This window comes from Alteribacter aurantiacus DSM 18675 (assembly GCF_000429705.1).
In the GTDB taxonomy this organism is placed as follows: domain Bacteria; phylum Bacillota; class Bacilli; order Bacillales; family Salisediminibacteriaceae; genus Alteribacter; species Alteribacter aurantiacus.
Map to the genome: position 1 here is coordinate 1,610,492 of NZ_KE386941.1, position 57,671 is coordinate 1,668,162.

The window sequence follows — 57,671 nt, forward strand, 5'->3', positions numbered from 1 at the left end:
CCACCAATAATGTTGTCTTTAAGATCTGGATGATCAAAGTCAAATCCAGTATCAATGACACCTACAACCACGTCATGAGTACCGCTATGTACATCGTGGCTTGCACCGTCGTTTGTTACCTGTTCAATGTCCCACTGCCATCCTGATTCCCAGATGCTTTCATCGGGATCAAGTACGCCAGGGTTTGTCCCTTCTACTAAACTACCAGCTCCCTCAAATTCCGGTAAATCGAGCTGAACATCAATGGCAGGCGTAACGCTTAGCACTTCACGCTCACTATTCATTCCTTTAATAAAATCGATTGGATTATTCGTAACTGCTTCGATTACCCCGATCTCATCTACTTCATAGGTCAACTCTCCCCCAGCTGCCTCAACCATTTCTTCGTAACCAGTCGGAAGGTTTTCCGATTTAAATGCCACCATAAACCGCTTTAACTCTTCTTCACTTGAAGAAGCCTCTTGCTCAGGTGATCCAAAACCTAACGATGGTACAACAAGCAACAACACAAGCCCTAAAATCACAGGTAATTTCAAGTTCCTTCTCACAGGAAAAATCCCCCTTTTAACTCATAATGCTTTTAAATTAACACATAATTTTACAAAATAGTTTGAATTTTTTAAAAATAGTGAGTATGATCCATTAGTGATATTTCCGTATACTACCAAAAGAACTAAAATCAATTCACCATTTGTTGCTGTAGAACTAGATTTGATTTAAAAGAAAGAAGGACTATCATCTTACATAATTTTGAAAAAGGCCTGCCACCTAGGCAGACCTTTTCCATGTGCTATTCCAGCATGCGATAGTGACTTAATTCCATTTCCTCATCAGCATTAGAAGCTGTAACCGTTACTTCTGTCTCCTTAACACCAGGTACATCGTAATCACGACCATGGTACGTTTCTTCTTTCGTCTGGACAACAATGGTCAGATCAAATGCGCCTAGGGCTTCTCTAGCATCATGAACATCGATCTCTGAAAGTGGAACGACATACGATGTGTTTCCATCTTTGATCTCGATTTCCAGTTTAGCATTTTTCTTTTTCATCTCGTGTACATCATCTGAGGAAATCGAAAGCTCCAATACCTCATCCGCCCCTCTATCCGACTCTATTGTCACTCGATCTGGAACGGACTCAAGAGCTCTACGAACCTCACCTTGTCTTAGTGTGGAGATGACTTTTTGATTGTCGCGAGCTTCATCTGCCTCTAGTTGAACTCGATTTCCTTTTCCTTGATTTCCTCTTCGGTTGGACTCTTCACTTACGGATTGGTAGATGGCATTACTTAAAAACTTGTGGCTATGTTCAGTGTGACCTCTAAAAGCAAGCTCATTGGCAAACAAGGTCATAGTTGCCTCTTCTGTGTCGGATGTAAATGCCATTACCTGCCCTTTAGCAGCGTCGTTGCCTGGCCACCAACCTGCGCGATAAAAATCATCATCGTTACTGAATGATGCTAAAATCTCAGCATCTTCAGGAATAGCAGAAATCCAAGCTCCTGTTGTGATGTAAAGCTTTTCTTCCCCTTCATACCCAGCAGTCAATCGATGTTCGCTGATCTCAGCTTTTACAAGACCTTCATGATTCGCTCTAGTGTAATCAAAGTCAAATCCCGGCAACATCCCGCTGTTACGAACTCCACTAAGGGCATAAGCGCCAATGCCAATATAAGACTTCCCAGATACTTGCTCTGCGTTAAATGAACTGCTATCGCTCACGATAACGTCAGCCTCAGATTGGTTGACCAACTCAAAGCCAAGTTGTTGCAATGAGTACCTTAATTGTTGTGAACCAGTCGAAGCCACTTTAGGGTTTCTGAGCACTTCTGAGGAGACATTTTGCCCGTTCCCAAGAGGTACTGTATTAAAGTAGTAGTTATTTTCATAAGCACGAAGATCGTTCGTTTGAACCAAGAAATCCCCTTTCTCGATTCTTCCCTTTGATTCCGTTGCCACCTCTACTTGTTTACCGTCAGCCAGAAGGGCATTGACGACTCTAATCGTATCGTTCGTGTCATTGGATAGAATTTGTCTAGGTGAATTCCCAGTGAGTGACCCTGTAGGCGTAGCTACTTCCGTCACCCCTGTTGTTTTTCCTTCGAAAACCCCTTCTGCTCTTACATCGATGGTGTCAAATCCTCTTAAATCGGGAAAATTGACAACGATTGGATCATACATGGCGCTCCAATCAGACACGTCATCCCCTTCATACAAAACAGCGTTAGCAAGCCCGCGCTTTGCTTGATTCATGGGCACTACGAATGTTCCTTTTGAATACGTTTCACCGTTAACCGTAACCGGTTCAGTTGTTTTCTCCACACTTACACCGTTTCTAACTAAGTACTCTGTCATATTGTAGGCTTCAAGAACATTTTTCTGTTCTTTTTCAACAGCAGGTATCACGTAGTAGTCAGGGAAAAAGCTCTCACGTTCCCCTCGTACACGGCCAATTGATTCTCCAGCTGCATTCACAAAATACTCATCTACTGCAGGGTTATCTTCACCATTGACCCCTCGCTCAAAGATTTGCAACTGCTTTTTAAACAGCTCATCCTTATTTTCCGTTACAAACAAAGTCGATCCAAGACCTACCCCCACCATTGCACGGAGAGAATTTTGGCTAAGGGTCGGGACTTCAATTGTATGGCCAAGGGACCCATGTAGCATGGCGTACATACCCGTGTAGGCGGGGCTCATATCATCCCAACCACTGTCCCATTCTAGTCGTGCGATGAAATAGGTTGTCAAATCGGACTCACCTACACCCGTTCTACCCATCGTATGAGCGTGGTCAATCATATTGTTAATAAGAAGGTCATACTCAAAATTTGGGTTATGGGGCGGTGTTGTAGGCTCAATAAGAAAGCCATTAACATATCCGTGCATATCTACAAAAGAAAGAGGTGTCCACTTCGCTATATGCTCGTTCACCTGTTGGGTTTCGATTTGTGTTTGATAAGCATTGTCGCGGTTCAAATCAAATCCGTTCGCATTTCCTCTTGTGTTCGCAACACGACCATCAGGATTACTCGTAAACATATATAAAAAGATCACATCATCCAACACATCATCTACATCTAAACTTACGGGAACCTCTTCTCCTTCCTCATCAGTGGTCACAAAGGATACGTCGTCCTCGAGGGCAAACTTCTTAAGAAGCTCCACTTGCGCATCTACACCCTCCACCTCATCAGGGTGGATATTATTAAACCAAATGGGTACTTGGTAATCTCCCATTGTTCCTTCTTCCATTTGCTCTAGTAAAGTAGCTGGTTCTTCCAAAGCTAGGGGAAGCGTTTCATTCAAGTACTTGTCTACTGCCTCTTCATCCCTCGCCAAAATGACAAAATGAATGTCACGACCTTCGACGGACTCACCGACCTTTTGATACTCTAGGTAACGGTCGTTTAGATCCGCTGCATCATGAAACACTTCCTCTATCGCTGGCATGAGCTCTTCATAAAACAAAAACTCATCGTACACATTCCATTCTACTGTCGTAGCTGACGTTTCTCCACTCGCTGAATCAACTACAGCTAACTCATACTCGCCGATAAATTGTTGGTACTGGGTACGTATCGTCCGGTTAGACAAGTTTGACGTGTTGTACAAAAGTCCAAACTCCAGTGTAGCGGTGATTTCACCACTATCTGTTCGTTCAGGACCTTCAGTCACTGTGATGAACGGGTTCCCGTTGTAGTTCGTCCCCCCTGACCATTGTCTCCATTCCTCGATCGGTTTTCCTCCGAAATGAAACTCAAGATTTTCAACTTCAGTCCCTTCACTGAAACTCGCCTGAACATTGACAGAACGGGTTTCTGTTAAAGAAAAAAGCGTTCGGTCAACCATCAATTCGTTACCTACTGTCTCATCTGCGTATGTACTTGTTCCCTGTTGTGTGACAGGTATGACCAAGGTTAGTAAAAGTATGACAGCTAACCACCCTAACGAAAGTCTTTTCACCATAACATCCTCCTCATATATATTTAATAGACTGCATATCTATTAATATAGCAGAACGTTTCGACTATCGTAATATTCTACTGGAAAAATAGTCCTTTTTCTTATGGATTATTTTTCAAACTGGTAGAATAGCCCTACTAAGGTGGTTCTTTAAATTCAGAAAGGTAAAGAGGCTGAGACAGAAGTGTTTTTGAATGAAAATCCGAACGATTGTAGGCGGTGTGGAAATGCACCGCTACTAAAATATCCTTCGCTCTGTTAGCGAATTGTTCGGATTTTGCTCTAAACACTTATTTTCTGTCCCAGCCTCTACACTTCATAATTTAAAAAGCAAATTTGTTTCATTAACTCGCTTTTCGTGCCGCTGATCGGGCAACATTAAAATGATTTTCAAAGTAATCATTTGTCTCCCTTACTACGACTCGACTTAAGAGAATAAGAGCAATCAAGTTTGGAATCATCATTAAGGCGTTTGCCATGTCTGCAAAAGCCCAGATCGTCGTCAAGTTTGCTACAGCACCAATTCCACATGCTGCGATATACACCGTACGATAACCGGAAATGCCTTTACGTCCTGCTAAATATTCAAAGCATTTTTCACCATACACATACCAACCAACGATCGTAGAAAAGCCAAAGAAAATGACTGAAAAAGCTACAATGTATTCACCGATTGATCCTAAAACTGAGGCAAATGCGGCACTCGTTAACGCTCCCCCATCCAGTCCAGCTTCATGAGTTACACCAGAAAGCTGACCACCGGTCGGATCCCAGAAACCTGTAATCACGAGCACCAAGCCAGTCATTGTACAAACAATGATCGTTACGATAAACGTTCCAGTCATAGCTACCAATGCTTGCTTAACTGGATGATCAGTCTTGGCGTTACCAGCAATCAATGCGGCTGTACCTAGACCAGCCTCGTTTGAGAAAATTCCACGGGCCACACCGTTACGAATGGCTTCAGCCACAACCACCCCTACAAATCCACCAGTAGCCGCAACCGGGTTAAAGGCGTAATAGAAGATGGTCTGAAAAGCAGGTATGATCTGATCGAAGTTTATTATTAAAATGAGCAACGAACCGAAAATATAGAAGACAGCCATTATCGGCACGAAAAAACCGGCAACGGCACTAATACGTTGCAAGCCGCCAAAGATGATCAGTGCGGCGAGCCCTGATAGAACGATAGCGGTAACGATATTACTTACGCCAAAGGACGTTTCCATTACCCCAGCAATGGTGTTCGATTGGACACTGTTTCCAATCCCAAGAGCTGCAAACGCTCCGAACACGGCAAACGCAATCGCTAGCCATTTAAACTTTCGACCAAGACCGCGCTCCACATAATACATCGGGCCACTTGAATATTCACCACTTTCATTTTTTACACGGTATTTCATAGCGAGAAGTGCTTCCGCGTACTTTGTAGCCATACCTAGTAGACCGACAATCCACATCCAAAAGATTGCACCCGGTCCACCCAATGTGATCGCGGTTGCCACACCGGCAATGTTTCCGTTTCCGATTGTTCCGGCAAGGGCTGTCATGAGTGCCTTAAAATTACTCACGTCCCCTTCATCTTTTGAACTACTCTTTCCTTCCTTCGTAAATGCCAGCTTGAATGCATATAAAAGGCGTCTGAATTGGAGCCCTCTTAACATCACTGTTAGTAGTAAACCTGTTCCGAATAATAGAATCAAACTTGGCGTTCCCCATAGGACGCTATTGATTCTGTCTAAAATAGCAAGAATGTCCACGATTATGCCCCCTCTTGATGACAGCGCTTTCAGAAGTACAGGGTTATTCTATCATCTGTTTTCTACTCTGTTTTTGTTCAAACACTAAAATATCATACTATATTTTTGGGTAAATAAACAAATGTCGACAGAATTCGAAATTGCAAAATAAAACAGACTATACCTAGTATCCGTGTGACAGGCTCAGCTTCACGCCATTGCTCCCTTCTCACGGTGGTGCTACCCTAACAAAATGTAGCTCGAATTTAGTAAACTTATATCTTCCATTCATTCACCCTTGTTTCTATTACCCAATAAAGAATAAAATAGAATGAGATAATCACGTACTTTTCTAGAGGAGTTTTATCATGAACACCAGCACACAACCAAACCCCTTTAAAGGGTTCTTCGGCAACTTGGAAAATTTAGTAGATAAGATAAGTGACGTTCTTGAATGTCCCGTAACCATTGAGGACGCCACACACCGCTTATTAGCATACAGTTCTCATGATGAAGGGACGGATGCGGCACGCATTGCTACCATTATGAGACGGCGCGTACCTGAACGAGTCGTGAGTAGCCTTTGGAAAGACGGTACAATGCAACGGTTGCAACAAAGTGAAGCGCCGATTAGAATCGCTCAAATTCAAGAGGTAGGTCTCGGTGATCGCATTGCGATGACGATCCGTTCTAAAACCGACATCCTCGGCTATATCTGGGTCCTTGAAGTGGAGAACTCGTTAAATGATGAGCATATGGAACTCCTTTCTCATGCAGCCCAAGCAGCAAAGAATCAGCTTGTCCAACTCCACGGCCGTAAAAAGAAGCGTGAAAAAGGGCATCAAGAGTTTTTCTGGCAACTGTTAACCGGTCATATTAAAGAGCATAGAGAGATTGCTGAGTCTCTGGACGAGTTCAATATCAAGGCAACCTTGCCGATTACGGTGTTTGTGTTTCAATTTCCGAACGAAATTAATCAAAAAACCGAGCGAAATATCTCTTATTTGATTACAACAACACAAAAAATCAACGTTCCTCTTTATGCGATTGATGGAAACGAGCTCATTTTATTAGGCTCACCTTCCCTTTTAACAAAAAGGGCACTTGAACCAGAATCGATCATTGAAGAATTCATCACCCAGATGGCTCAAAGGTTTAAAATTGAAGGTTTAATTGGGGCAAGCGGGAACGTCTATGATGATTTTACGCAAATAGAAACAAGCTACCAAGAAGCTCTTACCGTCTTAAAATTGAAGCATCAATTTTCAGACGAGTTAGGCCATACCAATACGTATAACCATCTCGGCATTTACAGATATATAGATGTGCTTGCTGAAAAAAATAGTAAGGATCGATATGAGAATACATCTCTTAATAAACTGAAAGAATACGATCGCATGCATAATACTCAGCTAAAAGAGACGCTCAATGTATTTTTAGTTAAAGACAGTCACGTCAACGAGGCAGCAAAAGCCTTGAACGTTCACAGCAATACCCTTAATTACCGATTAAAACGGATTGCCGAAGTTGGTGACATCAACTTAAGAGACCCAAACGAAAAAATGACCCTTTATCTAGATTTAAAACTAGATACATTAAAACAAAACGGCCTTTTGTGATTTTACACAAAAGGCCGTTTTGTTTTTCTCTTTTCTCACCAAAGCAATGTCCATGGATCGTGATTTATACTCACCTTAACAGCAAGTTACCTATTGAAGGAGGCATTACTTATGATTATCGGAGTACCTAGAGAGATTAAAAACAATGAAAACCGTGTTGCCCTCACACCAGCAGGCGTCATCACGTTACGTAAAGCCGGACATACAGTATTAATTGAAACCGCAGCAGGAATTGGAAGCGGTTTCGAAGATATGGATTACTTGGATGCAGGAGCAGAAATCGTTTCAACAGCAAAAGAAGCATGGGCTGCAGAAATGGTCATGAAAGTAAAAGAGCCTCTTCCAGAGGAATATGATTATTTTTACAAAGGATTAATTCTTTTCACCTACTTACACCTTGCAGCAGAGCCCTCTCTTGCAAAGGCACTCACTGAAAAAGGCGTGACTTCCATCGCTTATGAAACAGTGGAAATGAATCGTACACTACCTCTTCTAACACCAATGAGTGAAGTAGCGGGACGCATGTCCACTCAAATCGGAGCACAATTCCTTCAGAAATCTAATGGAGGAAAAGGTGTCCTTCTTGCAGGTGTGCCAGGTGTACAACGAGGAAATGTCACGATTATCGGTGGTGGAGTCGTTGGAACGAATGCGGCGAAAATCGCTATGGGTCTAGGAGCAAATGTCACGATTATTGACCTTAGTCCTGAGCGCCTTCGTGAACTTGACGACATCTTCGGTAACGACATTCAAACGCTCATGAGTAACCCACTAAACATCGCACAAGCTGTCGCCAAGTCAGACCTTGTCATTGGTGCTGTCCTTATCCCAGGGGCGAAAGCGCCAAAGCTTGTAACAGAAGAAATGATCAAACAAATGTCACCAGGGTCTGTTATTGTTGACGTTGCTATTGACCAAGGTGGTATTTTCGAAACGGTTGATCGCATAACAACTCATGATAATCCTACTTACGAAAAGCATGGTGTCGTTCACTACGCAGTAGCCAATATGCCAGGTGCTGTTCCAAGAACGTCCACTATTGCCTTAACAAATGTAACGGTACCATACGCCGTTCAAATTGCTTCAAAAGGCGTTACCCAAGCCATTGCCGATAATGTTAACCTGAAAAAAGGTCTAAATACAGCTGCAGGCCATATCACTTACGAAATTGTTGCCCGCGACCTCGGATACGACTATGTACCAGCTGAAGATGCATTAGCTCAGACATTAACTACTGTATAATCATTACGTAAGGCCTTTCTCGAAATCTTCGAGAGGCCTTTTTATGTCTGTGGCTCTTAGCCATTCCCCTTAGCAAGTGACTTTTCTACAGCTTTCGTAATTACCTTTATCGCATCAGGAATTGCCTCCCATTGAAATGTCATCTGTGGATGGTGAAGGCCTGGTGTCAAATCACATCCAATTCCGAGCATGGTTGCCCTAAGCCCCGGCTTTTTGATCGTATAAAAATGAAAATCGTCACCTCCTGTGGTGATCCTAACTGGACAAAGAGTCTCTTCCCCTTTTACCTCTAGAATTGCGTCTCTCATGGTGTCTGTTGCTTCATCATTTAAAACAGCCGCCGCCATATTTGCGACTACTTCTGTTTTGATTCCAATCTTATGGTACGTTTTATAAAAAGAAATCACACGCTCCAACTGGGCAGTCATTTCCTCCATTAATTCATTCGTTTGGGCACGAACATCGACTGTAAACGTGGCGCGTCCCGGAATAATATTCGCACTTTCCCCTCCTGCATGAAATGCCGTTACTTTCATTGAATGAGGGATAAGGGGATCAAAATGCATGTTGTTGATTGCTTGAACGAGCTCAGCTCCCACTTGAATTGCGTTTGTATTAAGGTGAGGTCGAGCACCGTGAGCATCATCACCTTCTATGACACCTCGTACATGACGAGTTGCTCCGTGCGAAATAGCCGGAGAAAACGTGCCTGAACGTAGCTCTTGAATCGGTCGAAGGTGCATGCCAAACAAATAATCCACATCATCAACGACACCTTCTTCAACTAACTTAAGGGCTCCTGCGCCTTTTTCTTCAGCTGGCTGGAAAATAAAACGAACCGTTCCATTTAACTCATCTTTTCTTTCCAGCAAATGAAGGAACACCCCGAGAACGATCGTCATGTGAGCATCATGACCACACGAATGATTCGCCCGGAAGTCACCATTCACTTCTTGCCATAACGCATCGATATCTGCACGGAGAGCTACAACCGGATTTCCCTCCCCTATATCGGCAACAAGACCGGTGCAATCCACAAAAGTACTCGGTGTTACACCTCGCTCTTCAAAAAACTCTCTCAAATAAGCTGTCGTATTCACTTCTTTCCAGCTCACTTCCGGATATTCATGAAGATGGTCAAATACTTCTTTTAAAACAGCTTCATATGTATTCATATCCAAACTCCTTTAAGCGTAGTGTCTCTAAATTATAAACAGGATTCGTATCCTATGAAATTGTTTTCTGTTTTTTTAGTAAATTTCATAGAAATGGCTCCAATAGCTTCGTCGAAACCTAGAAGGTTAAAGAAAGACTGCAACCAAGTGTCAGACAAATCAAAGAAGGTTGACCCGAAAGGTACTTACTTCCCTTTTGGATCAACCTCAATACAGTAAGGATAGCTCCCTAACTACACTTTTCTACATTTATTTATTAAAACTTCTCAGCGTCAAAGTTCTGGAACACATACTTGTCATAAATTGGGTACTTCTCTCTTCCAAGCAAGTGATTAATAATAATCTTATTTCGGTGTACAGCAAGGCCAAGGTTTGTAGAACCAACACCATGGGAGTGGGAGATCCCGCTTTGGACGTAGATTTGATTTGGAATACTTACACGAACTCTGTAATCTTTCTCCACTTCATAACGTCCTTTATCATCCCAAGAAATGTAGTCACTCAAATCTTTTACAAAGCTTGGAACATTCGGAGTATATCCGGTTCCTACAATCACCACGTCACTTTCGTGGGTAAAGTGAATATCTTGTTCCCACTGACGACATGAGATTTCGTAGGAATTTCCTTTTTCTTCAATACCATTCACTTCCGTCAACACTTGTAAATCAACATTGATCTCTTCATTGGAGACAGAGTTTTCGTATAGAAGGTTATAAATATCTGTAATCGTATGTGAGCTGATCCCTTTATAAAGAAGATCTTGAGTTGCAAAGATTTCATCTTTCTTTTCCTGTGGAAAACGGTAAAAATAGTTCACATAATCAGGTGAAAATTGCTCGACTGTAAGCTTTGATTCTTCCATGGAAAAGAAGCTTCTGGAACGCGTAATCCATGTTAGTTTGTAATTGTGTTCCATGCGCTCTTTTAGCAATTCACGAAAGGCTTCGGCAGCACTTTGACCGGACCCCACAACTGTCACTGACTTTGCTTCTCGGCAACGGTCTTGACGCTCAAGAAACTCGGAAGTATGGAATACATTCTCTGAAGGGAAGCCTCTAAACGCCTCTGGGAGTTGCGGAGTAGTTCCTGTACCTAACACGAGGTTTTTACAATAATAACTCTCCTGCACTTCTGTATGTATATCTTCGACGGTCACTTTGTATTGCTCATCGTGTTCAACGTATTCGAGCTCCACTACTTTCTTACCAAAACGACAGTTGTCCAATTCACTTTCAACCCATTTGCAATAGTCGTTGTACTCTCGTCTTGGAATATCAAGCCTTTGCAAAAAGTAAAACGGATACAAGCGATTTTTTTGTGCCAAATAATTAAGAAAACTATAACGATTCGTCGGATCGGCCAATGTAACCAAGTCCGCCATGAAAGGAACTTGCAACCTCGTACCTACAATCAGCATTCCAGGGTGCCAATCAAACTGGGGCTTCTGGTCAAAGAAGACTGAATTCACTTCCGGTGTGTCCTCCAAAAGGGCTGCAAGGCTTAAATTAAATGGTCCAATTCCGATTCCAACCAAATCATAAACAGTATGATCCACTTATGTTCCTCCTCTATGTGCTACTCTTTTCTATTTTAATAAACCTTTTATCCGGCAGTATAAACCGTCTTTGGTTAAATAGAAAAAAGCATTTTATGAACTTACGCTCACTTGTTCACTAATACATCTATAATAGTATCAACTCTTAAAGCGACGAGCAACTAAGGTCATCCAAACATAAGCTCTATTCTTACCGAATTTTTGAAAACTAAAGAGGATCAGTACAAAACACCTCCCCCTCAAGGTTTACGTTATATATGGTTTCCAACCCTATTTCCGCTAGTCGTTGATGCCCGTAGAATGTTGGGTGGATGTCAAAAGGTAGTACATAATCCTTTGGAGAGAATTGAAATGCATCAAAAGCATCAACGAGATAAACCCCAGCATGACGACACTCCTCCACCATTTCTTTCAGTGTGCTATTTACATTTGGCAAAACATGCAATGCGACAGGATATAGGGGATCATTATCTTGAAACGGATTGTAGAAATTATACAAGAGAACAGGTGCATCTGTTAACAATCTGATCTCTCTTAGTGTTTCTTCAAGCTGGTCGTATAGATTACTCCGTTCAATTTCTTCGTACAAGTATTCTTGGAACTTGTCTGAGTTAAAAAAAGAACGAACAAATGCATCGTGCAAAGCTTGTAACAAATCATTACTTCCCACTGTTACCGTTACAACCTCTGCCTCGCGAATGGATTCGCGAAACATGTGGTCTTCTTGAACTGCTTGAAGTAGATCGCCTGTCTTCCACATGGGAACACCTAGGTTTTTAACACGTTTATTTTTCATTTCGCCAATAAGTAAAGGAAAAGCACCATCAGACACTTTTGAATGATCCTCTGCTAAGTTAAATCCAAAAGGGATCGAGTCGCCTAATGCTACGAGAGTAGGTTGTTTTAACTGCGTATGCGCCATGACATGTGATGAAAACACAAGTCCGGCTAACAAGAAAAGAAGAAACACTTTAGCTATCCGTACCATATCAATCCTCCTATTCGAAGGCATTGAAAAAGTTAAAGATCGAACTTTTCAATGCCTTCCTATTTTAGGGTTTGTCTCCTTACTCTTACACTATTACCTTTATAAAAATGTGATACAAAAACAAAACAAGACAGCAGCCCTTTTTTTTCATAGAGACTGCTGTCCAGTTGAGAACTAATTTTTTTCAAATTCAAATTCAATTTTTCCCTCTTTTAAAACGAGTACCGCGTCAAACGGTTTTTTTCCTTTAAACCCTTTGATTTTGTTCGTTCTTCCTTTTTCACATAGCTGCTTTATCGCTGTTTTTGAGATTGCTTTCCCTAAAATCCGCTTGTTAAAGGTCTGTTTGCAACCAGCCTTATACTCCGAACACCCATAAAAGGTCTTTCGGTCCATCATCTTTCCTTTTTCACAAGCGGGACAAGATGCAACCGGTTCCGGCGGTCCCCATTTCCCTTGTTTTCCCCGCCCTTTTGAACTCACTTGCGACTTTGCCACCTCACTCACTTCAAGTTGGGATACTACACCTCCGGCATCTTGCACGACTTTGTGAGTAAAGGCAATCGTATTGTCAATAAAAGCCGTCTTCTTTCCTGCTCCTTGCCCTATCTTTTTAAGGTATTTTTCCCACTTTGCTGTCATAGCGGGTTTTGCAAGAAGTGTGCCTTTCACGGCTTCACAAATCGTTTTTCCTTTTTCAGTTACGGACACGATGTTCTTTGTAACCTTAATGTACTCTTGCTTAATTAACGTTTCGATGATGCTACTTCGGGTAGCCTCCGTTCCGAGCCCTTCAACCTCTTTAAGGGTCGCTCTCGCTTCTTCATCGTCGTCGATCATTTGTCCGCACGTTTTCATCAAGTTGATGAGTTGACCTTCTGTATAAGGATTGGGCGGTTTTGTTTCATCTTCCGTTACATCCACTTTCGCTTGGACGTCCATGCCAATGACCACCGGAGGCAACAGGGCATCCCCATCTTTTTTCTTCGTTTCTCCTTTAAAGAAAAGCTCTTTCCACCCACGTTCCTTCTCTACTCTCCCTTTTGTGAAAAATTCGAGGGTTTTTACATCCGTCGTAATCGTCGTTTCTTCATACACATAATCGTGATGAAACATAGCGAGTGCACTGTTCACAATTTCCATATAGACGTTCCGTTGATCTTGAGTAAGTTTGTCTATCGTTCTCCTTTGTGGAATCTTCTTAGTCGGTATAATGGCATAGTGTTCTTGTACCTTTCCATCGTCCACATATCGCTTGCTCGGACTCATAGAAGCCGGTGTAAAATCTGTTTCGGCTATGTTTTGGTAAGATGAGAAGTTAGACTTTAAGTATTGAAACTCGTTATGAGTAATGTGTTGCGTATCCGTTCTAGGGTAAGTAACAAGTTTTAACGGTTGATCATACAAACTTTGAACGATCTTCAGTACTTTCGACGGACTATACTTGTACCTTTTATTCATCGCCGTTTGGAGCGTAGAAAGAGAGTGAAGCTTTGGAGGTTTCTGCCGTTTCATTAGTTTTTTAACGTCTTTAACGAACCCGCTTTCCCGTTCAGATACCCCTTTTTCCTCAAGAAGCTTACTCACTTCTTTTTTCGTTTGATAACGACCTTTCATTTTTCCTTTGTAAGTTCCAGATTCAGCTTTAAACGTCCCTTCAATTTCAAAAAACGGTTCCGGCTTGAAGGTTTCAATTTCTTTTTGCCGTTCATAAATCAAGTTTAACGTCGGAGTCTGAACGCGCCCTACACTAAATACGTTATCCACACCTTTTTGACGAAGAAGTAAGGTGTAAAGGCGACTCGTATTAATTCCTACAAGCCAGTCCCCTACCTGTCGCGCTTGGGCTTCTTCGTACAAGTTCAAATACCCTTCACCTTGTTTCAAGTTTGCGAATCCTTTACGAACCTCGTCCACTTCAAGGCTGTTGATCCATAATCGTTTCGTAGGTTTCCCCCTTACACCGCTCATATCTATAATGCTTCTTGCAATATTTTCTCCTTCACGATCACAGTCTGTGGCCACGATGATTTCATCGGCCTCTTTCAGAAGGCGCTTGACCACATGAAACTGCTTCAACGTTCTTTTAGTAGGCTTGAACTCAAACCGTTCAGGAACAATCGGTAATGTGCCAAGGGACCATCGTTTCCACTCCCCTTTATACTCGCTGGGGTCTTTGAGTTCTACTAAATGGCCAATTCCCCATGTGAGGGTTGCTCCGGTAGGAAACAAAGAGCAAGGAGAGATCACAAGAAATCCGTCACCCTTTTTCACATTTGAAAACGCCTCTGCGTATGCCTTCGCCTGACTCGGTTTTTCAGCTAAAATCACTGGCATGGCCACAGGCCTCCTGTCTCGTCTAGTAATCTACCTAACTATAGCATCCGGAAAGACCTTGGACAATTTCTTTTTCTTTTAGTTACACCACGGAAAACGTAAAAATTGCACCTGTAAAAAGAGGTGTTTCTTCAATACGTTATTCGTGTTTCTTTCTGTTTACCTATTCCCTCTATGGCGGCGTATCATTTCACCATTCCTATTCACTCACCTCTTCATAAGAGACGCAAATACTTCATATAAAAAGTAAAAGCGTCGCCCTCAATGGAGCAACGCTTCTGCTATTATGAGCTTTCACTTGCAGCAAGCTCCGCTCGTCGTTGAACAATCTGAAGCCTCACAAAAAAGCCAATCGCGGCACATGTAAGTCCAATCGTTATGCCGACCCATAACCCGAAAGGGCCAAGAGGGGAAAATGCAGCCAGACTATAGCCTGCTGGGATTCCAATAAGCCAGTAGGATGTAAACGCCGTAATAAATGGCACCTTTACATCTTTATAGCCACGCAATACCCCTTGCAGTCCGCTTTGAGCAGCGTCAGAAAGCTGAAAGACGATGGCAATGATAATGAATTGTCCTGCCATAAGAACCACTTCACGCTCGGTCGTGTACAGATACGCAATTTGTTCCCTAAAGAAGTAAAGGAAAATCGCACCGATGCCTAAAATTCCGATTCCTCCCCACACACCTAAGCGCCCGTATTGTTTTGCCGCCTCAATGCGCTGTCCTCCGACAGAGAAGCCAACCACAATGGTTAATGCCATTGAAATGCTTAACGGAATCATAAAAATGAGTGACGTAAAGCTTAACGCAATTTGGTGAGCCGCGATCGTAACGGTCGTAAACATCATTCCCATCAACAACGTCACCACAGCAAAAATGCTTGATTCAAAGAAGATGGATAGTCCAATTGGAACCCCGATGGAGAGCTGCTCTTTCCACATTTTCCAAGAAGGTTTAAACCATTTCACAAAGATCTGATAACGTCTCAATACTGGTACTTTAAACGTCATTCCTATGCTAAAGAACAGAATAATCCAATACGTAGCAGCCGTTGCATACCCCGCCCCAATCCCACCTAAAGCAGGCAAGCCAAAGTTCCCAAAGATGAACCCATAGTTAAGGAGAACATTAAACGGTACAGCGATAATCGTAATAATCATCGTAATGCGAGTAAAGCCTTGTCCGTCAAAAAAGTTCCTTAGTACACTGGCCAAAAATAAAGGTATAATACCAAATGAAAGACCGACTAAATAATGAAACGAAATATGGGTTACTTCAGGTGTTAAGTTCATAAATATCATTACATGGTCAAGAACCACATAACCAAATGTCACAACGAGAATTGCTAGGACAATAGCTAGATAAATCGACTGAGTGACCGCTTCTGAAATCCGATCTTTTTTCCCGCTACCCATAAGTTGCGCAACAATGGTTGTCACAGCTAGGAGGATTCCATTTATGCCTGTAAACACAGGCATCCAAAGGCTCGATCCGATGGCAACACCTGCAAGATCATCCGTCCCTACACGCCCTGACATGAGGGTATCTACCAAATTCATAGCATATAAGCTAAGTTGAGTGACCATAATTGGCCATAAGATGCGCAGAAATAACTGTATTTTCTCTTTTCGTGAGTCCACATGTTCCATTTTTTCACCTGATTTTCTCTTTTGTATCTGTCTATCTTACAACATTTAATGATAGAATGGTGGAGAAGAGTTTTCCCATTTTCACGGACTTGTCGAAAAATATTTTCGGTTTCTTTTACAAATCGACGATTTTTTTCATCAACCTGACAAGCTTCACGATTCTTTTTTCAAAAAATATGTTTAACTTATAGAAAGGATTATTTTTTGACACAAATGTAAAAAAATCAATACGAATGTTTGGCAAGCCTATACTTACTCAGCCTCCCCCTTTCATCCTTACAGTGAACATGTTACACTTGCACGAACCTTCTACATTAGAAAGGAGGACTACGATATGGAAACCATTAGTGTTTTTCTAGACGATTATCGTCAAGCCCCCGAAGGCTATGTTCTCGTGGAGACGATCGATCAATGCAAAAGCTTGCTACAAGACTTTAATATTGAACACTTGTCATTAGACCATGATTTAGTAAGTAAACAGCGAAATGGACTCATGCTGGTCCAGATGATGGTAAAAGAAAGCTTGTATGCGAACAGGATTACCATCCACTCTGCAAACGCCCCTGCTGGAAAAGCGATGTACTTCTCTTTACTCCAAGCCCAAAAGGACACTCACATGCCTCAATCTGTTAACTTATCCCTCCGCCCCCTTCCATTGAAAAATTACTCTCGTATCTCCCTACAATATTATGATGACAATAAATAAAGATTTCCCTTCACGAAAAGCCTGACCGGAATTGAATAACATCCAAATGATTTGAACCAGGCTATTCACACGCCTGGTTTTTTACGTAATGATTTATCCCATAGGACTTATAACTACCTCTATTTTTGCCCTCAAAAGTTTGTTTTTCATAAATTGTTAAAGCGTTGCTTGTCTGATTCCAATAACAAGACTCCCCCTTTTTGCTTCAAAAAAAAGAAACCGACGTCCTTTAGCCGGCTTCCTCTCCGTTATTAATTTCAAGTGCGACCCGCACCCCAGAGTCAATCGCCCCCTCCATCCAAGCGTGAACGTCAGAGGCATGCTCACCGGCAAAATGAATGTGCCCTTCCGGACGTTTAATCACGGCTGGGTAACTCGCTGCTTGGTAAGGAGCATACAGTGTGAAGCAGCCTGCTGAATAAGGGTGTTCATCCCAGTTGTATGTTAGGCCTTTAATAAACGTTTCATACACTTTTTCTCCATGAATGGATGCTACGAAGTCTAGCGCTTGTTGAATGCGTTCTTCTTCAGACAATGAGACCCATAACCTGGCGTTGTTCCCCCAACTGTAAGTGGCATTTATAACGCCACCACCTGGTTGCCCAATGGCATCACTTGGATAAAAGATAAATTGATAGGGTAAATCCGTGACCAAACTTCCCCCTTCCATCCCGTCTTCTTCCCAGAACTTTTCAGAGAATTCTAAGCCTACTTTATTTGCAGGAACGTAAGGAAGCGTTTGAATGATTCGCCATTTATCCGGCTTAATTGAATGTCGTGGCACCACATCAATAAACTGAAAAGCAGTGAATGGAATCGTTGTAATCAGCAGATCCCCATCAAATGTTTTTTCTACTCCATCATTCCTCCGTGTGATAACCTGAACGGAAGAATCATTTTGAATGATACGAATCACACGCTCTCCAAAGAGGACTTCCTCCTCCACCTCATGGAATAACGCTTGTGCAAGAAGATCGTTCCCTCCTTCAATTTGAAAAAATGAGACATCACTAAATGTGGTTGAAATGATCGCTTCAAATGTATCGATAAATGACATCTCCGGGAAACCGACAACGCCCACAAGTACTTTGATCATATGAACCGCTTCTTCTGATAACGAGCCACCAAACGGGTTATCTCTTAGAAAAGCCTCCATGGAATAAGGCTCAAACTGCTCTTTAAGCCGTTGCCGTTCTTCTTCGTTTGAATTGATATATAACGTGTAAAAAGGCCTAAGTGCTTCTTCTAACAGTTCAGCCGCTGTTTTCCCCTTTTCATCTTCACTCAGCCCAAAGTTGACGAGTTCTGGATTTTCATCGTACTCATATTGCCTGACCAACCTGTTGTTTACATAGATCAAATTATTGTCGGAGCTACTTATATAAGGGATGAGTGGTAAATTGAATTTTTCGGCCAAAGCAAGTACGAGATGATGATGTTCAGGTATTCTCATGGCGCCGACTTCCCAATGATTTCCCTCTTCAAAAGGCTCCCGAACCGTAAACACCCTCCCTCCTACTCTGGTGTTACCTTCAAGAACAACCACATCATGCCCGGCATTTTTAAGTAAATAAGCCGCAGTAAGTCCTGCAAGTCCTGCACCAGCAATAATGACACGCTTAGGGTTGATTGTTTGAAGAAGACCATCTTGAAGTATCTGCAAATGCTCCTTTGATGTGGTAACCACGTCCCGAAATGAACCCAACCTACTTCACCCCTTTTAGTCTATATGTACAGACAAAGGAGAATGGATATTCTGATTAAAAAAGCTCCTTGGAAACAATTGGGTCAAATCAACTATACGAAAAAGCCGGTTCAATAGTTCGAACAGGCTTCTTGTATTGGTCACAGTTTCTTTACCACTATTATTATTTTGAATGTGGAAATTCTGATTCAGGGTGAATAATCTTGGATTGAAGGTAAATCATATCCTAATCGACCACTACCCCGTTGCTTCTTCAACGTTTACGAATCACAAAAACCTAACAAAAATCTTTGACAACGGCTAAGAAATCGTGTACATTACCCTATGTACGAACATTAATTATTTATCATAATATAAATATTCGCCTTTAGGAGTGTTAACCATGGAAAACGTATTCGATTATGAAGATATCCAACTGATCCCTGCAAAATGTGTAGTAAACAGCCGTTCAGAATGCGACACAAGCGTTACGCTTGGTAACCATACATTCAAGCTTCCGGTAGTTCCTGCAAACATGCAAACCATCATCGATGAAAACATCGCTCTCTTTTTAGCTGAAAAAGGGTATTTCTACGTGATGCACCGTTTTGAGCCTGAAGCTCGTCAAACGTTTATCAAAGACATGCACAAAAGAGGTTTGATTGCGTCTATCAGTGTTGGGGTAAAAGAAGAAGAATACGGCTTTATCGAAGAGCTTGCCGCAGAAAACACAAAGCCAGAATACATTACCATTGATATTGCACATGGCCACTCCAACGCCGTTATTAAAATGATCGAACATATTAAAAACCACCTTCCAGAAACATTCGTAATTGCCGGAAACGTAGGAACGCCTGAAGCAGTAAGAGAGCTTGAGCATGCAGGCGCCGACGCAACGAAAGTCGGGATCGGCCCCGGTAAAGTGTGCATTACGAAAATCAAAACGGGCTTCGGTACCGGTGGTTGGCAACTCGCCGCTCTTCGCTGGTGTGCAAAAGCCGCAACAAAACCGATTATTGCCGACGGTGGCATCCGTACCCATGGAGACGTGGCAAAGTCCATCCGTTTCGGTGCCTCGATGGTCATGATCGGATCTCTCTTCGCCGGACATGAAGAGTCTCCTGGTGAAACAAAGGAAGTCGAAGGCAAACTCGTAAAAGAATACTTCGGCTCCGCTTCAGAGTTCCAAAAAGGCGAAAAGAAAAATGTTGAAGGTAAGAAGATGTATGTTGAACATAAAGGCTCCCTCGCTGATACTCTTGTTGAAATGGAACAAGACCTTCAATCTGCCATCTCCTATGCAGGTGGAAACAAACTTGATACCATTCGAACAGTCGACTATGTTGTCGTAAAGAATTCAATCTTCAACGGAGACCGTGTTTATTAAACAATAGGAAAAAGACATGGAGTGAACAACCTCCATGTCTTTTTCCTTTAGAACTAAATATACCTTTGACAACGATCACAATACGCTGCAGTTTCCCCCATCTTCACTTGTTTTGAACAACGATCACATTGAACGGTTCCCCCTGTACTCGACCTTTTAAATCCGTTTTTCCTCGCCAACCCGGTTCCTAACATTTTCGTCTCTTTAAGTTCATACTTGAAGTAAACCCACAAACCGAGCCCGCATATGAGCAATATGATCAAAACGGCCATGCAGTCCACCTCCACGTAAACAAAACACCTGGTTTTTTAGTATGGTTTAAATGTACTAATCACCTTCTTTTTATACTGTTCCAGCCTTTTGACTTTTTTCAACGTAAAAAATGAACAAATCGTCAACACGATCAACAACCATTCATGCTCTTCCCCGCGATTATCTATGATTGTTCTCATCTCAACCCCTCCAACAATCAGCTTCTTAAATGTAATACGAATAGAATGGGGTGAGGTTTCAAAATTTCTCCACAGCATTTCCCATTACGCTCGCCATTTCCCTCAGTCTTATTTCCTCTCCTTACACATAGAGTAGTCGTAATGAACATTTTGGTGGGAGGGATTCCTTTGTTATCAAACGCCATCCAAAAGCTAATTGAAGAGCTTAGAAACCGCCAGTCCAACGACGGATCGTGGCGTTTTTGTTTTGAGACCGGTACGTTGACCGATGCCTATACAATCATCATGTTAAGAAACCTCGAGCAACAGGACAGCGAATGGCTCATCGAGCGACTCGTAGAACGCATTTTAACCAGGCAACAACCGGACGGCTCATGGACATTGTACCCTGACCAACAGCCTGCACACCTCTCTTCCACAGTGGAATCGTACTTTGCTCTTCTTTACTCAGGCTACACAAACCAACATGAGCCGCACATGAAACGAGCCAAACAATACATCAGAGAAAACGGCGGTCTCGCCAAAGCCGGCCCTTTTACCCGTGCCATGCTTGCCTTAAACGGTCAGATCCCCTGGCCACCCTTGTTTAACGTTCCAATCGAAGCCATCCTTCTCCCAAGGACTTCGCCAATCAATATGTACGACATCGTCGGCTACACACGAATTCACCTAGTGGCCACATTGATCGCTTCAAACAAAAAATACAGCCGGAAAACAAGCCAAACGCCAGACCTAAGCCACCTTCATACCACCCGCTCTCCAAATGAATGGGACACAAACGATACCCGCCTGATTCTAGACGCTATCAAATACGAAATAGCCAACCTTCTCGACAAACCAAAAAACATCCGAAAAACCGCATACCAAAAAGCCGAACAATATTTGCTCGACCGAATCGAACCAGACGGCCTATCATTCAGCTACATGACCTCCACCTTTTTCATGATCTACGCCCTCCTCTCACTCGGATACAAAAAAGACGACCCAACAATCCAACACGCTATTAACGGGATAAAAAACCAAGTGTGTCTCACAACAGATCACGCTCACATCGAGTTTGCCACATCGACCGTTTGGGACACTGCTCTGATCAGCCATGCCCTTCAAAAAGGAGGCGTCCCTTCATGGGATCCCCTGCTTGAAGCCTCAGGCGCTTATCTTCTCTCTCGCCAACATGTCTTGCATGGAGACTGGTCGTTCAATAATCCCTACACCGCCCCTGGAGGATGGGGGTTCTCAGACATGAATACTTTTTTACCGGACGTTGATGATACATCAGCTGCCCTCAGAGCCATAAAAAGCTACGCTCAACACAACCCCACTTATGGTCATACATGGAGTCGAGGCGTCGATTGGGTTCTTAGCATGCAAAACGATGATGGAGGCTTTGGAGCATTTGAGAAAAACACAAACAAAACACGAATCACGCTCCTTCCCTTTCCCGATGCCGGCCGCGTCCTTCTCGATCCGTCAACTGCAGATCTAACAGGAAGAGCCCTTGAGTTTTTAGCGAGCGATGCGAATCTCCTTTCACCTCATCCAACCATCGACCGAGCCATTCAGTGGCTTGAAAGACATCAAGAATCCGATGGCTCTTGGTACGGTCGCTGGGGAATTTGCTACATCTACGGCACATGGGCCGCCCTCACCGGTTTCATAGCAGCAGGTGTTTCCCCTTACCTCCTTTCAGTTACAAAGGCTGTGAAGTGGCTTGAATCCATTCAAAACGACGACGGAGGTTGGGGTGAATCATGTCAAAGTGATACAGAGAAAAAGTATGTACCTCTCGGTGCTAGCACCCTATCTCAAACAGCTTGGGCAGTCGATGCCCTTACTGCCGTTTCAGACACACAGACTTCCGCACTGCAGCGCGGTGTACACTACTTGCTCACTCATCTCGACCGTGGCGACTGGACAACGACCTACCCAACAGGAGCCGCCTTGCCAGGAGACTTCTACATTTATTATCACAGCTACAATTACATTTGGCCTCTTCTCGCTTTAAGCAACTATCGAAACAAATTCGGCATTTGAATTCATTCCCAGACAGGCACACTTGCCTACCAACTTTAATAAACTAACCGTGGAAAGGGAGGCGATCGGAATGAATAATAATCATGATCACAGCCAGAACGGTCAGATGGATCAAGCTCACATGCAGGAAGTTCAAACAATCTGTGAGCAGTATATGAATTACTTGATGCAAATGCAGATGCAAGACGGCTCAATGGTAGAAGGAATTATTAATGGAATGGACGACGAAGGGGTACACATGCTCGTTCCTGATGGAGAAAACGGCGACGACCAAATGCGCTTTTACGGAGGTGGATTCGGCGGAGGATATGGTGGAGGCTACGGCTACCCAAGACGATTCCGCCGCTTCAGACCATTCTACTTCCCGTATTGGGGAATAAGAGGATTCTTCTTCCCGTTTTTCATCTAGATCGAGGGAAGCTGTTTCGCGGACTAACTGGAACCATTTTAGAATAAGTGGATTAAAACAAAAATAAGTGGCTCTATTCTAAAATAAGTGGATCAATTACACAGTTATCTCAGACAATTAAGAAATAAGTGGATCTTCCCAATGTCGAAGGAATCGACCATGTCTGTTAAAACCGTAAAAAGCTGAGTGCGAAATGATTTCGCGCACTCAGCTTTTTTGTCTCTCCTTATGAAAAACTCTTCTCCAGCTCGTCAATCAACTCTCCTACGTGTGCCACTGCTTTTTTGACTGGTTCGTCCGTAGTCATATCCACACCAGCAAGCTGCATCAACTCAAGAGGTTTCATTGTGCCTCCCGCTTTCAATGCATCAATCCAGCGATCCACAGCGGGCTGCCCTTGTTCTTTAAACAATAGTGCCGCCGCAGTGGAAGCAGTCAATCCAGCTGAATACGTGTACGGATACAGCCCCATGTAATAATGAGGTTGACGCATCCACGTGAGGCCAGCTCCTTCATCAATCTCAACATCGTCACCCCAGAACGATTGAAGAGCCTCTTTTTTTTGCTCACAAAGGAGGGTTGCTGTAATCGGTGTGCCTTTGTCCGCAAGGGTATATACTCTACGCTGTAATTCTCCTTCGAGAATGTGCGTCACGAAGTTGTGATAATACGTACCTAGGGATTGTAAGATTACAAACCGTCGCATACGAGCATCATTGGTTTTTGCTAAGACATGTTCACTAAAGAGCATCTCATTCATTGTTGAAGGTGCCTCAACAAAATAACGGGACGGTCTTGTGTTCGAGATGCGCTGATATTTACCCGCAAGAGCAAAATGTCCGGCGTGGCCAAGCTCGTGAGCTAATGTAAATGCATTGCGCATCGCGTCATTCCACGTAATTAAAATGTATGGATGTACGCCGTATGGGCTCGAACAGAAGGCTCCAGAACGCTTCCCGATGTTATCCGCTCGGTCTACCCAACGATCATGGACTCCCTTTTTCATAATTTCCATGTATTCCGGTCCCATAACTTCCAGTGACTCAAGGACAAGCTCCCCCGCTTCTTCATAGCTCATCGGAGGTTCAAAGTCGGGGTCTAATGGTGCCTTTAAGTCCGCATAGGTCATCTTATCCAACCCAAGTACACGCTTTTTCAATTTTGCAAAACGGCGCATATGCGGTGCAAGTTCTCGTTGAATCGTATCTAGCTGACGATTGTACATGTCCAGTGAGACTTGTTGCTCGTCAAGAAGCATATCTGTAGCTGAATCATATCCTCTCAACCTCGATTCGACAACTTGCTTTTTCACTTCAGTAGCATAAGTTGCCGCATAAGTATTTTTGTATTGATTAAGAGTTTTCGTAAAAGCTGTGTAAGCGCTGCGGCGAACATCCGTATTTGGAGAACCTTCGTATTTAGGGAAAGAATTGAAAGTTAACGGATGGGTTTCCCCAGCTTCTGTTGTAAACGATCCGAATCGCATATCTGACGTGCGACTTCGCTCAAAAATCATATACGGAGCACCGTGCACTTCTCCAAATGCAGCGAGCACTTCCTCCGCGTCAGGGGACAAGGTATGAGGTTTTGATTCAAAAATATCATCTAACGTTTTTTGAAATTCTTTAAGCTTTGGTTCTGCTTCTATGTATGTGTGAACGGTCTGTGCATCTAGAGATAGAATTTCAGAGCGAATAAATGCCGTGTCTGCTCTCAGCTGGGCAAGTACCGAACCAACGCGAGCACTGTTTGCTTGGTTTTGCGGATCAGACCCGTCCCCCGATTGGCGGAGATGGGCATACGTCATCACGCGCATGGCAGTAGCTTGTACCTCGTCCCCTTCTTCCAAGCATTCAAAAAGCGTCTCTGCACTCTCTCCTACACGCCCTTTATAACGAGTCACACTCTCGATTTCTTCTTTCAGTTGAACGAGGGCTTTTTCCCATGCTTCTTCCGTCTTGAAAAGATCTTCCAAGTTCCATGTTTTTTCCACAGGAACTTCCGATCGCGTTAATGTCTCTTTTGCCGTTGTCCTCATGTTTGTTTCCCCTCTCTGTCGAAATTGTAGTACTATTTCGACTTCCGAATCTTGTAAACTATTATAAAGGAAGTTCATGATTTACGCAAAAAGGCTCCGGTTCGGTCCGGAGCCTTTTTTAAGGCGTGGGGTGAGGCGGTGGGGGGCTAAACCGTTAATAAAGCGAGGGAAGCCGTGAATTGTGAGCGGCTTCCCGTAAATGAAGACACTCATCCCGTTAATTCTCGGTACGAACCCGGGAATCCCTTTATCAAAGCCGCGAATCCCCTCACTTAGAACTGGCTATCTGCTAAAAGATGAGCTAAACCGTTGATAGAGTAGGGGTAGCCGCGAAATGTGAGCGACTACCCGTAAATTATACTACCCAACCCGTTAATTCCCCGGACGATGCCGTTAATCCACCAACAAAACCAGTGAATCACCCTATGAAACTCCCAACCTCTCCCACGCCACCTCTCTTATACTAAGCAAGATCTCTCCTTCGATACCCAATAAATCCACCCACACTGAGCACCAAAGCCACCATAAACAGGATCACCAATGCAAAAACATTCATATCTTCAACCGGTACTTGCGGGACATGACCAAATGGGGAAAGTTGACCGAGCCATTCAGGTAATTGAAGAATGGCGCCAAGATAGACGACGAAAAAGGAATATCCAAGATAGCCCCAAACCACCCCGGTCCATTTCGGAAATAGACCGATAAAAAAGGCGCCTAGACCGATCAAGATGAAGATCGCCGGAACATAGACAACCAAGGCATCGAAGAGAACAGAAAAGGCGAGCGGTTCTTCCATCACGCCTGCTGCCGCAGACCACAATCCAACGAGGGCCAAAAACGGCATGATCACGCCTGAAAGGATGGCCAATGTAAAATAACTGCTCATCAAACGATTCCGAGAAACAACTCTCGTTAACAAGTGATCCAACCGCTGTTTCTTTTCTTCTCCTTTCAATTTCAGCATCATCATTAGAGGCGGAATGGTACAAATCATGGAGATGACCGCCATCAGCATCGTCAAATACTGCTCCGTCATGGAAATGTCCGAATCAGGTGCAAGCATCTCTCTCATCATCTCGTTGTTTTCAAAAAACGACTCCAAATCTCCTAAAACAGAACCGTACGTGGCTCCGAGGACAAACATTCCGATAGCCCAGGAAATGAATGCCGTCCGTTGAAGACGAAAAGCCAATCCAAAAGGGCTTGTAAGAAACGGCGATGCCTGTTTTTTACCCGCTCTAGATGGGAGCAAGCCTGCACCTAAATCCCTTCTCACGTTCAAGTACAACGCAAAGCCAATTACGATGATAGCAGCCCCAACGGTTAACCCGATTGGCCACCAAACGTTTGTCACATACACTTCCGTACGTAGAATCCATCCAAGGGGCGATATCATCGCTACTGCTTCACTGCTCACGTCTCCAACCGCCCTTAGCAAATAGGCTACACCAAGAAAGGCAAATGAAAGTCCAACCGTTCCTCTTCCGTTCTCTGATAGTTGGGAAAAAAAAGCAGTTACTGCGGCAAAAAACAACCCGATCGCTCCTAATGAGAAGCCGTAGAGTAGAGATCCATTCAAATCCATGGATTCAATGCCCATCACCGATAACCCAAAGCCGGTGACTAGAGACAACACGACATTCGCGCCAAACAAAACGATTAATGTGGCAGCGAGAGTGGAAAGCCTGCCTGTAGGAAGAGATCGGACAAGTTCGATTCGCCCTTCTTCTTCATCTGTTCTCGTATGACGAGTCACAAGTAGGATACTCATAATGGCGACTGCAATTGCTGTAAACAACAGCATCTGGTGAGCCATCATTGCCCCTTCGTGATAGTTGTCAATGCCATACCCCGGTCCCATCATCGCAGTCATAGCCGGATTCATCATCGTCTCGGCGATTGCTTGACGCTCTTCATCTGATTGATACAATCCCGTGAAGGAGGAAGCGGTCAAAAACGATACAAAAGCAATCGAGAGGATCCATACGGATAGCCGCACGCGGTCTCGGCGAACAATAAATCGGGATAGCCTTCCTGTCTGACTAAACAACTGACCCAACATCACCCTTCAGCCCCTTCATAATGGCGCATAAACAGATCTTCAAGTGTAGGCGGAGCGCTTTCCAATTTCACAATTCCCTTTTCACTTACGAGCTTCATAACACGATCAAGTTCTTCAGTATCTACATGAAAGACAAGTTCTCCGTCTTTTTCCTCTACATCATGGACCCCTTTTACTCCGTTCAATGTAAGAGGCTCTTTTGTTTTAACTGTAAGAATCGTCCTAGTGAGATGTCGAAGCTCATCAAGCGTACCTGCTTCAATAATTTCTCCTTCGCGAATGATGGCCACCCGGTCACATAACCGCTCCACTTCTGAAAGGATATGACTCGATAAAAGGACGCTCTTCCCTTGTGCTTTCGCCTCCAGTACGCACTCTTGAAACACGCGTTCCATGAGAGGATCAAGACCCGATGTCGGTTCGTCAAGAATGTAAAGATCAGAATCACTTGAAAAAGCAGCCACCAACGCAACCTTTTGTCTATTCCCTTTTGAATACGTTCGGCATTTTTTTGAAGGGTCTAGTTTGAACCGCTCAATGAGCTCTTCCCGCCGACTAATAGAGGGGTTCACACCACGTAATTTCAAAAGCAAGTCAATGACTTCGCCTCCCGTCAAATTTGGCCACAAGTTCACGTCCCCCGGAACATATGCGATGTGCTTATGAATCTCCACCGCCTCTTTCCAAACATCTTTTCCAAAGATGGTCGCTTCCCCACCGGATGCTTGAAGGATCCCTAGTAAAATTCGAATCGTAGTCGATTTCCCAGCACCGTTTGGACCGATGAAACCATACACTTCTCCTTTATTCACTTCCATCGTTACGCCTTTTAATGCGTTGAATGTACCAAACCGCTTTGTTACGTCTTTTACTTGCAGAATGCTCATTAGTCGCCTCTCCTTTTATAGTGCTGTCTATTTATCTGTCCGGGGCAACACGCACACTTACGTAATAAACCGTCTTGCCCTTTTAAAAAGTTATGAAATATTTAAACTTATATAGTTCATAATATATAAAAACCAATCTCCTGACAATACTTTATGAACTATTTTGTTTGTTTTATTACAAAACTTTGATTACAATAAGCTTGAGGTGAACCATATGGACGGATTTCAACAGCGAAGAGAACAGAAGAAACGAGCCATTCTAGAGGCAGCCACTGCCCTCTTCATGAAATACGGCATTCAAAAAGTGTCTGTTGCGGAGATTGCTAAAAAAGCCACAGTCTCTCAAGTAACCATTTATAATTATTTTGACAATAAGCATACGCTTGTTCACGAATCGTTTCTTTATTATGTAGATCAAGCTTCCAATCAATTTGAACGGATCGTAGAGAGCGATATGGCCTTTCCTGATAAAATAAAGCAAATCATTTTTAATAAGAAAGAAACGAGTCAGATTCACGAAGAGTTTTATCATTACCTTATGAAAGAGTACACGGCCGAAGAGACAAACTATATCGAAAAAATCTATGTTGAAAAAGCCGTTCCATATTTTACGAAGCTACTTGAGGAAGGAAAAGAACTTGGCTACATCGATCCCAATTTATCTCAGGAAGCGATACTCTTTTACATTAAAATGTTTAAAGATACGTTGCAGCAAGAAGAGGTATACAAACGGATTCTTCCATTAACAGAAGACATTACAAACATTTTCTTTTATGGTTTGTTTGGGAAACCAACCAAATAAACCTAGTAAAGGCATGAAGAGCAACCTTCATGCCTTTACATTTCCTTTCATCGTTAAATATGAAGGATATTAATATCGTTACTAGACCAATAAGGTTCAGTATGAACATCAATACATAGTAAAGGGAGTCATCCCCCTCTAATAAATAGGTGAAATATATGCTGGAGTTAATAAGTAAAATGAATAAGAGAAATCCATAGGTTGCTTTTGTGATGTGTTCCCCCACCCTTACAAGATTTCTTACTCTATTACTCGTATAACAATCCTTCTTATCTTAATTTGATTCTGGCAATACCAGGACCATCAAATCTTCATCGTAATAGTCGCCGTCTACAAGCATGGCTCTTTTGTCGACGCCATAAGTCTTAAATCCAAGCTTTGTGTATAGTTCTTTAGCCGGCCGGTTAGTAGACGCGACCGCCAAATAAATCTGCTTCATCTCTTGAAGCTCTGTTCCTTTTTTTATTGCCTGTTTGACGAGTTTCTCCCCAATGCCCAAGCCTCGGTGTTCAAGCGCCACATACATAGCAACAATTGTTCCTCTGTGTTGCAGCTTCCTTTTTGTTTCTTGTATTAAAGTAACAGTCCCAACTAATTTTTCGTTCACAAAGGCACCAAACGTAAAGATGTTTTCTTTTGAAAGTCTTTCTTTCGTAATGTCAAACGAATACTCTTTTTCTTCTTCATAGCTGGCACTAAACGCCTCTGGTACTTTTTCCAGAGCCTCTAACCTTAGCCTGCGATAAATGGAGGCGTCAAACTCGTCTAATTGTCTGATCATCATTTCGTATTCCTTTCTCTTTCACGATTTTCTTTTTCTAATTAAAATTACATACAACCTAACATTAATATTACAATATTCGGTCAAATGATAATATTCCTACTTATTGTATTATAAAGCTGGTAAAATAGCATACACACACTGTGTCTTATGTGATGTACTACCAAACCTTGACATACCCATTCGCCCTTCTGGGTATACTACTATAAACTATGGTTAAAGGAGCAGATGTCCAATGGACATTACCCCGGTTAACGCGCGAAAAAAGCGAACAACGAAACTGGAAGCCAATGATATTAAGCAGGCTGCAGTAAAAATAAACAAGAGTTTGCAAAACGTTTTTTCAGACTTACAGGCACTCAAAGACCATTTGGATCTAATTGAAAAAAAATATACTAAGTAACATCTATCGCCTATTCTTTTCCTAGACGTTTTAATCCATCTGTTATTTTCTTCCATTCTTGAAGAAGCTGACTGTATTGTTTTTCCCTGTCTTCTTTCACTTGACTTAACAAGCACGTCCCATTTGATTGTGTTTGCTTTACTCTACCTTTTACACAGACGTCCTTCATACCAATCTCTCATTTCCCTTCTAGTTCATAGTCAATTTAAAGGCATACAGCTTAAAAGCGGTAGATACGAGATCTGCCAACCTCTCAATACTATGTTTCCCAGCTTCCGTTTTTGGGTTAAGGACGCTACGGTTGCGGCTATCAATAAGAATCGTATAAACAAAGACCTGTTTATCAATTTCTACTATGAAAGAAATCGTGTTTTTTTCATCAGCCTCCCACGAATAGCTGGAACGAAGGATTTTCACATAAGACATTACCGAACAATCATCACAGGCGAGATCAACTTCCTCAGGAATAACCCCATTTGAACGAGAAGAATGCTCCAATAAGAGTTTGTCCCCTTGGAACCGATAAATGGCATAATGTCCGAAAAAGTCCATGGCTTCAAACGTGAAGCTCCCCCTAGCTTTATATTCAATTTTGTCTATTAGATTAAAGTAAATCGTGTTAACAAATTCCACCTCACGCTTTGCTTTTTCTGGAAGCTGCACAGCATCTTTGGCTAGCTGCTTCAAGTCTTTCTCAAGTTTCACTATCATCTCATCTTTTTTACCCATGTCCGTTTCCCATTCTTTAATTAAGTCTGTTACTTGCTTGAATTTAAAGTCATTTCCTTTGATCAAAAAGGGAGAAAAAAGATCGTATTCTCTATAGAAGTTCGTGAAGGCATAATAGTGAAAGGAATTCTTTTTCTTTACATTCGTCATGTCTTGTATGGTTTTTTCTCGAAGGATGTAATTTGTAATGATTAAAATAATCACTAGCAAAATAGATGTAAGGATACTAAACCCCAGAATAACGTCCATTGTAAAAAACCAAGCAATTACTCCGGCCGGAAAACTCCAAAAGATACTTTTAAAGCTCCAGAACGTCTTAAAAAGAGATAGAGCCTTTTTCCATTTAAGACGGTTTAGATCATGAAGGTAATGACAGCCAGACGAACTTGTTTTCGGTGCTGCTTCTCGAATGGCATTCATATAGGGGTCAATTCTTTCTGCAGCCAGTTCCAGGTTTCGCAGTGCAGATTGTTTTTTAAATCTATTCTTTTGCACAACCTAGCCCCCTTAACACAAATTAATTGAAATTTCAATTAATTTTATTATATCAGGTTGTCTATGTAAGCTTAGATTACCACCATCACTGGAAAGTAATGTATTTGTCCTAAAAACACCACTCTTAAAATGTCGAATTTTTGATAATTAATAAATAATCGACATTGTTAAAAGGGATAATCTGACCATTTGTAGGTATTTCACCTTATTTCTCGAATGAATTGTTTTACTGATAAAGTGTAATAGTTTTTCTCATTCGATGACAAAAGTCATAGATAAAGGTCTGCTCACTGTAGTGTGATCAGACCTTTAGGTAACCTGGCTTCTATTCATTATATTAATGTAATTTCATTTTACACACTCAAGGTCGTCTTTCCCACGGGTCAGTGTAACCAATCACATACTCTCGTTCAGTGCCCTCTATTGCCTCAATAACGCCACGAGAGATTTCGTGGTGAGTAAGCCAACGACTCGTATCTCCTTCAATAACAAACCCGAGCTTCACTTGCCGATACATACAAATGGAAGGGACGTTGACCCACTCTTTGAGCGATTCAAGGTTTGAACTACTTCCGAGAACATGTACAAACGTCCACGCATCCGTGCGGTCACGCCCGATCACCTCAACCAAGGTTTGAATCGCTTGGGGATCTTTACCATGAACCCAAGCAACAAGCATATCAACAGGTCCGTTCTGCTGTTGCGCCTCATTCAGTGCTTTACGAAAATTCTGTTCATCTATGTAATCAACGGGCAGCGGTGTATACTTTGTCGGGAAAGATAGGTGATTCTCCAATTCTAACAGCCTCTCTTTCCTTCTTCCAATTACACTTACATGAAACCTTTCATCGTTCAACCACAGAGAAACCTCTTTGAGCATCCCTGTTCCACCAACAATAAGGGCATGTGTCATCAAAAACCCTCCTCAAGCGACCCTTTGCCCACATATTACCACTCGCACTAAAACGTGTAAACGGATTACTGAGCGGACAAAGGAAAAAGGCTTACCATAGAGGTATGCCTTTTTATCTTTAAAGAAAGAATGGAACGACTGTATACAAGACCGCTGTGATTCCAGCGGCAATAAGCGCCGGTTTTAACTTAAACTTAGCATAGTCAATGACGGTAAGACCGAGAATTTTGGCAATTGTATTCGTATCGTCACTTAATGGAGAAGCAAATGCCCCGAAGGACCCACTCGCAAACACAGCACCGATAACAAGGGGCAAGTTGACACCTGCCGCAAAGCTCATGGACACACCGAGTGGCATCAAGATTCCCCAAGCTCCCCATGCCGAACCAATGAAGTACGAAATCGTAGCACCGAACAAAAAGAGTAATGGCGTTAAAAACATATAGGGAATCCAGCCAATGTTTGACGTTACAAAACCGGAGAACCCTAAGTCGTCCGTGACGGATGATAGCCCCCATACCACAGACAATAAAACAATAACTGCCATGAGTTCATTTCCGCCTAAAATAAAGCTATCGATCAGGTCAGATAATTTGAACCGCTGAAACAAAAAGAAAACCATACTTACGAGAACGGTAATAAGTAAGGCCACAACCATCGCTTGTAGCACGTCAGCTTCAATAAACGCTTGAAAGAAGTTCACACCTTCTCCTCTTCCGTCCCACCACGTTAGAAAAAGCGTCAGACCAATCACTAAAATGATCGGCACGATTAAGTTCATCGGCTTATTTGGTAACTCCAAGGAAACGGAAGGGTGGCAATTGTGCCAGTCCTCTTCTTCCGCTTTTCCGTCTTCCTCAATCTGAGTCGGTCCCCCTGTTTTTGAATGGTGAAAAAAGCTCAGGTAAATTCCGAGTAAGATCATGACAATGGCAAAAAAATTAAACGGAATGCTTTGGAGAAACAAGCTATATGGATCGAGAGAACTTCCTTCGTTTTGAACAGAAATTTGAATAACCGACACCATATACCCAACAAAAGCCGTTGCTACAGGAATCAATACGATCACCGGGGTGGCTGTCGTTTCAATAACAAAACCTAATTCTTTCGTAGACATCTTCACTTTCTTTAGTAACGCCTTCATAATCGGGGCAATCGTCACAAAGCGAAACGTCGGTGCACTAAAGGTTCCAATCGTCGATACGTACGTGAGAATAAGCGCTTGACGCTTGTTTGTAATTCGCTCAGACGCCATTTCTACAAAGCCTTTAATTCCACCGCTTGTTTTAATAATTCCGACCAGACCCGCAAAGGCATACAAAAAAACAATAATTTTAATGTTGTTTTCGTCAATCAATGCTTCAACTACATAGGTAAGCATCGCTTGCATGCCACCCAAAATCGTAGGTTCGACCAAATAAGAACCAACAAGCAGACCAACAATGAGCCCCGGCAGCACTTGCCTCGTATATACCGCAACAGGAATGACAAGTAAAAAAGGAATAATGGATACCCAACCCACTCACACCACACCAATCCACAACAGTTTTTGTTAGGGTGTGGAGTTGGAGTTAAATTATGTAGGGAGAGAGTGAACTTTGGAAAAGCAGAGTATTATCTTCCGTGCTCACTCACCCACCCAAAGTAAAGATTCACATCACCAATGATTGCAGGTCCTACGATACAATCTTTTTCAGCAATCACAGGAAAAAGGTCAATAAACGCTTCATAATCTTCATACCATTGCCCGATTTCACTAAAAGAATGAATAAGCATTAGGGCATGCTTTGCACCGATTCGTTTCGCTTCAATAACTGCAGAGGCTGCCCGGTGCAAAAGCTGATATCTTGTCTTTACAACGTCCATTCCTTCAAGTTCTAAAGTTTCAAGCAAAAAGTTCAAACGCTTCTTTTTGCCCTTACTAGGGTCTTCACCATACCAGGAGGCGATTGTTGGTCCAAACGGTTCGTCCACTTTTCCTTCAACCATAATCGTAATAAGTTCATCGCCCGCTTTTCCTAAAACATAAAGATCGTTTTGAGAACCGGCTGCGCCACCTGGCAGTGGAACGTTGTATTCAGGAAAACCATATAAAAATTGGACTTCTCTAAAGAGATCTATATCGCTTTTCTTGAACGCATTCATTACACTCGGCGGAAATCCCTTTGCCCCTTCCCAGCAATAGGCCAGTTCCTTAGCAGAATAACCCTCACGCCACTGCTTTCCTGAGACTAGCTGCTTCTTCCAGTCTTCAGGAGAGTTAGTTGGAAGTAGGAATTTACTCATTACGACTGCACCACCCTTTCATTCGTTTCTTAACTGGATTACTAAAGTAAACCTGCCTATCAATACTCCTCTTTTTGAAATAAAAGTTGCGAAAACCTAAATAGATATTTATCAAATTATGTTTTTTCCTTAGCTATCGTTAGAGCTACCTTCTACGAGGTTCCTTTTGATACCTTCTTTCTTTTCATTACGATTTTTGAATATTTCTCTTTATTAGATTAAGGAGATTAATTTTGTAGTCACTTCATGGAAGTTTGTGGTTTCTTATTCACAAAATAGGGAAAGCATCATATAGCAGTAATGGATTCAAAAAAGTTAGTGAAAACATAGATGAACTTGAAAGCATGACAGCTACATAATTAAGAGTTTAGGAGGACGATTGCCACTCTACTTCTAAACGACCAATACTTTCGACTCCTTTTTCGGTTTACAATCAAGAAAATGAGATCTCCCTTTGACATCGCTTTCATTGGATGCTTTAATGATAACTACAAGTTAACTACTGCTGAGACTCGGAGACCAGTGAATGCAATTTTATTAAAGGTGCTACACCTTTAGTGGATTGTTTTTGCTGGTCTTTTTTACATTTTTAAACTTAAAATGAAGAGGAGTGGTTTCTAAAATGAGTCCATTTTTAGGTGAACTGCTTGGTACAATGATCCTCATTATTCTAGGTGGAGGCGTTGTGGCAGGCGTTGTGCTAAAAGGAACGAAAGCTGAAGGATCAGGCTGGATTGTCATAACTGTGGCATGGGGTCTCGCGGTTGCCATTGCTATCTATGCAGTAGGAAACATAAGCGATGCCCATATTAATCCGGCTGTTACCATCGGGTTTGCCCTGGTCGGCGACTTCCCATGGAGCAGTGTCCCTGGTTATATCGCTGCCCAAATGATAGGAGCCTTTATAGGTGCGTCTCTCGTATTCTTTCAGTATTTCCCCCATTTCAAAAAGACGACAGATCAAGGGGCCAAGCTCGGAGTGTTTGCTACAGGGCCAGCGATCCCTCATTCGCCCTCCAACTTCTTCAGTGAAGTGTTAGGGACGTTTATGCTTGTGTTTGGATTATTAGCAATTGGAGCAAACGAGTTTACCGAAGGATTAAATCCAATCATCGTCGGTACGCTCATTATGGTTATTGGCTTGTCCTTAGGTGGAACAACCGGTTATGCGATTAACCCAGCAAGGGATCTTGGGCCTCGTCTCGCCCACTTTTTCCTTCCAATCCCTAACAAAGGGTCTTCAGACTGGGCGTATTCCTGGATTCCGATTGCCGGTCCTATCATTGGAGGTGGTTTAGGAGCACTGATGTACAGCGCATTGTTTGAGGGCATTGTCTATGTGGCACTTTGGGTGATGATCGGGCTGTTTGCTGCTGTACAAGCCTTAACAATCGTTTTGGAAAAACGCAAAAATATTAGTGAAGAATACAATGAAGAAGTTGTTCAGAAAAAAAATACTCAATTAAAACGAGGAGGATGAAATCATGGAGAAAAAATACATTCTATCATTAGACCAAGGAACGACTAGTTCAAGAGCGGTGTTGTTTAATAAGCAAGGTGAAGTTGTTGCGATTGATCAGCAGGAGTTTAAGCAATATTTCCCTAAGCCAGGCTGGGTGGAACATAACGCAAATGAAATTTGGAGTTCTATTCTCGGAGTAATCGCAGGTGTCCTTACAAAAACAGACATTTCTCCAAAGGAAATTGCAGGAATCGGAATCACCAACCAGCGGGAAACAACGGTTGTTTGGGAAAAAGAAACTGGCAGACCTGTTTACAATGCTCTCGTGTGGCAGTCTAGACAAACAGACGGTATCTGCAAAACCCTTAAAGAACAAGGCTTAAATGATACATTCAGAGAAAAAACAGGTCTTCTGATTGACGCTTATTTCTCTGGAACGAAAGTGAAATGGATTCTTGATAACGTAGATGGGGCAAGAGAAAAAGCAGACAACGGCGAGCTATTATTCGGTACGATTGATACATGGCTAATTTGGAAGCTTTCAGGAGGCAAAGCTCACGTAACGGATTATTCAAATGCGTCTCGTACACTTATGTATAACATTTACGATCTTTGTTGGGATGAGGAATTACTCGACATTCTCGACGTACCAAAATCAATGCTTCCTGAAGTAAGACCTTCCTCGGAAGTGTATGCTCATACGGTCGATTATCACTTCTTCGGAGAATCCATTCCTATTGCTGGAGCTGCAGGAGATCAGCAGTCAGCTCTATTTGGACAAGCATGTTTTGAAGAAGGAATGGCCAAAAACACCTATGGTACTGGGTGTTTCATGTTAATGAACACAGGAGAAAAAGCAGTAAAATCCGATCACGGACTTCTAACGACATTAGCGTGGGGAATCGACGGCAAAGTAGAATATGCTCTTGAAGGGAGTATTTTTGTAGCCGGTTCAGCGATCCAGTGGCTACGAGATGGCCTTAGAATGCTGAAAAAAGCATCAGATAGTGAAGACTATGCCAAAAAAGTATCCTCAACTGACGGGGTTTACGTTGTACCTGCCTTTGTAGGACTTGGCACACCCTATTGGGATTCAGATGTACGAGGAGCCATCTTTGGTCTTACGAGAGGAACGGAAAAAGAACATCTTGTCCGTGCAACACTCGAATCTTTGGCCTACCAAACAAAGGATGTGCTACAAGCGATGGAAGCAGACTCCGGAATCGAACTGAAATCCCTCCGGGTTGATGGTGGTGCTGTGGCAAACGACTTCCTCATGCAATTTCAAAGTGATATCTTAGGATCTGAAGTTGAAAGGCCACTAATTCAGGAAACCACAGCCCTTGGATCCGCCTACCTTGCAGGATTAGCAGTAGGTTTTTGGGAAGATAAAGCCGAGATCGGTAAGCAGTGGAGCATCGACAAAACGTTTGTGAATGAACTCTCTGAAGAAGAGCGCTCAAAGCTTTATAACGGTTGGAAAAAAGCAGTGGAAGCTACAACGGTGTTTAAGCCATAGACGAAGATCCCACACCTGCTCTTTTCCGATCCAAAACAAAAAAAAGCGCTGCCGAGTCATTTTTCCGGCAGTGCTTTTTTGATCTTACTTTTCCACTAGTCTCGCAACGGCTTTTCCACAAGTCTTACACTTTCCTTCTAGCAGGATTCCATCTGAATGGTCTTTGATAACATAATCCACGATAGTTGTTTCAAAACAACTGCCACAAAAGACATTACTAATAAGTTTTTCCCTAATGTCTTTCGGAATTTCTCTCCACTTTTTCTCTGCATTCAAGTCTGTTACGGACACTTTATTGCCTCCTTATGATTTAACTGTCTCCCTCGCACCCTCCGGCTCTTCTTTTGGCAATAAGCTCGTAGCAATCAAAGTCAGTATGGCCAACACAAAAAGTATAATAAACGCGGCGTGCAAGCCTTCTGCGAGAATGGCAGGTGCGACACTTGTTCCGTTATTCGTATGACCACCAATGTATTGGTTCAACACAGCACCCAAAACGGTAATTCCTAGCGTTTGCCCTAATGTTCTTAAAAAGGCGTTTGAAGATGCAGCTGCTCCACGGTTATCCCAAGATACAGACGATTGCACGATCACAGAAAAAATCGTCATAGAAAGACCGAAGCCTGTACCTACAAAAAACATAATCAAGATGAGCAGCCAGTTCGGTGTGGCACTTGAAATAAACGTAAGCGAAAAGGTACTCATGGCAATAATACTTACACCCGTGAGAACAATTGGTTTTGCCCCGAGCTTTGTAAGTAACCGGCTACTCACAAAGGCTGCCAGTGGCCATCCGAGACTCATAGGAAGCAGGGTTAGTCCAGAATAGGTTGCCGGAAGTTCCAACACTCCTTGAACCCACAAAGGTAAATAAGCTGTGAGTCCAATGAGGATCGCGCCCATGAGCAATCCGCATGTGTTCGCTACTAATAAATGACGTATTTTAAATAGTTTAAAAGGGACCATTGGTTCTTTTACTTTAAATTGAATGAAAATGAATACAGACAGGAACGTTAACGCAACGGCTAGCAAGATAAACATCAGCGGTTCATTCCATGCAATTTCATTTCCTCCCGATAAAAGAGCGTATAGCAAAGCCCCTGCTCCGATGATGAAGGTAATCGCTCCTCCAAAATCGATCGACCGCTTCTTCTTCTCCAGCTTTTCATCGAGGTTTTTCCAGATCAAATACATGCTTACTAAACCAAACGGAATATTGATGTAAAAAATCCAGTGCCAGGTGAGAAAGTCGACGAAAAAACCGCCTACAAGAGGACCGAATATCCCGGCAATTCCCCAGATCGAGCCGATAATCGCCTGCGCTTTTGCCCGCTGTTCATAAGAAAACACATCTCCGACAATCGTAAATGTCATTGGCATGAGCGCCCCTGCCCCTATCCCTTGAATCGCGCGGAATAAAATGAGCTGTTCCATGGATTGAGATAGCCCGCATAAAGCCGATCCAATCAAAAAAAGCGTGGCTCCTGTTATGAAAATCTTCTTCCTACCGAAGAGATCTGCTAGTTTTCCAAAAATCGGTGTCATCACCGCGTAGGTTAATAGGTAAATAGCAAACACCCAGCTGATTAGATCGAGGCCACCAAGGTCACTCGTAATGCTAGGCATCGCTGTACTGATCACCGTCACTTCAATTGCCGCTAGAAAAGTGGCAATGAGGAGAGCAATCACAATTTTGCGTTGGTATGTATTCATAGATGAATTCCTTTCAAATGGTTCTAACTCATATCTAGTATAGCAGATGGATGTGAAGGAACGTATTTTCTTAAAAGAGATTATACTAGGTATAATGACCCCCTTTTTAATTGGAATATTTATATAAATTACTAAATTAATTCTATATATAAATATTTTATACAGGACATTTCTTCCTTTTTATACAAATCGGGTTAAAATACGACTTTTATAGCCGTATAGTAAAAGTAAATACTGATAAATTTTGTATAAAAAGGGGAGATTTGATGAAAAAGAATATCTTATTGATGGGAGTATCAGCTACAGTTGCACTTTCACTTTTTGCAGGTCCTCTTATGAGCTCTTCTGTTCAGGCCGTTGGTAATGGTCCTGAAATGAACGAAAACCAAGAGATCAAACTTGAGAGACTTACAAGCTATGAAGAAATGAAAACATTTCTCGAAAGAGTTGATCGTCAAGCAGACCACATCTCTGTCGAAACAATTGGACAATCTGTTAAAGAAAGAGATATAGACTTGGTGAAATTCGGAGATAACCCTGCCAACCCTACAGTCTTGTTCCTTTCACAACAACATGCTAATGAAGCCCTTGTTACTGAAGGTGTTTTTCAGCTTATTAGACACTTGTCATCCAACAGCCGTGAAGTACGAGACCTTTTAGAGAACGTTAATGTTTTGTTTGTGCCCCGTTTAAACCCTGATGGAGCTGAGGGAGATGTAAATTGGGACACTTCCCATTTGTTAGGTGGCGGTCAGCAAACGAGAAACAATGCAAACGGAATCAATTTAAATCGCACACATAATTCCTTATCTCAACCAGAAACAAGAGCCCTTCATGAACAGGTGCTTCAAAAATATGATATTGCCTTTGCTATTGATCTTCATCAACAAGTGGCTAATCGTGCTATTGGGGATGACGAACTTGTTTCTGGTTCAATGCTTTATCCAACAAGCGCTGTAACGGACGAGGTGCTTCTTCACTCTAAACAGTTAGGAGCAATCGTATACGAAGCAATAGAATCAAAGGGTTATGGGACATTTGCCCGTTATGGTGCCGGTGATACCTTAACATCGAATGCAAGGAACAACTTTGCCACCCATTATGGAATACCTACTCTCCTTTTTGAGATGAGAGGGATGACAGACTCACCTAATATCACGTCCATTTTAGGACAAAAGAGTAACGGATACTTAATTAACCAAGCCGTTACAGCAATGCAAGAAACCATTCGTTCCGTTGCAGATGGCTCTATTTATGAGGCAGATGTGACCATTTGGGATAACCTACCCACTCAGTATACCCTTACTCCTGATTCAGATGAGGATGGAGAATAACAAAAAGTATTCACGAAACAAAGCCTTGGTTTCATAAGAGAAACCAAGGCTTTGTTCATATAAATCACAAGCATCAAGGATCAACTATACTCTTCTAAGTTGTAAGAAATAGAGGCTGGAAGTGATGCTTTGGTTAAATAACTCACTCAACAAAAGCTTTTATGGAATAAGCACAATTTTTCCTTTTTTACCTGACTTTTTAAAATACTGCTGGGCTTCTTTCGCTTCCTCTAAAGGAAATGTCCTGTCGATGACCGGCTTGATTTTGTTGTCAGAAATTGCGCGCAGCATCCGTTTGAATTCTTCACGTGTTCCTAAGACAGATCCATACATCGTAATATGTTTCAAATAAAGAGTACGGAAGTCCAGTTCCGTTTTCTGCCCTCCGGAAGAGCCGGACGTACAAAATTTGCCCCCTTTTTTCAAAACGTTCAAAGACGTAGAAAACAGGGCATCGCCAACAACATCAAGTACAGTATCCACCGGACCTCCGTTTGCTGATAGGATTTCTTCTTCTAATTTATTAGATTTGTAGGACAAGACGTGTGTCGCTCCGAGTTCCTTCATATGCTCTTCCAGCTTTAAATCTCCCACAAGAGCGATAACATCCGCACCGAATACGTTTGAGACGATCTGCACGTTGAGCGAGCCTACACCACCGTTTGCTCCAGTAACAATCACCGTTTCGCCAGGCTTCGGCTTCACTTGTTCGACCATATGCCAAGCGGTCATGCCACTCACCGAAAACACACAGCTTTTCGTGTAGTCGTCAAGCGGCATATCAAAACATAGTTCCGCCTGCCAAACAACGTATTCGGCATACCCTCCATCATATTCAGAACCGATGAAAGACATATCACCAGCTATATGTTCCTGTCCCTCTTCTCCACTAGATGTAAAAGGAAACAAAACGACGTCTTTATCAAGCATCGTTTCATAAACTTGTGAACCAACCTGTACTACTTTTCCAGTAATATCAGAACCTGGTGTGCGGGGAAATTGAACACCTTCCGGACGCCATCCGGATTTTTCTCCCTTACCATAAGCGCCTTCTCTCATCCAGATTTCCGTATTATTAATCGCACAGGCTTTTACCTGAACGAGTACTTCATGTTCTTTCGGCTTAGGAATGGGGATGTCCGTTACCTTTAATTGATCCACATCTCCGTACCCGATAACTTGAACAGCTTTCATGGCAAGCACCTCTTTATCATTCGCTTTTCTCGTCTAATATGCGGTATTAATTAAAAGGCTATTCATGGTTCTTACTGAGTCATCTCTGTTGGATTGAACTATATAAATCGTACAAGCCGTTCACATAAAGCAAAAAGCCATCCGATGTAGATGGCTTCCTTTTTGAGGTATATGCGATTTGAATCCTCCAAGATGCCATGGTAGCATATTATAATATGATAAAAATCGGAGGTTACGATGAATCTAACTACCAAACTTCTTCTAAAATATTTGGCCATTTACTTAGGGCTATCTTTTCTCATTTTCTTCCCCCTTCGTCAGATCTTCGAATCAGGGGTCATGCAGATTGTATTATTTATTCTTCAATTTGCGGTATTACTTACGCTAGTTGTTCGTTACTATGGCCAAACGAAGCATTTACATGATAACAAAGAATAACAATGGGCATAGAGTGATCCTATCAATAACTCTAAGCTTTTTTAATTCCATAATTTCAGCTCAAACACTAGGTGCAGGAGAACGCTCGACCAAAGAAGGTACCATTGAATAAAATGGAACTGTGATGATGACAAACATCGTTCCAATTCCAAATTACTTAAATCCTCATTCTCCATCACCTTCATGTTCTTTTAATCGAACGAGTAAGGCTAGAAATGTTCCATTTTCTGCGTACTCACAAGCAGATCCTTCTACAAAGCGGTCGGAACGAATGCAATAGGTGAGCATGGCTCTTGCTTCCATTTCCTCGGCAGTCTTAATGTTCTCTATCGTGATTTCTTTTGTTATGAGCTCGTTATAATGATGAATCATACAACCGGATTCGTACGCATCCTCTAAAAATGCACTCAAATCTCTTTCCCCTTTTGCCCCTCCTTCCATGTTCTTGAAATAAGAGATGTACTTTGATAATGTCATCGCTCTATTCACCCCGCCCAGTTTATTACCTCCATTATAATCCACATTTTCGATTTATCTGTTTTCAAAAAAGGGATTTGTTTTTTATTTATCCAATAGTAAAAGGAGGAGGGATTCGATTGAATGGTTTCTTTGAGTATAACTGGCAAGTGAGAGATGAGTGGTTCGCCTGGTGCGAAGCTCTTACAGAAGATGAAATAACCGAGGAACGCGTTGGTGGGCAGGGCACTATCTTACGTACGCTGTTTCATGTAATTGATGTAGAGTACAGCTGGATCAGAGCTGTGGCAGGGAAAGATGACGTTGCTGTGTCCTTTGAACGTGTTGATTCATTGGAAAAAGTACAGCAACTCTCTACTACATATCGTGAAGAGATTCGAGCATTTTTATATGCAAACCCTGATATTTGGGATCGAATTGGTGTGGTGAAGCCACCGTGGCTAGAGATCAGCTTTTCCTTTTATGAAGTTGGCCACCATGTTGTTGCTCATGAAATTCATCACATGGGGCAACTTTCGATTTGGTCAAGGGAAATGGGAAGAAGGCCTATTTCTGCAAATGCGATTGGTCGTGGATTACTACGTGGTTAAACCAAATGTACTCTTTAAGAAACGTAAGAGTTCGTTCTGTATTTGAGGCACTTATAGTAGTGGTTTCGAGCTAATTCTACAAATTTCCTTAAAAAATAAAAATTATTTAGGTATTTGTATGAATCTGTGGTATGCTTTACTTAACCATTTTAATACCTGTAACATGATGTCTTCTGAGCTGCCTGATTGATGTCTGAATCCCTCCTTCTAGGGTCTGACATGTAACAGGCAGTTTTTTTGTATGATCCTCTTTGTGAGTCGATCAAGGAGATTTATCGACCGTCTTTATTTATGCGTCATTTTCCGTGACGTATGCGACTTTTCCTGAAGACAAGAATCGATTTTGGTGATGTCGGTTCATCCGGAAAAGATCAACATCCCTCCCCCATCACTAAGCATCTCATTAATTATATAAAAATAAAAAGGACTCTCATGTGAGAGTCCTTTTTTGGTCAATTATGCTTTGTTTACGTTAACAGCTTGAGGTCCGCGTTGGCCTTGCTCTGTTTCGAAAGTAACACTTTGACCTTCTTCTAGAGTTTTGAAGCCTTCGCCTTGGATAGCTGAGAAATGTACGAATACATCGTCTCCACCTTCAACTTCGATGAAACCGAAACCTTTTTCTGCGTTAAACCATTTTACTGTACCTTCTTGCATGTGTGTATCCTCCTGTGTGGATTTTCTTTTGATCCACGATTTATTACTATTGATGTTCATGTAGCTATCAAAGGCGAAGAGTTCATAACTTTTCTGTCCTATGTAACTGAACAAAAATAATTCTTCTTTAGAATAACAGATAAAAATAGAAAAAGCAAATTGTAACGCAATTCCTTTTGAAATAAATCTTTGTGCCTATAAAAATGAAGAGCTTTCTAACATAGATGTTGTTGGTGAGCCAATACTTGACGAAGTATAAAGAAAAACGCGATCCTAAAAGGTCCGCGTTTTTCATACTCATCATTACTTACTAAACTTTTTAAACACTAGTGTTGCGTTATGACCACCGAAACCAAGTGAGTTACTGAGGACAGCATGTACATCTTGGTTACGTGCTTCATTCGGCACATAGTCAAGGTCGCACTCTTCGTCTGGTGTTTCTAGGTTCATTGTTGGAGGGATGATGCCCTCTTCAATGGCTTTAACTGAGAAAATCGCCTCAATCGCACCGGCAGCACCTAGCAAGTGACCAGTCATTGATTTGGTTGAACTGATTGCAAGCTTTTGAGCGTGATCGCCAAAGACTGTTTTAACTGCGATTGTTTCGTACTTGTCATTATACTCCGTGCTTGTTCCGTGTGCGTTCATGTACGTGATGTCTTCAGGCTTTAAACCAGCGTCTTCAATGGCCTGGCGCATGGCCCGAACGCCACCTTCCCCTTCAGGAGCCGGAGCAGTGAGGTGATAGGCATCACCGGTCGCACCGTAGCCTACGATTTCAGCGTAAATACGGGCGCCACGTTTTTCTGCACTTTCCAAGGATTCAAGAATTAGAATTCCTGCCCCTTCGCCCATGACGAATCCGTCACGATTTTTATCAAATGGACGGCTTGCTGTTTTTGGATCTGGGTTACGTGACATCGCTTGGGCACTTGTAAATCCGGCGAATGACATTTCTGTAAGGGGCGCTTCTGCTCCACCTGTAATCATGACGTCCGCGTCGCCTCGCTCGATGACTTTAAATGCGTCTCCGATAGAGTTTGCCCCTGAAGCACATGCTGTAACGGTACACGAGTTAATGCCTTTTGCTCCAAGCTGAATAGAAACTTGTCCACTCGCCATGTCTGGAATGAGCATTGGCACGAAGAATGGGCTCACACGGCGGTGTCCCCTTTTTTCGTATAAACGGAATTGCTTTTCGTATGTTTCCATACCGCCGATTCCAGATCCGATCCATACACCAATGCGGTCGGCATTCGTTTCATCAATGGTTAAGTCTGCGTCTTTAACGGCCATGTGTGCACTAGCAACTGCAAACTGTGTAAAGCGGTCCATTTTACGTGCGTCTTTTTTGTCCATAAAATCGCCAGGGTCGAAGTCTTTTGCTTCACCTGCAACGGTTGTTGGAAAGTTAGCTTCTTCATAACGATTGAATACATCAATTCCTGATTCACCGTTAATGAGCTTGGTCCATGTTTGTGTAAGATCATTTGCTAAAGGGTTAACGGTACCCATGCCCGTTACCACGACTCTGTTCTTTTTCATGATTGAAGACTCCTTTCATTCTACATACAAGGTTTAGTTATCTTCCCCAACGAATCGCTACTGAACCCCAAACGAGTCCAGCACCGAATCCGACTAGGACGACGATGTCATCGTCTTTTATTTTACCATTATCGATTTCATGCATTAAAGAAAGTGGGATGGAAGCTGAGGATGTGTTGCCATATCGGTCAACGGTTTTACTCATCTTCTCTTCCGGTAGATCCAGCCTTTGGCGGGAGGCTTCCATGATACGAATATTAGCTTGGTGTGGGACGAGAAAATCACAGTCGTCTTTTGTAAGACCTGCTTTTTCCAAGGCGTTAATGGATGATTCACCCATTTGACGAACCGCAAACTTAAACACTTCTCGACCGTTCATCATTAAATGCTCTTCTTGCTTAATGTGTGGCCAACCGCTTCCATCTGACCCTAGCTCAAACGAGAGAATTCCTCGATCGCCACTTACAGATGCAACGACGGCTGCCCCTGCTCCATCTCCAAACAGCACAGCCGTGTTACGGTCTTTCCAGTCCACAATTTTGGATAGCTTCTCAGCACCTATGACTAAGACTTTTTCATAAGCACCGTTTTCGACAAACTGCTTCGCTGTAGCCAGTCCATACATAAAGCCGGCACAAGCAGCACCAATATCCATGGCCGCGGCCTTTGTTGCTCCGAGACGATCTTGAATCATTGCGGAAACGGATGGAAAGCGATAATCCCCTGTTACCGTTGCGACAATAATCAATTCGATTTCTTCTGCTGCCACATTTGCTTTTTTTAGGGCATCCACAGCTGCTTGATAGGACATTTCAGACGTATCTACATCATCTGAGGCAATTCGTCGTTCACGAATACCTGTACGGGTGCGGATCCATTCATCGGACGTATCTACTTTCTTTTCTAGTTCCTCGTTTGTCACCACATGTTCCGGGATGTAGGTTCCAATACTCCAAATTCCTGCTCTCATCTCTATTCTCCTCCCTCCACACGTGAAAAAACATGAGAGGTCCCATGTTTTTTTCGGTGGTCTGTCCTCGGTGTTTCGTCAATTTATAGTTAATATTATGACCTAGTCATAAATAAAATGCAATGCTTTTCCCTATCCAATGTGGACACGACCCCAAACGCTTTCATGGTCGTGGACATAGAGTATTAAAGACAGGTTTAGTCAAAAGGAAGGTGATCGTATGAGTAAGGAAGAAGAGAAGCGCCCCCAAAGAAACATTTTTGATGAAATGATGTTCGGTTCTGCACGTGAAGAAGACAATGAAGTCGCTGCGGAAGTAGAGGAGCAGGAAAGCGATCAATTTTCAGAAGCGCAGATGGAACAAACAATGGCTCAAATTGCCGCTATTATGGATACAGCAGAAAAACTTAAACCGTATGCAAAGCACCTAACCCCTATTTGGGAAGCGATCAAAAAGGTAGCCAACGAAAAAAATAAGAGCTGACTCATCTATCCCTTTTACCCTTTTGGAAAACTGCTTTGCGGTTTTCCTTACATACATAAGAAAACTCCGCACCTTGGCGGAGTTTTCTTATTTAATAAAAGCCGCCCGGATTCGGGTTAAAGCTTTGACCACCGAATTGGTTGCCAAATTGCGGACCATAGCTTGGGCCGAACTGATTACCGAATTGAGGCCCGTAGCTTGGGCCGAATTGGGGACCAAAGCCTGGACCGAATTGTGGTCCAAATCCTGGGCCACAATATGGTGGAATGCAGCCCGGTGGTGGATACGGAGGGCGGTTCCAAGGACCTAAAGCCCCGACCAAGCCACCTAAGGCAAGACCGCCGAGAAACGGAATGAACGGGAAGTAACGTTCATCGTGCCCCGGACCCGGACCTGGTCTTGGTCCCCCTCTGAAACCACCGCCCCCACGATAGTATGCAGGATGTATCGTCATAAATGTAAGCCTCCTTAAACCATTCGCAAGTACGCCCTATAACGCGTTTGCTCCCTACCATCATATGAGGACAATACCTAAACGCGCCTGTCCTAGTAGCCTAGTTCGTCAGTGGAGATTCGCTTCGTAGGAAGTGGAATCCTACTGGGGTCTGTGCCCGTACATTTTCGTGTAAAAGTGTGGGATTGGGTAGGGGGAAAGTTTTGTCTATATAGAAACATACAAAAGCCCGCCGAATGGGCGGGCTTAGTTTAGTTATTAACCTGATGCGGAAACATTCGGCTGGAATTCCGATGTCACCATGATTGTTCGAACACGGCGTTCATCGGACTCATGGACTTTTAAATTAAGATTTTCGTACGTGAACTCCTCACCTTTATCGGGAATTCGCTGAAATTCTTCTGATAGCCATCCTCCAAGCGTATGATAGATCGTATCTGGTAACTCCACTTTAGTAAACCGTGCAAAGTCATCCAACGGATAGTCTGCATGGAACAAGTACGTGGACGGGTCCATTTGTTTAAAGAGCTTCACATCATCATCGTGCTCATCATAAATTTCCCCAACAAGCTCTTCAAGTATGTCCTCTAGTGTAATTAATCCGCTTGTACCACCATATTCGTCTATTACAATGGCCATATGATTTTTTTCTTTTTGCAATTGAGGAAGAAGTGCATGGATCTTCATTGATTCCACTACGAAGATCGGCTCTCTTAACAAGCCCCTAATATTTACTTCTCCTCTAATATAGGAGGTGAAGAAATCCCTCTCGGATAACACACCAATAATATTATCAATATTCCCTTCGTAAATCGGGATACGGGAGAACCGCTCCTTGAAGAACGTTTCTTTGATTTTTTCAGGATCTTCATTTACGTTGAGTGCGGTCATGTGCGTTCGAGGCTTAAACACTTCCGCTACGATAATGTCATTAAAATCAAAAGAACGATGAACGAGTTCTCTTTCGTTTTCATCAATGACTCCTTCTTCTTCACTGATTTCAACCATCATTTTCAATTCTTCTTCTGTTACGGAAGGGTGTGTAGCATCCTTCTCAATAAGTGAAGAAACCCCTTTCTTCAGCTGTAAGAAAAGCCAGTTGACAGGGTAGATAATTGTAATCAAAATTAATAAAATACCAGATATCTTTGAACAAAAGGTTTCAGCGTATTCTTTAGCAAAAGACTTGGGAAGAATCTCACCAAAAATTAATACTAAAATGGTAACTACGAACGTGCTGATGAATACACCTAAGTTTGGTCCAAATAAATCTGTGGCTACTTTTGCGGAAATCGTTGCTGCGGCAATGTTCACCAGGTTGTTACCTACTAATATCGTGGACAAAGCCTGGTCAAAACGTTCCGTAATGTAAAGGGCTTTTTCAGCTCCTTTATTCCCTTCGTCCTTCATCGATTTTAACCGTATCCGGTTGGCACTTGAAAACGCCGTTTCTGATGATGAGAAAAAGGCTGATAATAACAGTAGCACTACTAAAAATAAAATTAACAGCAGGGGAACATCTCCCAACGCCATCACTCTCCCTTTCATTCAATTATATACTTTTTTGCTCATTGTCAACACAAAAATTTTAAGAATCAAAATAGGACTTCTCTCTTTACGAAGAAAGTTGTACGTATTTAGTATGTGATGTGTCACCCTTTTCATGCCCTCAACCGAGGGGGTCTGTCCCCGCACATTTTTGTGTGAAATTGTGGGATCAAATAAATAAAAGAAAGCTACCGTTGTTGGATGTTGTGCCTTCCATGTACGATAGCTTTTTGTATTTTATTGCTCGTCGTCATCCCAACCAAAATACTCATCACACCCTATTGAAGTCATCACATACCCTGATACCCCGTCAACATGCAGCGTCCTCCCAAATGACCCTTTGTAATGGATTCTAACGTGTTCACTTGTTGCGACTTCTTGTGCTTTAGATTCGAGAACTAACACCAAATTCAGCTTTTCTCCCGGTTCGATTACCGCATCTTCAACCTCTACCTTATCTGTCCAGTTTTCTGGTGAATGCTCCGGCCATGAACCAAAGCCAGCTAGGTTTTGATCGATAATGGGAACTAGCCCTGCATCAATAATTCTAAACCCTTCATTTCCCTCCAATGAGATGCCAGATAATCTCACAGCCCGGCTTCCTTCGTTTTCAACTAGCGTATCACCATACATTTTCACTTCCCCCTGATTTCCCGGGACACAAGATGTTCCATAGGTTGTTCCTGTGTAAAGTGAAAGACTGTCCCAGCCTCGCACAAGAAACAAAGTGAACAGAACACTTAACAACACTGCCACAATGCCTATCTTACTTCTCACTCAAAACCTCCTTTAAATAATTGGTGTCTTCTTTGCCGACTTTTCTGATATCATCATCTCTTAATTTTAGAATGGAATGATCTTCTTCGAACCATACCTTAACGGAATGAAGAGAGGCGAAGCTTTTAGGACTATTCACTTGAAAGAGGACATCTGACCTACCGCCCTCAATGTTTTCCTCCGACTCTTCAACCTGTTCACTGAACAATAAAATCTGCTGAAGATTATCGACGACGGTTTGGTCCTCAATATCTGTATACGTTTGATGAAAAGTCGTTACCTCTTCCTCTTCATCTGTAGTTCCTACAAGGATTTCTCTTGTAGGATTCTCATACACCGCTTTCCCGGTCAACACTCCACCCAAAAATAGCCCTGCCATAACTAGCAGCACCAAAACCACGAATACACTTTTTTTCATCACTTATCTCCCCTTCAATCCCAATAATGATATATAATCTCCCCTACCGTTTTTGGTTTCCAATATCGGATCTCTTGAAGCTCCGTCTTTTTCAACTCGTTTGAGTTCAGTAACTGTTCCCCTTGCCATTGAATTTGCTCATTTAATTGCTCTACTTTGAGGTATCGATAGCCGCCGAAGTCATGTTGCTCATACCATTCCATAAACTCGATTTTGGAAAAAGACAGGTGAGACGCGAAAGAGACAAAGGGATAGTACTTATTTAAAAGCAAAAAAATGTTCACCATTATGAGTCAGTTTTGCACTGAAGAAGTTCTCAGGGTACGCTGGTGCACATACTTCTACAACGTTCAAATGATTTTGGATCGCGAGAGTATATACAAATTTCTTGAAGTGAGCAATGCTCTCTTTGATATTCTGAGGCTCATCAAAACCCGTTACGCCCTGTAAAAGAAGCATTCCCTTCACCACACTCCCATCAATTCCCTTTTATTACACTATTCCACACCGAGGAGCCTATTCCCTCTTTCCTACGAACAAGGTGCCAGGCACCGTGTGAAAAAATACACACAGTGCCTGGCACCTTTTAGAATGTGGAGAAGCCGGTACGCTCTTGGAGGATATACAGCATATGTTTTAAGCGGGATCGGTCTTTATACTTATTTGCTTCAACAGTAAAATCACCATCTTTGTTCGTCCACAAACGGTCAAAATACAGAGAGACTTCTTTCATTAGTGGCGTATCTGGGTCGCCTGACACTTTTAAGTTTGTTTCCAAGTTAAAGCCATCGATGTTTCGCTTTGTAAAGTTCGCAGCCCCACCAATCACTGACGCACGTTTTGGTGAACGAAACATGAAAAACTTTGTATGATACTGCTCTCCCATTGCTGTATTGTACCAACGAACGTGGATATTTTCGGTCCCCTCTGCCTCCAGCTCGTGTGCAACGACTTGGTTTGGAATGCCCGGTTTATCTCTTCCGAACGCGTGAAGGTTCGGATCAAGAATCACGTTAATGTCAACTCCTCTACTTGCAGCATCAATCATTGCTTTGATCAATTCTCGGTCAGATAAATAAAAAGCGGCCACTAAGATCGAATCTCCCAGCTTGCTTGCGTTAATCCCTTTTAACAGATGTTTTTCTATCTTGTCTTCTGTAAGCACTTGTACTTCATATTTGGCCAACTCTTTTGCAGTAGCTGATTCTTCAAAGGAGAGTGACTCAAACACTTGTCCATCAATGCCTGAATGTTCTCCTGTTTTTTTCTCCGTATAAAGAAGGTCTTGAATCACGTTCCCTTTTACAACAAAAGCAAAGTTAGAATTGTATGCCCCTCTACCCTGGAAGTTAAGGGAGGTAACGAACGCTTCTTTTTCCGTAAACAACAGTTTTCTATGATTGCCTTTTAAATTCAAAGCCTTTAAATAAGAACGTGCCGTCACATCGGGAAGCTCTTTACTCATGGCGTTTGGAAGCCATCCATGATTCCCGGTTCCAAACCACTGGAAAAACGATCGCCATAGGCCAGAATACAGAGGAGCAGGATCACGTAGGACCGTGTTGTCAAAATACCCCGTATGTACCCCGTGTTTTTGAAGTTTTTCTATGTGAGGGGATTCGTGGGAAGAGTATGAACGGTTGATTTCATCGGTTAACACGATAATCTCTGTGTCAGGTTCCTCCGTTTTTTTATCCAAAATGGCTTTCGTTACTTTCTCCGCCATTGAAGGGTAGTTTTGATCAGGTTCTTCGTGGTCATTGAACAGAAACATATCAATGACAATAAAGTCGTCTGCTTCATGAATGGATTGAAGCATCCGATCAAGAATCTCATGATCCACAACAGTTTGATCCTCTTTTTTATAACTCAAGTCTTTTAAAAATTCTACGTCATTCGTATAATGAATTGGCCCTTCGTACGAAAACCCTTCAGGAAGAGGCTTTGTGTAACCGTATAAAGAGACAGGTACAATAATTGCTAACAACATAAGTAGGATAGCGACTGTCATTCGCTTCTTGCTCATTATTCTCACACCTCTTTTCCTTTCTTCTATTATGAGGAAGTTATGAGGTTTCATTCAGTGAGAGTGGTGTGTAGCAGGAAACAAATCACAGCCAAATAGATTCTGGCGAAAAAAAAACAGGAGAGCCGACTGCACCAGTCGTTTCTCCTGACAATTTTACACTGATTTACTCACCTGCTTGTTCTGCCAGGCTTTTCATCAGCTCTTCAAATGTATCATCCACACGTTTTTTCAACTTCGCTTCTTCATCATTCTTAGGTTCACAGGCTTGTAGCTCCTCATAGGTGGCGAGAAAGTCTTCGACACTGTGAGTTCCGATCTGCGCCATTGATAAGTGCACTAAGAATGTAACATTAGGCTTATCTTCTTGGTGAAGTAATGGTTTTAATGGTTCTAATAATTCTTTTGCTTCTTGAAAATCCTTTCGGTGCACAGCTTTATAGCCGTTTATGACTCTGTCCGCCATGGATTTTAACGCTTTATTCGCTTCAGTCATTGTATAATCCTCTCCTTTAGTACTCGTTCCCTAATCGTAAAGAAACATGAGAGAGGATGCAAGCGCTATGTATTCGGCTTAACAGTGCTTACCAACAACAAGCTGATTCCTACGCCAAGTGATGTCCCCATTAACAACCCCAAGTTTCCGTCCTCCATCATCGGCACCCAAAACACTTGCCCCATCAACAGACCCACAACAACTCCCAAAACAATGAGCAGCACACGCTTGACTTCCAATGCCAACCTAAAGCACCTCCAAAAATTGTCCTGCCAAAAACCAACATTTACACAATTGTTCGGGGGACAGTCCCCCACCTCAGCGCAGTGATAAAGCGACCGTGAGTGACGGCCGCTTTGGGTTAAATTGATAGGTATGGCGTATTAAAGTGATCCCATTTTTCACGTTTGCCGTTGAGCATTCGAAAGAGGAGGGCAATTTGACCTCTGTGGTAACTTTCGTGATCGATGAGGTGATATAAAATCCATTCCGGTGAGCATAATGTATCCTTCCCATTCAAGTTAACTTGAAGGTTGGGACGCTTAAACTCCATGTCACTCATCGTCATATAATGCTCCCTGGTCATTTTACGCACCTCTCCTAAACGTGCGAGAAACCAGGACTTTTCCATTCCTGCCGGTGCAGCAATCTCTTGCTCCTCAACAAAGTGAAATCTTTCTTTTTCTTCTTGAGTAAATTCACTCTGCTGGAGGGCAACTTTGTTCCACCAAAGCTCGATCTGAGCGAGATGTAATAAATATCCTGCAGGTGTAGGCAATTCTTGAGAATGAAAATAGAGATCGGAATCGTCGACTTGATCAATCATTTCAAGAAGCTTCTCACGGGTTTCAATTAATCCATTCAATAAGTAAAGGGAATCCCTCGCCGCCCCTTGTGACAATGTTTTCTTTTCCATTATTTTCACCTCTTAGTGTATGATGTAGGTTCTGGTGTTATGACTATCTGCCAAATAAAAACACCTTTCTATAGAAAAAAGCCGATGCCACGCATCCGCTTTTTTCTCTTATTCTTTATGTTCGACCTCTGAGGGTAGTTTTCCTGTTTCCACGTACATTTCTACATGCTCATTTAACCACTCTACCACATCGTCAGGGACCTCTTTAGAAAAGTCACCGAGAGAAATGACCCCTTCCATGAAGTCGTAATAGCGATTGCCGCTTTCCAGTTCCCCATTGTTAAACTCGGTTGCAACTCTTTCATAAAGCGTGTCTACTTGCTGAACAGTACTTGTTAATACTGTCGATTCCCCTAAATCCAATTGGTCAGCTACGTAACCGATCGCATAACGATCATCCGCTTTGATTTGTTCAATCACAGAAATGTGGAATCCATCACCAGCAGGGTAAAACACATCAACGCCTTGTTCACGCATTTCTTCATAATAAATAAGTGCCGCTTCTTCGTCTATCCAGCTTTCGGCAAAACGTACGAATACAGTTGCATGATCATTTTCAAATTGGGCTCCGTCACGAAACCCTTCTACTTCAGGTTGCCAGTCAAACGCACCGATTACACCGACTGCGTCTGTATCTGACATTCGACTCGCAAGCATTCCTGCAAAAAAGCCCATAGAGTAGCCTTGAAAATGGATACTCGTTACATTTTCACCGGTTACTTCACCGTTAAAACTGACGAAGTGAATATGAGGAAATTCTTCTTTTAATTCCGTAAATACGTCTGCATAAATGTTACTGTGACCGAAGATAAGGTTTACCCCTTTTTGATCGAATTTTTCAACCGCGTTATGTATCGCATGTTTACTTTGTACGTTTTCTTCAAACATGACTTCCACGTTCATGGACGAATGGATGCCAAGGATCCCTTGGTACCCTTTGTTGTTCCACCCTTGATCGTCCATGGTATGGGGCAGTAATAGCCCTGCCTTTTCAAGTTTGCCACTTTCTGCAGAAATCATGGAACATCCCGCCAATATGACGGTTAAGATCACGATTACAAACATGGGCATTGACTTCATTCGTCATTCACTCCTCGAGTCTTCTCCGGAACTAGGTACATATAACTAGATTCCTTTAATGTAAAATTCGACAGTTGTTTTCTCTATTCCTCTACTCTTTATTACAATAAAATTACGATCGGTTTACGTTTCGGTGAAACAACCATTCACACAATCCACCTATAACAAGGCCAATGATGGCTGCCACTCCTTGATTCACATCAAAGAAAGTGGTTAAAACGGCAAAGCATAGGATGGTAATGACCGCGAAAATGGCGATTCCTGTAAGCAACGTCTTCAAGTGATTCGACTCCTTTTAGCTCGTCCCAGTTTTTCAAAAAAGAGGATGTTTTCATCCTCCATCATCCCAAAACTTCCATATGATCGCAAACCATTATTTTACATTATTGTTCTCATCCATTCGATTTGACGCTTAATCCCTTCATCAATAGCCATGCCTTCTACTTGAACGACGGTGACATCTTCATCTATTTTTCGTTCTTCTCCTCGGATGTTTACAAGGTCTTGGCTCCACGACAGGGTTTCAAACGCTTTTAAAATCTCGGTTAGGCCGGCGGTCCATGCTTGGTCTTCCTTGTTCGAGAGAATGATTGGGCTTGTTATGCATTCTTCCACTTTCTCGAGTGCGGCTTTTGCTGCGTCTCCTGCGTATAAGAGATCGGCTGCTTCTTTTTCCCCTAAAGCAGTTAACTGTTCAAGGTCTCCTTTTTCGTTACGTAGGGCGGTTTGTATAAGAGTGTTGTAGACATGGGTATTGGGCTGGAATGGTCCGTATAATGTGGGGATGCGGATGTGTCCGTTACCGGTTATGGGTGCGAGTTGAGTGCCTTTGATGGTTGATTGGCGCTCGTAGGCGTTGATGATGGTGTGCGTTGCTTCGTCTGGTGTGGTGGTTGTGTGTGTGAACAGGCTGTTTCGTGCGAATAGGTCTTTCATGAGTGTCTGTTCATCGGTTAGTTCATCTGGTTCTACTGCGATTACGTCAAATCCCATGTCCATGGCTTGCTCACAAAGGTGGTACCCGAAAAAATCAAGAGCGTTGACAATGGTCATTCGTTTCATAGGTAAGCTCCTTTAAAAGATAGAATAAACCAGTGGCGCAAGACGAACGATAGTAAAAAACCCTGAGGAGCGAATCAGATGACTTTACATACAGGTAATTTGTTTTGGCCAACAACTGTGCAGCATAAACCGGAGTACCCGAAGCTTAGTGGTGATGTGGAGTGTGATGTGTTGATTATCGGTGGGGGTGAGTCTGGTTCGTTAATGGCATATACCCTTTCTGAGCATCGAGTGAGTACGATTCTTGTGGACAAAGCGACGATTGGAAGTGGTTCATCGAGTGCAAATACGGGTCTTTTGCAGTTCTCTAACGATAAAATGCTTACGGACTTTTCCAAGCGTATTGGTGAGAAAGCGGCGGTACAGTTTTATAAGCGTTGTTTAAAATCGGTTGATGACCTTGAAGTGATTACGAAGCGTTTGGAATACAAGACGGATTTTATTCGTCGTAAGAGTTTGTTTTATGCAAGTGATAAAGGGGACGCGAAGAAGCTTCGTAAAGAGTTTGATCTGTTGAAGAAGCACGGGTTTCCGGTCAACTTGCTCGAGGCCCATGAGATCGGCTCCCTTTTTCCTTTTGAAAAGGACCTGGCCATTTTAACCGACTTGGATGCGGAAGTGAACCCGTTGAAGCTCGCAGTTTCCCTCGTTCGTGAAGCCCACAAGAATGGCGTGCAGGTGTTTGAAAATACGGAGGTTCTCGGTCATGAATTCTCCGATGGTGGCGGCTTGTTTCGTACGCCTAAAGGGACGATTCGAGCAAAGAAAGTGATTTACTCGACTGGTTATGAAACGGCTCAATTTGCTTCGATTAAAAAAGCGGCCTTAAACCGAAGTTACGCGATTGTGACTCATCCTGTGAAAGACATGAGCTTTTGGTATGAGAAAGCCATGATTTGGGAGACGGCAAGACCATATCTGTATATGCGAACCACCCCGGACAACCGAATCATTGCCGGGGGGCTTGATGACAACCATACGGAGCCGGAATCGGACCCGGATCGATTAAAGGGGAAGGGATGGGAGCTTCTCTCGATCATTCAAGAACACTTCCCTCTTCGTGACCTTCAGGTGGCCCACCAGTGGAGTGCCACGTTTGGTGAGTCAAAGGACGGGCTTCCTTTTATCGGGCGACATCCGAAATATGATCATGTTTATTTTTTACTCGGGTTCGGCGGGAATGGCACCGTGTATTGTACGTTGGGAGCCGAAGTGATTAAAGATCTGATTTTGTATGGATATAGTCACGATGCCCCTTTGTTAGCGCTTGATCGGTAAGTTAAAGCTTCTTTAATTGCTCGTGGTTAGCGAGGAACCGTTTGACCGGACCGAGAAAATCGGGAAGGAGTTTCCCTGGTAAAAACACCGTCAACTCTACGGGAGCTCCTCTGTCTTTTCTTGATTCTTCAAAGGGCCTGCTATGCTGCTCCAAGGGAAACGTGCTTTGAAATATGGAATGAAAAATGCGAATCATCGTCTCGGAACATGTTTTTTCCCATAGGGAAGAAGGGTAAGCAATGGCTTCTTCTATTACTTGTTCGTCTTCTCCATAGGCGTGTTTCATTTCTTTGATAAAGCGTTTGTAAAAAAACAGATTGCTTTTTTCATGACGACTGTATGCTTTGAGGTCAAGGCATGGATTATATAAAACAACAGAACGGAGCAATTGGGGCTGATCGACAAGCAATCTCAAGGCAATCAATGCCCCCATTCCTTCTGCAAACACATGAATTTTCCCGTTCAGTATTTCTGTTTTTAAGGCATGCTTGATTGTTCTCATCGTCAAACGGTACGCTTCATCGTTCCCCCAATGCTTTCCGTATTGATTGGAGTAAACAATCGTGTACCCTTCTTGCTTTAAGGCGTCGATAAACCGTTTCCGATCGTGGTTTTGATGCCAAAAGCTCGTATTTTTTTCCACATAGTGATTGGCATCTCCTAATAATAAGACTAAAAATCCGTTCGGTTTTTCTGGCAAATGAACGACCGCCTGTTCTCCTTCCAATGAAAAATACCTTTCTGTTACTGCCATGACCATCCCTCACTCACCCTAAACGCTCGATTTGTGTTTCATCAACGGCTTCATCTTTCTACTTACTGAAGGGGAGTTTCTTCCTTTTGTGAACAAGCCATTTTTGTTAAACACGTTTACACTCATCCTATTCA

At 42.7% G+C, this 57,671-nt stretch carries 55 protein-coding genes (1 of these 55 cut by a window edge); 15 read left to right on the forward strand and 40 right to left on the reverse strand.

The genetic code is table 11. From position 1 onward, the window contains the following. From G476_RS0111460 to G476_RS0111470, 3 genes are all read right to left on the reverse strand, one after another. Nucleotides 1-548, reverse strand: the beginning of a protein-coding gene (locus tag G476_RS0111460) for a S8 family serine peptidase (RefSeq protein WP_026690233.1). Its footprint begins 949 nt before the window's first position; 548 of the gene's 1,497 nt are visible here — the first part of the coding sequence; its start codon is at nucleotides 546-548; its stop codon lies beyond the left edge, outside the window. Between the two features lie 242 nt (nucleotides 549-790). Beyond that, nucleotides 791-3,970, reverse strand: a complete 3,180-nt coding sequence (locus tag G476_RS21825) for a M14 family metallopeptidase (RefSeq protein WP_156906555.1) — start codon at nucleotides 3,968-3,970, stop codon at nucleotides 791-793. Nucleotides 3,971-4,311: 341 nt separating this feature from the next. Then, nucleotides 4,312-5,727 (reverse strand): alanine/glycine:cation symporter family protein, encoded by a 1,416-nt coding sequence (locus G476_RS0111470; protein WP_026690234.1) that lies wholly within the window; start codon nucleotides 5,725-5,727, stop codon nucleotides 4,312-4,314. Between the two features lie 347 nt (nucleotides 5,728-6,074). Between G476_RS0111470 and G476_RS0111475 the strand changes: the two genes are divergently transcribed. Both G476_RS0111475 and ald read left to right on the forward strand, forming a co-directional pair. After that, entirely contained in the window at nucleotides 6,075-7,325 is a 1,251-nt protein-coding gene (locus tag G476_RS0111475; protein ID WP_035186417.1) for a PucR family transcriptional regulator, read from the forward strand. Nucleotides 7,326-7,436: 111 nt separating this feature from the next. Further along, the gene (gene ald / locus G476_RS0111480; protein ID WP_026690236.1) at nucleotides 7,437-8,567 is read left to right on the forward strand and encodes an alanine dehydrogenase; all 1,131 of its coding nucleotides are present in this window, start codon (nucleotides 7,437-7,439) and stop codon (nucleotides 8,565-8,567) included. A gap of 56 nt (nucleotides 8,568-8,623) precedes the next feature. Here the strand turns inward: ald and G476_RS0111485 are convergent, their stop codons facing one another. The 5 genes from G476_RS0111485 to G476_RS0111505 form a co-directional block, all read right to left on the reverse strand. Beyond that, complete coding sequence (locus G476_RS0111485) at nucleotides 8,624-9,742, reverse strand: M20 peptidase aminoacylase family protein (protein ID WP_026690237.1); 1,119 nt, start codon at nucleotides 9,740-9,742, stop codon at nucleotides 8,624-8,626. A gap of 256 nt (nucleotides 9,743-9,998) precedes the next feature. Next, a complete protein-coding gene (locus G476_RS0111490) occupies nucleotides 9,999-11,297 on the reverse strand; it encodes a lysine N(6)-hydroxylase/L-ornithine N(5)-oxygenase family protein (RefSeq protein WP_026690238.1) in 1,299 nt (432 codons plus the stop codon). Between the two features lie 208 nt (nucleotides 11,298-11,505). Continuing rightward, on the reverse strand, nucleotides 11,506-12,285 hold the full coding sequence (locus G476_RS21830; protein WP_051314761.1) for a GDSL-type esterase/lipase family protein: 780 nt from the start codon (nucleotides 12,283-12,285) through the stop codon (nucleotides 11,506-11,508). Between the two features lie 174 nt (nucleotides 12,286-12,459). After that, nucleotides 12,460-14,622, reverse strand: coding sequence for a type IA DNA topoisomerase (locus G476_RS0111500; protein ID WP_026690239.1), 2,163 nt, complete (start codon nucleotides 14,620-14,622; stop codon nucleotides 12,460-12,462). Between the two features lie 284 nt (nucleotides 14,623-14,906). Beyond that, the gene (locus tag G476_RS0111505) at nucleotides 14,907-16,274 is read right to left on the reverse strand and encodes an MATE family efflux transporter (RefSeq protein WP_026690240.1); all 1,368 of its coding nucleotides are present in this window, start codon (nucleotides 16,272-16,274) and stop codon (nucleotides 14,907-14,909) included. A 334-nt stretch (nucleotides 16,275-16,608) separates the two neighbouring features. On the opposite strand from G476_RS0111505, the gene G476_RS0111515 reads away from it, so the two are divergent. Further along, the gene (locus G476_RS0111515; protein ID WP_026690241.1) at nucleotides 16,609-16,980 is read left to right on the forward strand and encodes a cyclic-phosphate processing receiver domain-containing protein; all 372 of its coding nucleotides are present in this window, start codon (nucleotides 16,609-16,611) and stop codon (nucleotides 16,978-16,980) included. 229 nt (nucleotides 16,981-17,209) lie between these two features. On the opposite strand, the gene G476_RS0111520 is transcribed toward G476_RS0111515, so the two are convergent. Continuing rightward, nucleotides 17,210-18,685 (reverse strand): flavin monoamine oxidase family protein, encoded by a 1,476-nt coding sequence (locus tag G476_RS0111520; protein WP_051314762.1) that lies wholly within the window; start codon nucleotides 18,683-18,685, stop codon nucleotides 17,210-17,212. A 382-nt stretch (nucleotides 18,686-19,067) separates the two neighbouring features. Here G476_RS0111520 and guaC point away from each other — a divergent pair, with 382 nt between their 5' ends. Beyond that, nucleotides 19,068-20,051, forward strand: coding sequence for a GMP reductase (gene guaC, locus G476_RS0111525; RefSeq protein ID WP_026690243.1), 984 nt, complete (start codon nucleotides 19,068-19,070; stop codon nucleotides 20,049-20,051). Between the two features lie 53 nt (nucleotides 20,052-20,104). Here the strand turns inward: guaC and G476_RS0111530 are convergent, their stop codons facing one another. Further along, on the reverse strand, nucleotides 20,105-20,323 hold the full coding sequence (locus G476_RS0111530) for a hypothetical protein (protein ID WP_026690244.1): 219 nt from the start codon (nucleotides 20,321-20,323) through the stop codon (nucleotides 20,105-20,107). 36 nt (nucleotides 20,324-20,359) lie between these two features. Continuing rightward, complete coding sequence (locus G476_RS23820) at nucleotides 20,360-20,503, reverse strand: hypothetical protein (protein ID WP_169720886.1); 144 nt, start codon at nucleotides 20,501-20,503, stop codon at nucleotides 20,360-20,362. Nucleotides 20,504-20,644: 141 nt separating this feature from the next. Here G476_RS23820 and shc point away from each other — a divergent pair, with 141 nt between their 5' ends. Together shc and G476_RS21835 are read left to right on the forward strand one after the other, a co-directional pair. Next, complete coding sequence (shc, locus tag G476_RS0111540; protein WP_051314763.1) at nucleotides 20,645-22,537, forward strand: squalene--hopene cyclase; 1,893 nt, start codon at nucleotides 20,645-20,647, stop codon at nucleotides 22,535-22,537. A 70-nt stretch (nucleotides 22,538-22,607) separates the two neighbouring features. After that, on the forward strand, nucleotides 22,608-22,946 hold the full coding sequence (locus tag G476_RS21835; protein ID WP_051314764.1) for a hypothetical protein: 339 nt from the start codon (nucleotides 22,608-22,610) through the stop codon (nucleotides 22,944-22,946). A gap of 226 nt (nucleotides 22,947-23,172) precedes the next feature. Here the strand turns inward: G476_RS21835 and pepF are convergent, their stop codons facing one another. From pepF to G476_RS0111560, 3 genes are all read right to left on the reverse strand, one after another. Continuing rightward, entirely contained in the window at nucleotides 23,173-24,984 is a 1,812-nt protein-coding gene (gene pepF / locus G476_RS0111550; RefSeq protein WP_026690246.1) for an oligoendopeptidase F, read from the reverse strand. Nucleotides 24,985-25,447: 463 nt separating this feature from the next. Further along, a complete protein-coding gene (locus G476_RS0111555; RefSeq protein ID WP_026690247.1) occupies nucleotides 25,448-27,049 on the reverse strand; it encodes an ABC transporter permease in 1,602 nt (533 codons plus the stop codon). Continuing rightward, nucleotides 27,049-27,936 (reverse strand): ABC transporter ATP-binding protein, encoded by an 888-nt coding sequence (locus tag G476_RS0111560; protein WP_026690248.1) that lies wholly within the window; start codon nucleotides 27,934-27,936, stop codon nucleotides 27,049-27,051. The genes G476_RS0111555 and G476_RS0111560 overlap by 1 nt, the downstream gene beginning before the upstream one ends. A 214-nt stretch (nucleotides 27,937-28,150) precedes the next feature. Between G476_RS0111560 and G476_RS0111565 the strand changes: the two genes are divergently transcribed. After that, on the forward strand, nucleotides 28,151-28,738 hold the full coding sequence (locus G476_RS0111565; RefSeq protein ID WP_026690249.1) for a TetR/AcrR family transcriptional regulator: 588 nt from the start codon (nucleotides 28,151-28,153) through the stop codon (nucleotides 28,736-28,738). 274 nt (nucleotides 28,739-29,012) lie between these two features. Here the strand turns inward: G476_RS0111565 and G476_RS0111570 are convergent, their stop codons facing one another. Then, nucleotides 29,013-29,522, reverse strand: coding sequence for a GNAT family N-acetyltransferase (locus G476_RS0111570; protein WP_026690250.1), 510 nt, complete (start codon nucleotides 29,520-29,522; stop codon nucleotides 29,013-29,015). 232 nt (nucleotides 29,523-29,754) lie between these two features. On the opposite strand from G476_RS0111570, the gene G476_RS23560 reads away from it, so the two are divergent. Then, a complete protein-coding gene (locus tag G476_RS23560; protein WP_156906556.1) occupies nucleotides 29,755-29,922 on the forward strand; it encodes a hypothetical protein in 168 nt (55 codons plus the stop codon). A gap of 10 nt (nucleotides 29,923-29,932) precedes the next feature. On the opposite strand, the gene G476_RS23565 is transcribed toward G476_RS23560, so the two are convergent. The 5 genes from G476_RS23565 to G476_RS0111600 all read right to left on the reverse strand — a co-directional run bounded on the left by G476_RS23565 (nucleotide 29,933) and on the right by G476_RS0111600 (nucleotide 34,345). Beyond that, nucleotides 29,933-30,091: a hypothetical protein gene (locus G476_RS23565; RefSeq protein ID WP_156906557.1), complete on the reverse strand. Its 159-nt coding sequence runs from the start codon at nucleotides 30,089-30,091 to the stop codon at nucleotides 29,933-29,935. A gap of 20 nt (nucleotides 30,092-30,111) precedes the next feature. Further along, nucleotides 30,112-31,146, reverse strand: coding sequence for a hypothetical protein (locus G476_RS0111585; RefSeq protein ID WP_026690251.1), 1,035 nt, complete (start codon nucleotides 31,144-31,146; stop codon nucleotides 30,112-30,114). Nucleotides 31,147-31,507: 361 nt separating this feature from the next. Then, entirely contained in the window at nucleotides 31,508-32,059 is a 552-nt protein-coding gene (locus tag G476_RS0111590) for an SDR family NAD(P)-dependent oxidoreductase (RefSeq protein WP_026690252.1), read from the reverse strand. A 118-nt stretch (nucleotides 32,060-32,177) separates the two neighbouring features. Continuing rightward, complete coding sequence (locus G476_RS0111595; RefSeq protein ID WP_026690253.1) at nucleotides 32,178-33,581, reverse strand: Na+/H+ antiporter NhaC family protein; 1,404 nt, start codon at nucleotides 33,579-33,581, stop codon at nucleotides 32,178-32,180. Between the two features lie 92 nt (nucleotides 33,582-33,673). Then, nucleotides 33,674-34,345 (reverse strand): DUF6946 family protein, encoded by a 672-nt coding sequence (locus G476_RS0111600; RefSeq protein ID WP_026690254.1) that lies wholly within the window; start codon nucleotides 34,343-34,345, stop codon nucleotides 33,674-33,676. 622 nt (nucleotides 34,346-34,967) lie between these two features. Between G476_RS0111600 and G476_RS21840 the strand changes: the two genes are divergently transcribed. Next, nucleotides 34,968-35,825 (forward strand): MIP/aquaporin family protein, encoded by an 858-nt coding sequence (locus tag G476_RS21840; protein WP_051314765.1) that lies wholly within the window; start codon nucleotides 34,968-34,970, stop codon nucleotides 35,823-35,825. Nucleotides 35,826-35,829: 4 nt separating this feature from the next. Then, a complete protein-coding gene (gene glpK, locus G476_RS0111610; RefSeq protein WP_026690255.1) occupies nucleotides 35,830-37,326 on the forward strand; it encodes a glycerol kinase GlpK in 1,497 nt (498 codons plus the stop codon). Between the two features lie 84 nt (nucleotides 37,327-37,410). Here glpK and G476_RS0111615 read toward each other — a convergent pair whose 3' ends face one another. Both G476_RS0111615 and G476_RS0111620 read right to left on the reverse strand, forming a co-directional pair. Further along, a complete protein-coding gene (locus tag G476_RS0111615) occupies nucleotides 37,411-37,617 on the reverse strand; it encodes a hypothetical protein (protein ID WP_026690256.1) in 207 nt (68 codons plus the stop codon). 12 nt (nucleotides 37,618-37,629) lie between these two features. After that, complete coding sequence (locus tag G476_RS0111620) at nucleotides 37,630-39,039, reverse strand: MDR family MFS transporter (RefSeq protein ID WP_026690257.1); 1,410 nt, start codon at nucleotides 39,037-39,039, stop codon at nucleotides 37,630-37,632. 266 nt (nucleotides 39,040-39,305) lie between these two features. Between G476_RS0111620 and G476_RS0111625 the strand changes: the two genes are divergently transcribed. Next, nucleotides 39,306-40,373: a M14 family zinc carboxypeptidase gene (locus G476_RS0111625; RefSeq protein WP_026690258.1), complete on the forward strand. Its 1,068-nt coding sequence runs from the start codon at nucleotides 39,306-39,308 to the stop codon at nucleotides 40,371-40,373. 159 nt (nucleotides 40,374-40,532) lie between these two features. On the opposite strand, the gene G476_RS0111630 is transcribed toward G476_RS0111625, so the two are convergent. Further along, a complete protein-coding gene (locus G476_RS0111630) occupies nucleotides 40,533-41,567 on the reverse strand; it encodes a zinc-binding dehydrogenase (protein WP_026690259.1) in 1,035 nt (344 codons plus the stop codon). A 237-nt stretch (nucleotides 41,568-41,804) separates the two neighbouring features. On the opposite strand from G476_RS0111630, the gene G476_RS0111635 reads away from it, so the two are divergent. Continuing rightward, nucleotides 41,805-42,005, forward strand: a complete 201-nt coding sequence (locus tag G476_RS0111635; protein ID WP_026690260.1) for a hypothetical protein — start codon at nucleotides 41,805-41,807, stop codon at nucleotides 42,003-42,005. Nucleotides 42,006-42,170: 165 nt separating this feature from the next. Here the strand turns inward: G476_RS0111635 and G476_RS0111640 are convergent, their stop codons facing one another. Next, nucleotides 42,171-42,482, reverse strand: a complete 312-nt coding sequence (locus tag G476_RS0111640; RefSeq protein WP_026690261.1) for a DUF6508 domain-containing protein — start codon at nucleotides 42,480-42,482, stop codon at nucleotides 42,171-42,173. A gap of 119 nt (nucleotides 42,483-42,601) precedes the next feature. Here G476_RS0111640 and G476_RS0111645 point away from each other — a divergent pair, with 119 nt between their 5' ends. Continuing rightward, a complete protein-coding gene (locus G476_RS0111645; protein ID WP_035186424.1) occupies nucleotides 42,602-43,072 on the forward strand; it encodes a DinB family protein in 471 nt (156 codons plus the stop codon). Between the two features lie 456 nt (nucleotides 43,073-43,528). Here G476_RS0111645 and G476_RS0111650 read toward each other — a convergent pair whose 3' ends face one another. From G476_RS0111650 to G476_RS0111660, 3 genes are all read right to left on the reverse strand, one after another. Further along, the gene (locus tag G476_RS0111650; RefSeq protein WP_026690263.1) at nucleotides 43,529-43,729 is read right to left on the reverse strand and encodes a cold-shock protein; all 201 of its coding nucleotides are present in this window, start codon (nucleotides 43,727-43,729) and stop codon (nucleotides 43,529-43,531) included. A gap of 303 nt (nucleotides 43,730-44,032) precedes the next feature. Continuing rightward, nucleotides 44,033-45,274 (reverse strand): beta-ketoacyl-ACP synthase II, encoded by a 1,242-nt coding sequence (gene fabF, locus G476_RS0111655; protein WP_026690264.1) that lies wholly within the window; start codon nucleotides 45,272-45,274, stop codon nucleotides 44,033-44,035. Between the two features lie 37 nt (nucleotides 45,275-45,311). Then, nucleotides 45,312-46,244: a beta-ketoacyl-ACP synthase III gene (locus tag G476_RS0111660; protein ID WP_026690265.1), complete on the reverse strand. Its 933-nt coding sequence runs from the start codon at nucleotides 46,242-46,244 to the stop codon at nucleotides 45,312-45,314. Nucleotides 46,245-46,464: 220 nt separating this feature from the next. On the opposite strand from G476_RS0111660, the gene G476_RS0111665 reads away from it, so the two are divergent. After that, complete coding sequence (locus G476_RS0111665; protein WP_026690266.1) at nucleotides 46,465-46,728, forward strand: hypothetical protein; 264 nt, start codon at nucleotides 46,465-46,467, stop codon at nucleotides 46,726-46,728. Between the two features lie 91 nt (nucleotides 46,729-46,819). Here the strand turns inward: G476_RS0111665 and G476_RS21845 are convergent, their stop codons facing one another. The 12 genes from G476_RS21845 to G476_RS0111730 all read right to left on the reverse strand — a co-directional run bounded on the left by G476_RS21845 (nucleotide 46,820) and on the right by G476_RS0111730 (nucleotide 55,505). Continuing rightward, on the reverse strand, nucleotides 46,820-47,182 hold the full coding sequence (locus G476_RS21845) for a hypothetical protein (protein ID WP_245579655.1): 363 nt from the start codon (nucleotides 47,180-47,182) through the stop codon (nucleotides 46,820-46,822). Between the two features lie 258 nt (nucleotides 47,183-47,440). Beyond that, entirely contained in the window at nucleotides 47,441-48,709 is a 1,269-nt protein-coding gene (locus G476_RS0111675) for a hemolysin family protein (protein WP_026690267.1), read from the reverse strand. Nucleotides 48,710-48,967: 258 nt separating this feature from the next. Next, the gene (locus G476_RS0111680; RefSeq protein WP_026690268.1) at nucleotides 48,968-49,507 is read right to left on the reverse strand and encodes a hypothetical protein; all 540 of its coding nucleotides are present in this window, start codon (nucleotides 49,505-49,507) and stop codon (nucleotides 48,968-48,970) included. Further along, complete coding sequence (locus G476_RS0111685) at nucleotides 49,497-49,925, reverse strand: hypothetical protein (protein WP_026690269.1); 429 nt, start codon at nucleotides 49,923-49,925, stop codon at nucleotides 49,497-49,499. Before G476_RS0111685 ends, G476_RS0111680 begins: the two co-directional genes overlap by 11 nt. A 14-nt stretch (nucleotides 49,926-49,939) precedes the next feature. Beyond that, entirely contained in the window at nucleotides 49,940-50,197 is a 258-nt protein-coding gene (locus G476_RS0111690) for a hypothetical protein (RefSeq protein ID WP_026690270.1), read from the reverse strand. A gap of 314 nt (nucleotides 50,198-50,511) precedes the next feature. Next, on the reverse strand, nucleotides 50,512-51,951 hold the full coding sequence (locus tag G476_RS0111700; protein ID WP_051314766.1) for a phospholipase D-like domain-containing protein: 1,440 nt from the start codon (nucleotides 51,949-51,951) through the stop codon (nucleotides 50,512-50,514). Between the two features lie 166 nt (nucleotides 51,952-52,117). Continuing rightward, nucleotides 52,118-52,447, reverse strand: coding sequence for a hypothetical protein (locus G476_RS0111705; RefSeq protein WP_026690273.1), 330 nt, complete (start codon nucleotides 52,445-52,447; stop codon nucleotides 52,118-52,120). Between the two features lie 65 nt (nucleotides 52,448-52,512). Beyond that, nucleotides 52,513-52,692, reverse strand: a complete 180-nt coding sequence (locus G476_RS0111710) for a hypothetical protein (RefSeq protein ID WP_026690274.1) — start codon at nucleotides 52,690-52,692, stop codon at nucleotides 52,513-52,515. A gap of 116 nt (nucleotides 52,693-52,808) precedes the next feature. Next, nucleotides 52,809-53,363 (reverse strand): DinB family protein, encoded by a 555-nt coding sequence (locus tag G476_RS0111715; RefSeq protein ID WP_026690275.1) that lies wholly within the window; start codon nucleotides 53,361-53,363, stop codon nucleotides 52,809-52,811. Between the two features lie 108 nt (nucleotides 53,364-53,471). Further along, nucleotides 53,472-54,443, reverse strand: a complete 972-nt coding sequence (locus G476_RS0111720; protein ID WP_026690276.1) for a BMP family ABC transporter substrate-binding protein — start codon at nucleotides 54,441-54,443, stop codon at nucleotides 53,472-53,474. Nucleotides 54,444-54,555: 112 nt separating this feature from the next. Beyond that, nucleotides 54,556-54,723, reverse strand: coding sequence for a hypothetical protein (locus G476_RS23570; protein ID WP_156906558.1), 168 nt, complete (start codon nucleotides 54,721-54,723; stop codon nucleotides 54,556-54,558). Between the two features lie 98 nt (nucleotides 54,724-54,821). Beyond that, the gene (locus G476_RS0111730) at nucleotides 54,822-55,505 is read right to left on the reverse strand and encodes a Rossmann-fold NAD(P)-binding domain-containing protein (RefSeq protein WP_026690277.1); all 684 of its coding nucleotides are present in this window, start codon (nucleotides 55,503-55,505) and stop codon (nucleotides 54,822-54,824) included. A 78-nt stretch (nucleotides 55,506-55,583) separates the two neighbouring features. Here G476_RS0111730 and G476_RS0111735 point away from each other — a divergent pair, with 78 nt between their 5' ends. Further along, nucleotides 55,584-56,783 carry an NAD(P)/FAD-dependent oxidoreductase gene (locus tag G476_RS0111735; RefSeq protein ID WP_026690278.1) on the forward strand — a complete coding sequence of 400 codons (1,200 nt, stop codon included), beginning with the start codon at nucleotides 55,584-55,586 and terminating at the stop codon, nucleotides 56,781-56,783. 1 nt (nucleotide 56,784) lies between these two features. Here G476_RS0111735 and G476_RS0111740 read toward each other — a convergent pair whose 3' ends face one another. After that, entirely contained in the window at nucleotides 56,785-57,537 is a 753-nt protein-coding gene (locus G476_RS0111740; protein WP_026690279.1) for an alpha/beta fold hydrolase, read from the reverse strand. Nucleotides 57,538-57,671 lie beyond the last annotated feature (134 nt).

Excerpts from the sequence above, each read along its gene's own strand:
- G476_RS0111630 (WP_026690259.1), bottom strand. The coding sequence starts at position 41,567 with ATGAAAGCTGTTCAAGTTATCGGGTACGGAGATGTGGATCAATTAAAG.
- G476_RS0111700 (WP_051314766.1), bottom strand. The coding sequence starts at position 51,951 with ATGAGCAAGAAGCGAATGACAGTCGCTATCCTACTTATGTTGTTAGCA.
- G476_RS0111720 (WP_026690276.1), bottom strand. The coding sequence starts at position 54,443 with ATGAAGTCAATGCCCATGTTTGTAATCGTGATCTTAACCGTCATATTG.
- G476_RS0111635 (WP_026690260.1), top strand. The coding sequence starts at position 41,805 with ATGAATCTAACTACCAAACTTCTTCTAAAATATTTGGCCATTTACTTA.
- G476_RS0111590 (WP_026690252.1), bottom strand. The coding sequence starts at position 32,059 with ATGACACATGCCCTTATTGTTGGTGGAACAGGGATGCTCAAAGAGGTT.
- glpK (WP_026690255.1), top strand. The coding sequence starts at position 35,830 with ATGGAGAAAAAATACATTCTATCATTAGACCAAGGAACGACTAGTTCA.
- G476_RS0111515 (WP_026690241.1), top strand. The coding sequence starts at position 16,609 with ATGGAAACCATTAGTGTTTTTCTAGACGATTATCGTCAAGCCCCCGAA.
- G476_RS21845 (WP_245579655.1), bottom strand. The coding sequence starts at position 47,182 with ATGACGATACATCCTGCATACTATCGTGGGGGCGGTGGTTTCAGAGGG.
- G476_RS0111665 (WP_026690266.1), top strand. The coding sequence starts at position 46,465 with ATGAGTAAGGAAGAAGAGAAGCGCCCCCAAAGAAACATTTTTGATGAA.
- G476_RS0111640 (WP_026690261.1), bottom strand. The coding sequence starts at position 42,482 with ATGACATTATCAAAGTACATCTCTTATTTCAAGAACATGGAAGGAGGG.
- G476_RS0111570 (WP_026690250.1), bottom strand. The coding sequence starts at position 29,522 with ATGATGATCAGACAATTAGACGAGTTTGACGCCTCCATTTATCGCAGG.
- fabF (WP_026690264.1), bottom strand. The coding sequence starts at position 45,274 with ATGAAAAAGAACAGAGTCGTGGTAACGGGCATGGGTACCGTTAACCCT.
- G476_RS0111715 (WP_026690275.1), bottom strand. The coding sequence starts at position 53,363 with ATGGAAAAGAAAACATTGTCACAAGGGGCGGCGAGGGATTCCCTTTAC.
- G476_RS0111740 (WP_026690279.1), bottom strand. The coding sequence starts at position 57,537 with ATGGCAGTAACAGAAAGGTATTTTTCATTGGAAGGAGAACAGGCGGTC.
- G476_RS0111650 (WP_026690263.1), bottom strand. The coding sequence starts at position 43,729 with ATGCAAGAAGGTACAGTAAAATGGTTTAACGCAGAAAAAGGTTTCGGT.
- guaC (WP_026690243.1), top strand. The coding sequence starts at position 19,068 with ATGGAAAACGTATTCGATTATGAAGATATCCAACTGATCCCTGCAAAA.
- G476_RS23565 (WP_156906557.1), bottom strand. The coding sequence starts at position 30,091 with ATGAAGGACGTCTGTGTAAAAGGTAGAGTAAAGCAAACACAATCAAAT.
- G476_RS0111485 (WP_026690237.1), bottom strand. The coding sequence starts at position 9,742 with ATGAATACATATGAAGCTGTTTTAAAAGAAGTATTTGACCATCTTCAT.
- G476_RS0111530 (WP_026690244.1), bottom strand. The coding sequence starts at position 20,323 with ATGGCCGTTTTGATCATATTGCTCATATGCGGGCTCGGTTTGTGGGTT.
- G476_RS0111560 (WP_026690248.1), bottom strand. The coding sequence starts at position 27,936 with ATGAGCATTCTGCAAGTAAAAGACGTAACAAAGCGGTTTGGTACATTC.
- G476_RS0111685 (WP_026690269.1), bottom strand. The coding sequence starts at position 49,925 with ATGAAAAAAAGTGTATTCGTGGTTTTGGTGCTGCTAGTTATGGCAGGG.
- G476_RS21840 (WP_051314765.1), top strand. The coding sequence starts at position 34,968 with ATGAGTCCATTTTTAGGTGAACTGCTTGGTACAATGATCCTCATTATT.
- ald (WP_026690236.1), top strand. The coding sequence starts at position 7,437 with ATGATTATCGGAGTACCTAGAGAGATTAAAAACAATGAAAACCGTGTT.
- G476_RS21830 (WP_051314761.1), bottom strand. The coding sequence starts at position 12,285 with ATGGTACGGATAGCTAAAGTGTTTCTTCTTTTCTTGTTAGCCGGACTT.
- G476_RS0111500 (WP_026690239.1), bottom strand. The coding sequence starts at position 14,622 with ATGCCAGTGATTTTAGCTGAAAAACCGAGTCAGGCGAAGGCATACGCA.
- G476_RS0111660 (WP_026690265.1), bottom strand. The coding sequence starts at position 46,244 with ATGAGAGCAGGAATTTGGAGTATTGGAACCTACATCCCGGAACATGTG.
- G476_RS23560 (WP_156906556.1), top strand. The coding sequence starts at position 29,755 with ATGGACATTACCCCGGTTAACGCGCGAAAAAAGCGAACAACGAAACTG.
- shc (WP_051314763.1), top strand. The coding sequence starts at position 20,645 with ATGAACATTTTGGTGGGAGGGATTCCTTTGTTATCAAACGCCATCCAA.
- G476_RS0111505 (WP_026690240.1), bottom strand. The coding sequence starts at position 16,274 with ATGGAACATGTGGACTCACGAAAAGAGAAAATACAGTTATTTCTGCGC.
- G476_RS0111730 (WP_026690277.1), bottom strand. The coding sequence starts at position 55,505 with ATGAAACGAATGACCATTGTCAACGCTCTTGATTTTTTCGGGTACCAC.
- G476_RS0111475 (WP_035186417.1), top strand. The coding sequence starts at position 6,075 with ATGAACACCAGCACACAACCAAACCCCTTTAAAGGGTTCTTCGGCAAC.
- G476_RS0111625 (WP_026690258.1), top strand. The coding sequence starts at position 39,306 with ATGAAAAAGAATATCTTATTGATGGGAGTATCAGCTACAGTTGCACTT.
- G476_RS21825 (WP_156906555.1), bottom strand. The coding sequence starts at position 3,970 with ATGGTGAAAAGACTTTCGTTAGGGTGGTTAGCTGTCATACTTTTACTA.
- G476_RS0111705 (WP_026690273.1), bottom strand. The coding sequence starts at position 52,447 with ATGACTGAAGCGAATAAAGCGTTAAAATCCATGGCGGACAGAGTCATA.
- G476_RS0111620 (WP_026690257.1), bottom strand. The coding sequence starts at position 39,039 with ATGAATACATACCAACGCAAAATTGTGATTGCTCTCCTCATTGCCACT.
- G476_RS23820 (WP_169720886.1), bottom strand. The coding sequence starts at position 20,503 with ATGAGAACAATCATAGATAATCGCGGGGAAGAGCATGAATGGTTGTTG.
- pepF (WP_026690246.1), bottom strand. The coding sequence starts at position 24,984 with ATGAGGACAACGGCAAAAGAGACATTAACGCGATCGGAAGTTCCTGTG.
- G476_RS0111735 (WP_026690278.1), top strand. The coding sequence starts at position 55,584 with ATGACTTTACATACAGGTAATTTGTTTTGGCCAACAACTGTGCAGCAT.
- G476_RS0111600 (WP_026690254.1), bottom strand. The coding sequence starts at position 34,345 with ATGAGTAAATTCCTACTTCCAACTAACTCTCCTGAAGACTGGAAGAAG.
- G476_RS0111555 (WP_026690247.1), bottom strand. The coding sequence starts at position 27,049 with ATGTTGGGTCAGTTGTTTAGTCAGACAGGAAGGCTATCCCGATTTATT.
- G476_RS0111565 (WP_026690249.1), top strand. The coding sequence starts at position 28,151 with ATGGACGGATTTCAACAGCGAAGAGAACAGAAGAAACGAGCCATTCTA.
- G476_RS21835 (WP_051314764.1), top strand. The coding sequence starts at position 22,608 with ATGAATAATAATCATGATCACAGCCAGAACGGTCAGATGGATCAAGCT.